Below are 56,673 nucleotides of genomic sequence, written 5' to 3'. Positions count from 1 at the left end.
GGCAGCACCTCGTCGGGGCTGCGGTGGTGATGCAGGGTGTTGAGCTCCAGGTCCACGTCGTCGTCGAACACGAGACGGATCTCGGATGCCGTGACCGGCTGCTCCCAGTCCAGGCGCAGCCACTGCGGGCCCTCCGCCTCCGGGGCGGACGCCCACAGGTGCGGTCCGCCGAACGGACGGTTGTAGCCGGAGACGGCGCGCTCCGGCGCGACGGCCTCGGAGTCCGGGCTCGTGCGGAACGCGGGCACCCGGCCGCGCAGCGGCTTGGTCGGCCACTGCACGAGGAGGCCGTCGCGGTCGACCTGCACGTTGCGGTCGTCGTTGTCGACGCGGTGCACGAGGGTGAGCACCCCTGGCGGCAGCTCGGAGGCGAGCTGCACGTGCACCTGCGGGTTCGCGCGGAGCACGACGATCGCGTTCTGCGGCTCCTCCGGCGCGAAAGGCGTCTCCGCCCGCACCCAGGACGGGCCACCGGCGGGGACGTCGATCACCGTGCGGTGCTCGAGCACCGCGGGCACGATGTTCTGCGGACGGCCCGTGGACCAGACCTCCACCATGACCTGCGTGTCGGCCTCGGCGCTGAGCAGGAGCTCGGTGGTGTCGAGGCGCGGGTGCACGGGGACGACGATGCCGAGGTCGTCCGTCAGGGTGTGCGGGGTCGCCGCGGCCACGGTGCTCTCCGGGGTGCCGATCGTGCGCAGGGTGCTGGACGCGGTGACGGCGGCGGTGCGGGCGAGGTCGGAGGGATCCTCGTTTGCGACTCCGATGAGGGAGGCGTCGGCGCGCAGCAGCGTCTGCCGGAGTTCCGCACGGTGGTTCTCGTACAGCTCCCGGGGCGTGGCGTCGTGGGCGTAGCAGAGGGCGGCGGCGGTGCCCGCGGCCTCGCCCATCGCCGCGCACGTGGCCATCACTCGGGCGGCACCGAAGGCGATGTGCGTGGCCGAGATATCGCGACCCGCCATGAGCAGGTTGTCGACGTTGACGGAGTAGAGCGAGCGGAACGGGATCTCGAAGACGCCGTCCGAGAAGCGCTGCACCGCGCCCGCCCCCGTCGCGTACATGCCCTCGGCGGGATGGAGGTCGATGGACCAGCCGCCGAACGCGATGCCGTCATCGAACGACGTCTGCTCCAGGATGTCCTGCTGGCGCAGCGTGTAGTCGCCGATGAAGCGGCGGTACTCGCGCTTGCCGGGGATGTTGCCGATCCACTCCAGGGTCAGGTTGTCGGCGTCGAACTCGCCGGAGTTCTTGATGTGGTCCCAGATGCCGAGGATCACCGACCGCAGCTCGTCGCGGATGGCCTCGTTGTCGTCGACGATGTCGAGCGTGCCGCCCCACTCGATCCACCAGTAGTGCGCGCCGCTGTCGCCGCTGCGGATGATGCGCGACGAGGGGATCGGGGTGGTCGAGATGTCCTTCGCGCTCTCCGGCGCGACGTACTTCACCGGGTGCCCGAGATCCTTCGTATAGAAGAGGAGCGTCGAGCCGAGGAACTCGCGCACGGGCTGCTCGGGCGCCCAGTCCTCGCCGAACTCGCGGCGGCTCTCCTTGCCCAGTCGGTGCCGGGCGCCGACGAGCCGTCCGACCAGGCCGTCTCCGGTGCAGTCGAGGAAGAGCGGCCCGCGGAAGACGGTGCGGATCTCCGAGCCCATCGTCCAACCGGTGACCGACCGGACCCGACGGGCGTCGTCGGGTCCGGTGGCCTCGGCCTCGAGCACCTCCGTGTTGAGGAACAGCGTGAGGTTGGGCTCGCGGCGCACGATGTCGAGCACCACGTCGTCCCAGTACACGGGGTTGCCCTCGGGGTTGCGGAACTGGTTCTCCCGGTACATTTCGCCGATGATCCCGGTCTCCCGCGCCCACCGCTGGTTGCCGTGGGCGGTCGCTCCGCACACCCAGACCCTCACCTCCGAGGAGGAGTTGCCGCCGAGCACCGGCCGGTTGTTGATCAGCACGGTACGTCGGCCGAGGCGGGCGGCCGCGACGGCGGCGCTCACTCCGGCGAGGCCGCCGCCGACGACGATGATGTCGGCTTCGACGGTCTGGGTGCGCATGGGGATGGGTTCCTTTCGGGAGGGGTGGTGATGCCGCTCAGCGCGCGGCGATCGCTTCGATCTCGTAGACGCGGGCGACGTCGGTGGCGGAGTCGGACGGGTCGGTGATGACGAGGCGCACGGCATCGGCCGTCCGCCCCTGGGCGTCGACCACGACCGTCGTCTGCGTGTTGCCGGTGACGGTGCCGACCGTGACCCAGCCGCTCGCGGTGCGCAGCTGGACGGTGAAGTCGCGCAGCACGGAGGTCTGCGGCGGGCCGACCGTGTATCCGCTGCGGACCCGGACGACGTCCAGCGGCGCGGCCTCGTCCCACTCGACCGTGATGGTCGGCTGGGTGTCGGAGGCCGCCGAGATCCACCGGCTCGCATCCGTGCAGCCGCCGTCGATCGCCTTCTCCGGGCCGGTGTCGGCGCGGAGCTGGGACGAGGCGGTCGCGGTGCCGCCGAGCGCCAGGTTCTCGCCGCCGGCGTCGCCCCGGAGGGAGGCCACGATGGCGGAGAGGCTGGTGGTGCCGGCCTGGCCGTCGCGCGGGATCTCGGCGTGCCGCAGCGTCCCGCCGCCGGGAACAGCGGGGGCGCTGAGGTAGACGACGTCGGTGCCGGCGGCGCGGGTCGCCGCGCGGAGCCGCTGCTGGCCCACGACGGGGTCGCCCACGGTGTCGGCGGTCCATCCGGAGGCTCCGGCGGTCAGCAGCACCGTCTGACTGCGGGTGATGCCGCAGTCCTGCACCGACACCACCGCGTAGACGCGGGTCTCACCGCCCGCGGTCGTCGTGTCGAGGGCGGCGATGGTCTGCACGCCGCCACCCAGGGCGTCCGTGTCCACGAGGGTCTCACTCGTCCAGGCCGAGCCGGTCCAGGTCGCCCATCGCACGTCGAAGGCGTTCTCCGTCTCATCCGCGTACCGGTAGGTCACGCCCACGAGCTCGCCGTCGGCGAGGGCCATCTTCGCGGTCTGCACTGCCGGCACGGCGTCGCCGATGGTCTCGCCGGGCTCGTAGCCGCGCCACACGACGGCGCCGGGGGTGTCCGGGCGGATCGGGGTCGGCAGCGCCTGCCCGGCGACGTCGCGGAAGCCGCCCGTGGTCGGGTCGTACACCGCGTACGAACCGAGGTGACGGTAGGGATCGGCGGGCCACGGACCCCACTCCCACAGCACGTGCACCTTGCCGTCCGCGTCGACCTCGAGGTCGTCCGGGTAGAAGGAGTGGTTCACGGCCGCGGCGATCGTGGTCTCCCGGCTCCACGTCCCGGCGGCGGGGTCGTAGTGGTACAGCACCCCGTCGCGGCGGGCCTGCGGGTCGGCGCCCACCCGCACCATGAGCCAGATGTCGCCGTCGGCGCCCTGCGCGGTGACCGGGTAGGAGATCGCGGCGCCGGCGTCGGGCATCTCGGCGCTCACGTCGACGAGCGAGGTCGCGTCGTAGGGCACGGTGGAGCGGAAGTACTTCCACGGCTCGTGGTGCATGGAGACGAACGCGTGGATGTACCCGTCGCCGTCGATCGCGATGGACGGCTGGTTGTGGCCGTTGTCGTCCGCGTACTCGGCGCAGGCCCCGGTCGCCAGACGCAGGCAGCCGGTGGTCCACGTGCCGTCGGCGGCGCGGACCGAGAGGTTCACCTGATGCTTCGCGGCCACCGAACCGGGCACGTTGTACGCGAAGTACGTCTCGTCGCCGTCGACGACGAGCGGGTTCCACCAGCCGGACTGGTTGGAGCTGTCGACCGTGACGGGCACGGTCTCGACGTCGGGGGTCGCGGCGGCGGCCGGAGCGGGCACGGCGAGGACGAGCGCGGCGAGGGCGGCGGCAGCGGTGGCGCCGGCCTTCCAGCGGAGGGTCATGGCGATGTTCCTCAGCCCAGCAGCTTCTGCGCCTGGTCGCCGGCCTGCGCCATCGCGTCCTTGGCGCTCTGCTGACCGACGAGGACGGCCTGCACGCGGTCGGCGATCACGGTCTCGATCTGGGCGTACTGCGGGTACTGCCAGAACGGGTTGGTGGTGGCGGTCGCCGTGATCTTCTCGGCGAAGCGGGCGCCGAACGCGTCGGACCCCACCTCCTTCGAGGCCTGCGCCTCCTCGGTCACGGGCGGCAGGCCGCGCAGCTCGTAGTCGCCGAGCACCGCCTTCAGGTCGCTCGTGGCCCACTGGCCGAAGTCCGCGGCGGTGCGGGTGCTGTCGCCGGAGCCGCCGCCGACGATGGCGATGGCGCCGCCCCAGACGAGGGCGCGCGGGGTGTCGCCCTTCTTCAGCACCGGGCGGGACTCGGGCACGAGCTTGGAGGCGAGGTCGGGATCCGGCGAGTCCTTCGTGACGGACGCGCGGCCCACGGGGGCGTCGTCGTAGATCGCGGCGCGGCCCTGGGCGAACAGGGAGCGGGCGTCGAAGCGGTCGACGTCGGCGGCGATGAGCCCCTGGTCGTACAGCGACTTGTACCAGGTCACCGCCTCGATGCTCGCGTCGTCGCCGATCGTGACCTTCCCGTCCTTGACGAGGTCGCTGCCGAACGTCTGCATCCAGATGAGGACGTCCTTGAGCTGGGCGGCCTTGGTCGAGGCGGCGTAGGGGATGAGGCCTCCGCCGAGGGCCTTGAGCTTCTTCAGCGCCGCCTCGAAGTCGTCGACGGTGGTCGGGAACGTGGAGATCCCCGCCTTCTTCAGGAGCTCGGAGTTGGTGATGAGGCCGATCGCGCCGATGGTCCACGGGAACGCGTACTGCTTCCCGTCGAGCTGCGTGGCCTCCAGGCTCGAGGCGGTGTAGCCGCGGCCCTTCGTGAGTGCCGAGACGTCCTCCAGCTTGCCGAGCGCGGCCAGCGAGGCGAGCCAGGCGACGTCGACGTGCGCGGCGCCGGTGAACTGCCCGCCGCGCACCTGCAGCATGAGCTGCTTGAAGTACTCGTTGTAGGGGAAGGAGACCTCGGTGATGCCGACGTCGTTGGTCTTCTTGTAGCCGTCGAGCAGCGCGCGGGTCGCCGGGGCGGCGGCCTCCTCGGTCAGCGACCAGCTGGAGAAGGAGAAGTCGGTGGCGGTGAAGTCGCCGGTGCCGAGCCCGGCGCCGGGGGAGGAGGACGGACTGCCGCTGCCGCCGCCGCTCGGCATGCAACCGGCGAGGAGGAGGCCGGCGGCGCCGAGCCCGGCGAACTGCAGCAGCTGGCGACGGGAGACGGTGGTGTTCTCGGACATGAGGGTGCTCTCTCTTCTTCGAGGGACTGCGGATGAGGGGGTGGTGCGGGTCAGCCCTTGGCCGCGCCGGCGGTGAGTCCGCCGACGAGGAAGCGCTGCAGGGCGATGAACGCGATGGCCACGGGGAGCGAGACCACGAGCGAAGCCGCCATGAGCTCCGGCCAGGCGGTGGACGCCTCGCCGATGAACGTGTTGACGAGGCCGGGCGGCAGGGTCTGCTTGTCGGGACCGGCGAGGGTGAGGGCGAAGATGAAGTCGTTCCAGCCGCGGACGAACGCGAACAGTCCCGCGGCGATGAGGCCGGGGGCGGCCAGCGGCAGCACGATCGAGTGGATGATGCGCAGGCGGGACGCGCCGTCGACGCGGGCGGCTTCGATGAGCTCGTCCGGGATCGTGTCGAAGAAGCCCTTCAGCATCCACACGCACAGCGGCAGCGTGAACGTCGTGAACGACAGCACGAGCGCCGTGTAGGTGTTGAGCAGGCCGTATGCCGAGAACACCGCATAGAGGGTGATGAGCAGTAGCGCCTGCGGGAACATCTGCGACGCCAGCACGAAGTACATGAGGCTGCGGCGGCCGCGGTAGCGGAACTTCGAGAACGCGTAGCCCATGTACGCCGACACCAGGACCGAGAGGATCGCGGTGATGACGGAGACGACGATGCTGTTGCGGAGGTAGCCGAACAGGGCCGGGTTGTTCGCGAGGGCGGCGTAGGCCTCGAAGGTGATCTCGGTGGGGAACAGCTTCGGCGGGTAGCTGAACACCTCCGTGCGCGGGGTCAGCGAGGTCGCGAGCAGCCAGTACACCGGCAGCAGCGCGAACCCGCCGAACACGACGACGGCGATCCAGGCGCTCACGGTGGAGGCACGGCGGTCGGCGCGGTGGCGCCGACGACGGGGTGCGGCGGGCGGGGCGGAGACGGCGGCCACCGTCTCCTCGGTCAGCACGGCGGTCATCGCTTCTCTCCCTTCTCGGACAGGCGGACGTAGACGACGACGAGCGCCATCAGCAGGATCATCCAGAGCAGGCCGATCGCCCCGGCGTGGCCGAGGTCGAAGCCGTCGAACGCGGTCTCGTACACGGCGGTCGCGAACGTCTGGGTGGAGCCGGCGGGACCGCCGCCGGTGAGGACGTAGATGATGTCGAAGTGCTGGAAGTTCCAGATGAACTCCAGCAGGATCACGAGGCCGATGATGCCGCTCATCTGCGGGACCGTGATGGAGAAGAAGCGGCGGATGGTGCCGGCGCCGTCGATCTCGGCGGCCTCGTGCAGCTCGATCGGCACGGTCTGCAGGCCGGCGAGGAGCATGACCATCATCCAGGGGAACGACTGCCAGGTCTTCGCGACGATCACGGCGATCATGGCGGTGGTGGGGTTCGCGAGCCACGCCTGGGGGGAGTCGATGAGGCCGACGGTCTCCAGGGCCGCGTTGAGCACGCCGTAGTTGGCGTTGAAGATCCACATCCAGAGGAACGACACGACCACGCCGGGGATCAGCCACGGGATGAGCATGAGGCCGCGGAGCACCTTGGCGCCGCGGATGCGCGTGTTCAGGGCGAGGGCGAGGCCGAAGCCGATCACGAACGGCGCGATGGTCGTGCCGAGGGTGAAGACGAGCGTCTGGGTGAGGAGCGGGAAGAACTCACCGGTGAGCACGTCGACGATGTTCTGGAAGCCGACGAACTCGCGGCCTGGCTCGACGAGGCTCTGCTTGTAGAACGCGGTGATGAGGGCCGTGATCAGCGGGTACACGACGACGGCGGCGAGGAGCGCGAGGCCGGGAGCCGTGAGGAGGAGCGCGAACATCCCGTCCGAGAGGCGACGGGGCCGGCGACCTGTTCCTATCTGTGAGGAAATGGTCTGTTCTGTCACCTAGGTCATCCTTGGCCTGGGGTGATGTGTCCGCACTCTCGCGGTGCGGTCTCGGGCTTCCTCAGTATTTCCGGCAGATTACAGCGACGTCAACTGGAGAGCGCAATAGTCAGAAAGTGGTGGAAAATGGTTGCTTTGTGAACTGATTCACCCGGACGGCGCCCTCGGTACGATCACGACATGGGGTTCTCACTGCTCGGCCTGGCGGTGAGTCTCGCGATCTTCCTGCCGAACCTGCTGCTGATCCCCTTCCCGCCGAGGCCGAAGCTCGAGAGCCCGGCGGTGCCCCGTGTGCTCCTCGTGTTCGAGAGGGCAGGGCAGGCGCTCTGCATGACGGTCCCGGCGATCACGGCGACCGGCGCAATCGCGTGGGGGTGGGCGGTGCCGGTGGCGCTGGCGGTGCTCGCGTACGGGGCCCTCTGGATCCGCTACCTGCGTCGCGGCCGGCCCGCGTCGGCGCTGTTCGACACCGTCCTCGGCATCCCGGTCCCGATGGCCCTCGCGCCGGTGGCCGCCTTCCTCGGCACAGCGGCGTGGCTGCAGAACCCGTGGATCGCGCTGGCCGCGGTCGTCCTCGCGGTCGGGCACATCCCGACCTCCCTCCTCGCGGCTCGGGATCACTAGGCGTACTGCTCAGTGTGGGGCGGGCGTTCTGACACATCGCCGATCCGAAACGATCAGTATCGATCCTTGCTAGTCGATTATCGATTGGCTACGGTCGGAGCAGCCGCTCCCGCGGCGCCGCGCGCATCGGCCGTGCGGGAAGCGACAGTTCGGAGACGCGATGAAGCGTGTACTGGCAAGCCTGACCCTGGCGGCGGTGTTCGGATCCGCCCTCGGCGCGGCGATCCCGTCGGCGGCTGCGGCCGCGGACGACGACGCCCTCTACCTCGCGCCGGGAGGTGATGACGCGGCCTCCGGCACGATCGACGACCCCCTCGCGACGCTGGAAGGCGCCCGCGACCGGATCCGCGCGCTCAAGGCGGATTCCTCCCTGCCGGACGACGGCCTCACGGTGTACCTCCGAGAGGGCACGTACCCCCGCTCGGCGTCGTTCGAGATCGGCGCGCAGGACTCGGGGACTGCCGACGCCCCCATCACCTACCGCTCGTACCCCGGGGAGACCGCCACCCTCACCGGCGGTCGCGAGCTGCCGCGCGACCAGTTCGCCGCGGTCGACGACGCGGCGGTGACCGACCGCATCATCGACCCAGCTGCCCGCGACCGTGTCGTCGGGATCGACCTCGCCGACCTCGGCATCACCGACTACGGCCAGCTCAGCCGCCACGGCTACTGGAAGGCCAACGACGTCAGCACCACCCCGCCCATGGAGCTGTTCATCGACGGCCAGGGCATGACCCTCGCGCGCTGGCCCAACGCCGACGCGGCCACCCCGACCGTGCAGATGGGCGACATCATCGACGCCGGGCCCGACCGCAACGACGCCGACCTGCAGGAGCGCGGCGGCACGTTCAGCTACGGCTACGACCGCCCGAAGCACTGGACCCAGGCCGAGGACGTGTGGCTGGACGGCATCTTCGGCTACAGCTGGGAGTGGTCGTACAACAAGATCGAGAGCATCGACACCGACGCGAAGACCATCACCCTCCGCTACGGCGAGATGTCCGGGATCATGAAGAGCTGGTTCCCCGACTTCCACTTCGCGCAGAACCTGCTGGAGGAGCTCGACGCCCCCGGCGAGTACTACATCGACCGCGACGCCGGGAAGCTGTACCTCATCCCCAACGCGGCGTTCACGTCCGGTCGCGGCGCCGTGACGGTCACCACGCTCGACGAGCCGATGCTGCGCGCCGACGGCGCCTCATATGTGAACTTCGACGACCTCGTGATGGAGTACGGACGCGCGACGGCCGCCGTGATCCTCGGCGGCTCGCACGTGACGATCTCGCACAGCGACATCAGCAACTTCACCGACGGCGGCGTGCTCATCAACTCGCCGGGGCGCTACACCTACGACGGCATCCCGGTGAACCGCGGCGGCCGCGACCACGCCGTCACCGACAGCCGGCTCACGCACGTCGGCGGCGTCGGCGTGGTGCTCCAGGGCGGCGACAAGACGACGCTCGAACCCGGCCGCAACCGGGTCGAGAACTCCGAGATCGCCGACTTCGCCTACTACCACAAGGCCTACAACCCCGGCGTGATGTTCGACGGCGTCGGCAACATCGCCAGGGACAACGAGATCCACGACGCCCCACATCCCGGGATCATCGTGCACGGCAACGACCACCTGTTCGAGCGCAACGAGGTGTACGACGTCTGCAAGCAGTTCCACGACCTCGGTGCGATCTACATGAACTCCGGCAAGACCCCGCAGCAGCGCGGCCACGTGTTCCGGGAGAACTACTTCCACGACATCGGCGTCGGCATGGCGGGCGTCGAGGGCATCTACGCCGACAACTTCACGTGGGACCTCACGATCGAGAAGAACGTGTTCGTGAACATGGGCAACGGCGCGATCAAGAGCGGCTCGGCCGACTACATCGAGGCACGCAACAACGTCTTCGTCGACGCCTACGCCCCGTACGACAACTACGAGCAGTGGATGGGCGACCAGGAGGGCAACGTCGTCGACCGCGACTACATGCCGGCCTGGGAGAAGGTGTTCGCCGACAACAACGACTTCGTGGGCACGCCGTACCTGACCAAGTATCCCGAGCTCGCGCACTTCTTCGAGGACGACCACCACTTCCCGAACCACAGCACCTTCGCCGAGAACGTCGTGTGGAACCCGAACCGGGCCCGGATGGCCGGCGTCAACGAACACGGCGCGAAGGATGGGAAGAACCTCCTGAACTACGAGGACAACTGGGTGGCCGACGCCGACCCCGGCTTCGTGGACGCCGCGAACGGCGACTACACGCTGAAGGCCGATGCCGCCGTGTTCGACCAGATCCCCGGCTTCGAGGCCATCGCCTTCGGCGAGATCGGGGTCGACGGCACGATCGGGCAGACGCAGCAGCCGCAGACCATCCCGCTCGAGGGCATCGCGTTCGACAGCGACACGCTCACGATCGACGCGGGCGACGAGGTGCGCGTGCGCGCCGTGCCGCTGCCGTGGAACGCCGACGACGCCGCGGTGACCTACGCCTCGGCCGATGCCGCCGTCGCCACCGTGAACGACAAGGGCGTGGTGCTCGGCATGGGCCCCGGCACGACCACGGTCACGGCGACGGCGAAGGCCGATGCCACCAAGACCGCGACCATCGAGGTGATCGTCGAGGAGGGCGACGGCGTGCTGCACTTCACCGACTTCGAGTCGGGGGCGAACGGCTGGCCGACCGACCCGAACCGCTCCATTCAGGTGGATGCATCGGGCGACAAGGTGTACCGCATCCTCAAGGGCGCCAACAGCATCCTGCCGCGGGACTTCACGGAGTTCGTGCTCGACTTCGACGTCACGGCGCCGGCGACGACCCCTGCCAACGCGGGACTCATCGTCTACGACCGCAACGGCAAGGGCGGCGGCTACATCCGCTTCCGTCAGGCCGCGGCCGGTCCGACCTGGACGATCTTCGACGACGCCTGGAAGGTCGTCGCCGAGAAGGTCGTGCCGGCGGCGCAGGGCCTGACCCCCGGGGAGACGTCGCACGTCCGCATCGCGGTGCAGGACGGGCAGATCCGGATCTCCGTGAACGGGGCGATCGCGCTGGAAGGCGCCGACCCCGGCCCCGGCAAGGCCGGTCGGGTCGGGTTCTACGTGGAGAACTACGCCTCGCTCGACTTCGACGACATCGGGTTCTCGCTCTCCGGTGTTCCGGTCACGGGCGTGAGCCTGGACGCCGACGCCGTGGGACTGACCGTGGGGGAGCGGCGGTCCGTCGCGGCCACGGTCGCCCCGGAGGACGCCAGCGACGCCCGGGTCACCTGGACGACCGATGCGCCGGAGGTCGCCACGGTCTCCGGCGGCCGGATCGCGGGGGTCACGGCCGGAACCGCGACGATCACCGCGACCTCGGTCGCCGACCCGAGCCTCAGCGACACGGTCACCGTCACGGTGGACGATGCCGAGTACCCGACCACCCGCCTCGACGGCCAGCTGACGGACGGGGCGAACTGGAGTCAGTCCGACCACATCGCCGTGGACGACACCGGCGTCGTGATCAGCGGCCAGGGCGTGCACGGCTACGAGACCGAACGCTTCGGCGACACGCTGCTGCAGTTCGACGCGGAGTTCGGCGCCTTCGACGGCGGCTGGTACGGCTTCCAGGCGCGCTCCGACCAGACCGGGCTCCCCGCGTGGCAGAACTCCAACACCGGCTACCTCGCGGTGATCAAGGAGGACGTGATCGAGTTCCAGAGCTGGACCCCGGGGCAGACCATGCTCGACAGCATCCCCAACACGGTCATCGAGCCGGGCTCCACGCACCGCATCGAGTTCGGGGCCGTCGCCGAGGACGGTGGCACCCGCATCGTGCTCCGGGTGGACGACGTGACCGTGTGGAACATGGTCGACGCCAGGGAGAACCTCCGCATCGGTGCCGACGGCTTCTTCAACGTCTACCACTACGGCAAGACGAACACCCTGGCCGTGCGGCCGACGCCACCGCCCGCGACGGTGACCGGCATCTGCTGGGCCCCCGAGGCAGACCCGAAGACCCGCTACGTGCGCGGCGAGGAGCTCGACGTGACCGGAATGCTGCTGGGGGTGGACTGGAGCGACGGCTCCCGCACCACGCAGCAGGTGACGGCGGACATGGTCAGCGGCTTCGACAGCAGCAAGGTGCGCCCGCACCACACGCTCACCGTGACGTACGCTGGCGCGAGCGTCGAGCTCCCGATCTCGGTGCGACCCAAGCTCAAGAACGACGAACAGGACGTGCCACGATGCGGGTGATCTTCATCGGAGACTCGATCACCGACGCGGGGCGCGATCGCTCCGACCCCGGGTCCTTCGGCGACGGCTACGTGTCGCTCCTCGCGCCCGAGCTGCAGGCGGCGGGAGCCACGGTCCGCAACCTCGGGATCGCCGGGGACCGCGCCCGCGACCTCGCCGCCCGGTGGGACGCGGAGCTGATGCCGACCGCTCCGGAGCTGCTGACCGTGTACGTCGGCGTGAACGACATGTGGCGACGCTTCGACAGCGACGACCCGACCCCGGCCGAGCACTTCGAAGCGACGCTCGGCGACCTCCTCGGCCGAGCAGTGGCGACGCACGCCCCGCGGCTGATCCTCATGGAGCCGTACTTCCTCCCGGTGACGGAGGAGCAGCGCGCATGGCTCGACGACCTCGACGGGAAGCGGGCGGCGGTGCGGGCTCTCGCCGCGGAACACGGGGCGGCGTTCGTGCCCCTGCACGATGTCTTCACGGCGGCCGCGGAGGAGCATCCGGTCGTCGAGCTCGCGCCGGACGGGGTGCACCCGACGCCCCGCGGATCCGCCCTCATCGCGGATGCCTGGCGCACGGCCGCGTCCATTAGCGATAGTCGATAATGGACGTAGACTGATGGTCATGACGGATGCTCTCGGCACGGCCGGACTGCAGCGCGGACTGCTGTCTGATCAGATCTACGCGCTCATCAAGGCGATGATCAAGGACTCCACGCTGGCTCCCGGAGAGCAGCTCGTGGAGTCGCAGCTCGCCCGGCAGATGCAGGTGAGCCAGGCGCCCGTGCGCGACGCCCTCAAGCGGCTCGCCCACGAGGGTCTCGTGTCGCACGTGCGCCATCAGGGCAACTTCGTCGCGAGCTACTCCGCGGAGGAGGCGGCGCAGGCCAAGGTCGCGCGCGTCGAGCTGGAGGGGCTGGCCGGACGGCTGGCCTGCGGAGCGCTCGACCCGGCTCGCCGGGCCGAGCTCGTCGGCCTCATCGCACAGATGCACGAGGCGGCCGAGGCGGAGGACCTCGCCCGGTTCCGCGAGCTCGACTTCACCTTCCACCGTGCGGTGATCGAGGCCAGCGGCAACGTGTACCTCCCCCGCATGTGGGACCTCCTGGAGCCGAGCCTGCGCGTCATGCACGTGCTCGGCGACCCCACCTTCACGGGGGACTGGCACGAGGTCGCGGACTGGCACAAGGGCCTGCTCGACACGCTGGACGACGGTGATGAAGAGGCCGCGTCCTCCCTGTTCCGCGCCCACGCCGCCGGCACCCTCCTCGACTGACCCCCGCGCGAGCTCGCAGTTTCGCACCGGGGTCGCACGGCTGGCCGGAGCCCCTGCGACACGGCGCGGATCCGCGACGGGGGTGTGGAAGGGTCCCGGGGTGGGGAGTCCCTGCGCGGGGTCGCAGTTTCGCACCGGGGTCGCACGGGTGACCGGAGTCCCTGCGACGCGGTGAGGATCTGCGACGGGGGAGGGCTAGGCCGTGAAGGGGGAGAGGCGGTCGGCAGTGCCGGACCAGAACGCTCGAGCCTCGGAAGGGGCCAGGGGAGGAAGAGCTCGCCGGGTCGCGGCGAGCACCTCCGCGTAGGTCGTGGTCCGCGTGGACATCGGCCAGTCGCTGCCGAACAACAGCCGGTCCGCGCCGAAGAGGGTGAATGCGGAGCGCAGCAGTCCCCGCGACTCCTCCGCCCCGCGCGCCGCGAGGTCGAGCCCGGACACCTTCGCCGACACTCCCGGAGCCGACGCGGCCTCGGCGAGGGCGGAGAGCCATGCGGCATCGGCCGTCCGGGCGCCGAGGCCGAGGTGGCAGAGGACGATCGCGGTGTCGGGGTGTCGTCGGGAGAGGGCGGCCACGGCGGGAAGCTGCTCCGGGCGGATGAGCAGTTCGAGGGTGCGGGCGGTCGCGCCCAGGTGGTCGGCGAGGGCGTCGAGGCCGTCCACATCGGACAGGTCAGCGGCGAACTGCGGCACCGCGGCGCGCACGCCGACCACGGCGGGGGAGAGCGCGACTGCGGTGGCGCCGGCGGCCCGTCCCGGCGCGGGGGTGTACTGCAGCACCACGCGCCGCACGTACGGGTCCCGGGCGGCCGTCGCCGTCAGCCACTCCGCCTCCGCCACCGTGTCCGCTGCTTGCACGGCGATGGCGGAGGAGACGCCGGCGTCCGTCAGCTCCCGCCTGAGGTCTGTGGCCGCGGCGTGGCGGGGAAGGCCGAGATCGTCGCGGAACCACGGGATCGGCACGGCATCCGCATCCCAGAGGTGCACGTGGGCGTCGACGATCCGCACGTCAGATCCTGCGCCGCGCGAACGCGTCGGCCTCCGCGTCGAGGGCGTCCCACAGCGCGGCGGGCAGCTCGGCGTCGAGGCCGTCCACGAACGCGTCCACCTCCGCGGGCGTCCGCGCCCCGACGACCACGGCGTCCGCACCGTGCCGCAGCGGGAACTGCACCGCGGCGTCCGCGAGCCGCACGTCGTACGAGGCGCACACGGCCTGCAACCGCAGCGCCCGCTCCCGGAGCTCCGGTGGTGCGGGCTTGTACTCGAAGAACGGGGAGCCGACCGGGTCGACGAGGATGCCGGAGTTGAACACGGCGGCCGCGAGCACCCCGATGCCGCGCGCCGCCGCGGTCGGCAGCAGCCGGTCCAGGGCGGAGCGGTCGAGCAGAGTGAGTCGTCCGGCCTCCATCACCACGTCGAGCGGCGCCTCGGCGACGTAGCGCTCCAGGGGGTCGAGCCGCCCGAGGCCCACACTGATCGCGCGCACCACCCCTTCGTCGCGCAGCTCGACGAGCGCCGGGAGTGCTGTCGCGAACGCCGCCTCCACGTCCAGGGGGTCGTGCAGGTGCAGCACGTCCACGCGATCGACGCCCAGCCGGGCGAGGCTGCCGTCGAGGCTCCTCCGCACGCCGTCCCTGCTGAGATCGACGACCGAGTCGTGCCCGCTCGCGGCTCCCGAGACCGGCCGGCCGTCCGCATCGACGAGCACCCGGCCGACCTTCGTCGCGATCACGTAGTCGTCGCGCGGGACGTCGCGGAGGGCGAGGCCGAGCTTCCGCTCGCTCTCACCCGACCCGTACAGGGGCGCGGTGTCGAAGAACCGCACGTCCCGGGCGAGCGCCGCATGCACGGTGGCCACCGCGTCGGCGTCCGCCACGGGGGCGAAGAGGTTGCCGATCGGCGCGCAACCGAGTCCGACGTCGTCGCGCGCGGCGACGGCGGGGTTCAGCGGACGGAGCTCTGGACGGAACGCCATGCCTCGTACTCCTCGCGGCTGTCGGGGGTCAGCGGGTAGTAGTCGCTCAGGCGCGCGCCCTCGTCGAGGCGGCGGCGGCTGAACACCTCCCACTCCTCATGATCGCGCGCGTCGTCCACGACCTGCGGCGCCATCGCCTGCGGCACCACGACGGGGCCGTCGTCGTCGGCGACCACGAGGTCGCCCGGCATGCACAGCGCACCGCCCACCGCGACCGGCACGTCGTACGCCCACGGCACGAGCTCCGACTGCGAGGCGTAGTGCGGGGTCGTGCCCGTCGACCACACCGGGATGCCGAGCTCGCGGATGCGGCCGGCGTCGCGGATGCGGCCGTCCACGACGATCCCCGCCCCGCCCTTGCGTGCGAAGTAACGCGCCAGGATGTCGCCGATGCACCCGGAGAAGCGGCTGCCGTAGGCCTGGATCACCAGCACGTCGCCGGGCTGCACGGCTTCGAGTACGTGCCACAGGGCGGTGTGCCGCTCGGCGTACTCCTGACCGTCGCCGGAGGCCATGTCCTCGCGCTGCGGCATGAACTGCAGGGTCAGCGCCGAGCCGACCACGCGCTGACCGAGGCTCAGCGGCTCCGGTCCGTCGATGTAGCTGCGGCGGATCCCGAGTCCGTGCAGCTTGGCGCACGCGGTGGCGGAGGAGATCGCGTCGAAGGAGTCGACCACCTCGCGCGAGGGCCGCTCGTAGGCCCCACCCCGCACGGGCAGGGCGAAGTCGGGTCGGATCAGATCGGCGCTCATGCGTCTCCTTCAGGGAACAGGTGGCGCGGCGAGCCGGTCGCCCGCGCGATGGTCAGGTCGAGGTCGGCGCTGTGCGCCGGGGGCAAGGTCACCACGAGGTCGTCGTCCACGTCGAACGTCGTGGTGACGAGCGGGGCGTCCGGGGCCGTGTAGGTGCCCGACGCTCCGGGCCAGAAGCCGGGCTCCTCCCCGGTGGCGGTCACCTGGACGATCCGGTCGAGCCCGAAGCGCCCGCCGCGCAGCCGCACGGTGCGGGTGTGCACGGCGGAGGTGTTCACGAGCTGCACGCCGATGCCGTGGTCGTCGAGGCGGTGCACGAGCGCGGCGACGTCCTCCGGGAGCCCGGGTCGCGCGCGGTCCACATCCTCGTAGCGCAGAGCCGTGAAACCGAGTCCGCCGTTGTAGAGCACCTGCGGCGCTCCGCCGACGAGCTGGGTCAGCACCTCGGTCACGACGGGGTTCACGCGCTGCCAGAAGTGCAGGTGCGCGGCGTCGGGGTCGCGGTCGTCGGCGAGCATCATCGCGGCACGGCGCGCCACCTGGCCGAGCGCCATCTCCAGCGCCCGCACCGGGTACTCCGGGAGGTCGCCGGAGAGATACGCGAACCAGCCGGCCTCGTGGCCCGCCTCCTCCTTGTCGCGGAACGGCGCGACGAGGTCGGTGGAGTCGGGGAGGCCGGCGATCGCCGTCTCCAGCCGCTCCCGGTCAGACGCCCGTCGCGACCACCACCAGAGCCACAGGGGGAGGTCGAGTTGCAGCGGACCGTAGTCGAACCAGCCGTCCGCGCCGTGACGGTAGGGGACGAGCAGTCCCGGCTCGGTGGCGGCGGCACCGAGCCGGGCCATCCATCCGCCGCGCAAGCTGTACGTGGACTCGGCGACGCTGCCCGTGCGCGCCTCGGCGAGAACGGTGTCGAGCATCGTGCGCACGAGGTCGAGGGCGGCGTCGTCGCCTGTGACGAGCGCGTGGTTGAGGGCACCGATCAGGGCGCTCATGCCGACCGAGTGCAGCCCGTGCGGCCAGGCCCAGCCGTAGTGCCCGCCCCACCAGCGGCCGTCGTGGAGGGAGCCGACGGTGCCGTCCGGGCCGACGTTGTCGGGGAGCAGCCCGCCGTCCGCCCGCGCGCGCCAGCCGTCGACGTACCGGCGGATCCACGCGGCCGCCTCCTCGTCACCGTCGTAGAGCCAGCGGTTCGCGGCGAGGGAGGTCGCGGCGAGGTTCACGGCGATGTCACCGGCCGCGCGGCGCTGCATCTCCTCCGCCATGCGCTGGGCGTGCGCCGGATCGGCGAGGTCCTCCCAGGAGGCGATGCCGTCCACACCGTGCAGCGGCAGGCCGTAGGGGCGCATCTCGTCCCGGTCGGCCGTGTACGGCACGATCTTCTCGTCGAGTCCCTCGCGGGCGCCCAGCGCGCCGTTGTGCGGCGAGCGGATCATGTTGCGCTCGGCGTCGTAGTTGCCCTTCGCGGGGTCGGTGAAGAGGGCCGCGAACCGGGCCGCCCGCGCGGCGAACGCGGTGTCGGCCGGGTCGGCGGCGCAGATGCCGGCGAGGAAGAGCAGCGACTCGCCCTGATGGAACCAGTCATAGCCGTTGTCGTACTCCTCGGCGAGCATGCCCGCCTCGGCGAGCTGCACGGTCACGCCTTCCCAGTGCCGCTTGGCGTCGGCGAGAACCTCGTCGGGGCCGCCGAGCAGGTAGAACGCGGGCCAGTTGAAGAACGGCTCGTACAGGTCGTCCACGCCGTCGCGGTCGATGAACTCGGCGACGCCGCGGAGGCGGCCGTCCGGCAGCGTGTAGCGGTCGCGGAAGAGGCGGCGGGCCTCCTCGACCTCGGCGAAGAGCCGGCGCTGCAGCACGGCCCATGCCGGGATCGTGCGCAGCGGACGGGTGAGCGGGGTCTCCGGCACGGTCATCCCTTCGTCGCTCCGGCGACCAGGCCGCCGATGATGTGGCGCTGCATCACGATGAAGAACACCATCGCGGGCAGCACGGCCAGCAGGAGGGTCGGGAACACCTGCGTGTAGTCGGTGGAGAACTGTCCGACCGCCGCATACACCCCGGTGGTCACGGTGTAGATCCCGGAGCTCGGCCCGAGGATGATCTGCGGACTCACGAAGTCGTTCCACACCCCGATCGAGTTGAGCACCACGACCGTCGCGACCACGGGCTTCATGATCGGGAAGATGCACGCCCAGAATGCGCGGATGGGACCGGCGCCGTCCAGGGACGCCGCCTCGTCGATGTCGCGGGGCACGCTACGGAGGTAGGCGGTGAACAGGAAGATCGTCACCGGCAGGGTCGCCGCGGTCTCGAAGAGGATGAACCCGGGGATCGTGTTGATGAGCCCGAGCACCCGCAGCACGAAGACCACAGGGATCAGCGTCACCTGGCCCGGGATGAAGAGCCCGGAGACGAAGAGCAGCAGGAGTCCCAGGTGCCACTTCGACCGTCCGCGCGCGATCACGTAGGCGACGGGCGCGGCGAGGGCGATGCAGCACAGGTTCACCAGCACGACGAACAGCAGCGTGATGCCGTACGCGGCGATCACGTTGAACTTGCTGCTCGTGATCGCGGCCCACAGGTAGTCGAACGTGAACATCTGCGGAGTGATCAGCAGGGGGTTCTCGATGATGTCGGCCTGCGGTTTGAAGGCGTTGATCAGCATCGTGTACATCGGGATCAGCATCGTGATCGCGACGACGCCGAGGACGATCCACCGGATCGCGCTGACGGCGATGGCCGGGCGGTTGCGGGTCTGCTTCATCAGTCGGTCGCCTTCTGCTCGGCGCGGCGTCGCACCAGGGTGACGGCGAGGCCGACGACCGCGGTGACGATGAGGAGGATCATGGACTGCGCGGCGCCGAAGCCGAGGGCCGAGTTCGCGAAGGAGTCCTTGAGGATCTGGTAGACGATGGTCTGCGTCGAGCCGGCAGGCCCGCCGTCGGTGAGCGACAGCACCACGTCATACGCCTTGAGGAGCCCGACGAGCGTGAGCACGAGGTTCACGGTGAAGACGGGGGCGATGAGCGGCAGCGTGATGGAGCGGAACTGCTGCCACCGCGTGGCGCCGTCCACCGTCGCCGCCTCGTAGTACTCCGCCGGGACCGACTTGATGCCGGCGAGGAACAGGATCATGTTGAAGCCGAAGTGCGACCACACGATCGTGAAGATCACGCTCGCCTTGGCGAAGGTCGGGTCCGTGAGGAACGGCATCGCCGGGAGGCCGAGCGTGCTGAGCAGACCGTTGACGGCGCCGGTGGGGGAGAGCATCGCCGACCACAGGAAGCCGATGATGAGGGCGCTGATCACGTACGGGTAGAAGAAGACCGTCCGCAGGATCGTGTTCGAGCGGCCGGGCCCGGAGATGAGGGCGGCGATCGCGAGGCCGATGGCGTTGCAGAGGATCGTGCCGACCACGGCGATGATGCCCGTGAAGATCGCGGCCTGTATCGAGCGCGGGCTGCGGAACGCCTTGATGTAGTTGTCCCAGCCGACGAAGGTGAAGTTGAGGCTGTACCCGTTCCAGTCGGTGAAGCTGAGCACCGCCGCGAGGATCATCGGGATGACGAACATCGCCAGGAACACGGCGACGGCCGGGCCTCCCATGAGGATGCCGGGGATCCGGTTCCGCCACTGCTGCAGCGCGGTGCGGCGGCGCGGGGCGGGGGTCGAGCTCATCGGCGTCGATGGTCCTGTCGGGGCGGTGGCCGCGGCCGGGGGTGGCGCGGTCGTGGTGGGCGGGGTCATGGCGGCACTCTCGTTCTCGGTGGCGCGTAAGCGGGGAGGGCGCTGGAGCAGCGCCGGGGAGGAGCCGGGGACGGTGCGTCCCCGGCTCCTCGAGGGTCAGCCGGCGTTCGCGGCGAACCAGTCGTCCATGGCCTGCAGCACCTGGTCGGCGGGCGCGCCGCCGAGGAGGGCCTGGGTCTGGGTGTTGATCTCGCCCGCGTAGCCGTCGGGGAGGGTGCGCTCGCCGTAGCCACCGCCGGTGGGCGTGTAGGCCTCGGCGGGGGTGTCGGCGACGATCTGCAGCAGCTCCTCGCCGAGCGGCGTCATGTCGTACTCGTAGCCGTCGCGGAAGTTGCCGTCGACAGCGAGCTGGTCGCTCACGGCGGTCTGGTCGGTGGTGAGGAACTCGATGAGCTTCGCCGCGGCATCCTGGTTCTTGCTCGCCTTGAGGATCGAGTAGGGACTGGCGATGTTGGCGCCCATCGCGGGCTGCTCGTCGGCGCTCATCGCGGGGGCGCGGAAGACGCCGATGTCGGCCGAGTCCGTCGCCTTCGCCTGGGTGCCGGCGAACCAGCTGCCCATCGAGTACACCGCGGTCTTGCCGGAGAGGAAGGCCTGCTCGGCATCCGGGTACTTGATGCCCAGGGCGTCGCCGGGGATGTACCCCTCGGACACCCAGTCCGCGTAAGTCTCGACCGCGTCGCCGTAGGTCTCGCTGAACGTGACGTCGCCCGCCGAGATGTCCTGGAACCACTCCGGGTCGTCGGCGATGATGGTCGGCAGTCCGAGCGCCTGCAGCGTGTGGCTGGTCATCCAGTCACCGCCGGTCTGGACGGGGGTCCACCCTGCGTCCTTGAGCTTCCCGAGGGCGTCCGTGAGCTCGTCGACGGTCGTCGGCAGCTCCGTGATCCCGGCCTCCTCGAAGGCGGTCTTGTTGTAGAAGAAGAGGCTCTGCAGCTGCACGCCGATGCCGGCCATGTAGTTCTTGCCGTCGATCGAGTACTGGTCGGCGAGCGGACCGGACGACGCCCATTCGTACTGCGAGAGGTCGACGAGCTCGGGAGCGAGCTTGGTCGTCGGGGCGATGGACTGCACGACGTCGGGAGCGTCACCGGCGGCCAGCAGACGCGGCACGGCGGCTTCGACCCCCTCGGCGCCCGGGTTCTGGATGACGACGTCGATGTTCGGGTTGGCGTCCTCGAACGGGGCGACGAGGTCGTTCCAGAACTCCTCGGTCAGGTTCGGGGTGACGTTCACGAGCATGCGGACGGTGACGTCGCCGCCGGCATCGCCGCCGTCGTCACCGGCGGTGGTCGAGCAGCCGGCGATGGCGAGGGCGGATACCGCCGCGATGCCGGCGAGGGGGAGGACTCGGGCCTTGATCATCGTTGATCCTTTCCTGATGCATGAGGGAGGGCCGCTCGCGACATTACACTAATCGATAATCGTTTGTGAAGAGCGGGCAGCATCAGATCTCGCTCGGAGAGGGCGGCCTCCGAGCGTGGCGGGCGACGGGGTCAGCCGGCGGCGCGCCGGGCGCGATAGGCCGCCACGGCGTTGCGGTTGGCGCAGCTCGTGGAGCAGTACCGTTTGGAGCGGTTGCGGGAGAGGTCGAGCGCGATCGCCTGGCAGGTCTCGTCCGCGCAGACGGTGAGGCGAGAGCCTTCGTCCGTGCGGATGACGTCGATCAGAGCCATCGCCGTCTCCACGAGCACGCGTTCGGCCAGCGGGCGCTCATCGGCGAGGCCGTGCAGGTGCCAGTCCAGCTCGTCGTGACGGACGAGCCGCGGGGTCAGACGCACCTCCGCGAGAGCGGCGTTCACGTGCGCGGCCATCTCGTCGCGCGGAGCCAGCAGCATGGCACGGAGCCGCGGGCGCAGAGCGCGGAGGTCGTCGAGCTCCACCGCGTCCCTGTCGACCCGTCCCGTGTACGGGAACACCTGGAGGAAGGTCTTCTCGTCGTCGATATCCACGAGGGTGTCCGGCTCTTCCGCCGAGTTCGCGAGCCAGACCGCGGCTCGGAGTGCGTCCTCGGTGTCATCGGTGAAGACCATGTTGACAGCTTACTCCCGTCCGCGTAGCGTCATCTCCCATGAGCACTGTGGCTGATGACGCCGACCGGACCCGGGCCGGCGTGCGGTTCGGGCTCCCGCTCGCGATCGCCGCCGCCTTCGCGTTCGGTTCCTCCGGGGCCTGGGCGCGCGGACTCATCGACGCGGGGTGGACGCCAGGTGCTGCCGTCACCGTGCGGGTGTGGGTCGCGGCGCTCGTGCTGCTCGTCCCCACTCTTCTCGCGCTGCGGGGACGGTGGCGTGCGCTCCGGCAGAACGCGGGGATGGTCGCCGCCTACGGCCTGCTCGCCGTCGCAGCCACCCAGCTCTGCTACTTCCAGGCGGTCGCGGTGATGGACGTCGGGATCGCTCTGCTCATCGAGTACACCGCCCCGGTCGCGGTGCTCGTCTGGCTCTGGCTGCGTCGGGGAGAGCGTCCCACGCGGCGCAGCGTCCTCGGTGCCGGCATCGCCTTCGTCGGGCTCGTCCTCATGCTCGACATCGTCACCGGCGCGCAGGTGAATGTCGTCGGTGTCCTCTGGGCGCTCGGTGCGATGGTGGGGGCCGCGAGCTACTTCGTGCTGTCCGCCCGGGCCGACACCGGCATACCGCCGATCGCGCTCGCGGGGAGCGGGTTGCTGCTCGGCGCCGTCGGCCTGAGTCTCGCTGCGCTCGTCGGGGTGCTGCCCTTCGCGTGGACGACCTCCGACGTCGGCTACCGCTTCGGCGCGGTGCCGTGGTTCGTGCCGGTCCTCGCGATCGGCGTGATCGCGACGGCCCTCGCGTACGTGCTCGGCATCGTCTCGACACGGATGCTCGGCTCGCGGCTCGCCTCGTTCGTCGCGCTCGCCGAGGTCGTGGCGGCCCTGCTCTTCGGCTGGCTTCTGCTCGGCCAGCTCCCCGGTCCGCTGCAGGCCGTCGGTGGCGTGCTCGTGCTCGCCGGTGTGGTCGTGGTGAAGCTCGGCGAGCCCCGCCCCGCGGCCTGAGCGGCGTCTCCGCGCACAACTTCGGACTCCAGGGCCGACACGCCGGCCCCCGGCCCCGCCGTGCGGCGTGTCCGCGGCGATCTCCGAAGATGTGCCCGGATGGGGGAACGGCTGGGCGGAGACTATGTATACGAATGCACCACTTGAATAAGACAGGTGGCCCGCTGGGGGCCATTTATGTATACACTGGCGGAATGGTTCTCCCGGTCGAGCGCACGTCCATGGGCGATCGTGCCTATGCGGCGCTCCTGGACGGCATCCAGTCCGGGGAGCTGCCGGCCGGTTTCGTGCTCGGCGAGGTGGAGCAGGCCGAGCGCCTCGGCGTGAGCCGGACGCCGCTGCGGGAGGCGCTGCGTCGTCTGGCCGCCGACGGCCTGGTCGTGCAGCAGTCGCCCCGCGTCACCGTGGTCGCCGACCTCGATGCCGACGACATCCGGTCCCTGTTCGAGATCCGCCGCGCGCTGGAGGAGACCTCCGCCCGCCTCGCGGCCGTCCGGGGCGACGCCGACCGGTTCGCCGCGCTCGCCGCGGAGTTCGCGCACGTGGATCTCACCAGGGCGGAGGGCCGCGACGCCTACTACGCGCTGATCGCGCGGTTCGATGCGGCCCTCGACGACGCCGTCGCCAACGACTACATCGCCGCGGCGCTGCGCACCGTCCGCACCCACCTCGTGCGCGTGCGGCGCATGGCCCGTGACAAGCCCGCGCGGCTCGCCGCCTCCGCGGCCGAGCACCGCACGATCGCCGAGGCGCTCGCCGCCCGCGACGGCGACCTCGCCGCCCATGCCACGCATGTGCACCTGCACAACGCGCTCACCGGCATCCTCGACTCCCTCCCCGACAGCGAAGGACACTCATGACCGTCACCCACCACGTCCGCGTGCACGCCAGCTCCGAGAACCTCGTCCGTGAGGACCAGCTCGCCTGGAAGATCGCCGAGGTCGCGGTCGACCAGGTCGAGGTCGAGCAGCCCGTCGTCGACATGATCATCAACCGCATCATCGACAACGCGTCCGTCGCCGCGGCCTCCCTCGCCCGTGCGCCGATCGTCGCAGCCCGCGCGCAGGCGTTCAGCCACCCCGTGTCCACCGGTGGTGCCGGCGCCAACCTCTTCGGAACACCGCTCGACCGCCGCACCAGCCCGGAGTGGGCGGCCTGGGCGAACGGCGTGGCCGTGCGCGAGCTCGACTACCACGACACGTTCCTCGCCGCCGAGTACTCGCACCCGGGCGACAACATCCCGCCGATCCTCGCGGTCGCGCAGCACACCGGCAAGGACGGCAGCGCGCTCGTGCGCGGCATCGCCACCGGCTACGAGATCCAGATGGACCTGGTGCGCGCGATCTGCCTGCACAAGCACAAGATCGACCACGTCGCGCACCTCGGCCCGTCCGCCGCCGCCGGCATCGGCACCCTCCTCGGCCTCGACGTCGAGACGATCTACCAGGCGGTCGGCCAGGCGCTGCACACCACGACTGCCACCCGGCAGAGCCGCAAGGGCGAGATCTCCACGTGGAAGGCGCACGCCCCGGCCTTCGCCGGGAAGATGGCCGTAGAGGCGGTCGACCGGGCGATGCGCGGACAGACCAGCCCCGCGCCGATCTACGAAGGTGAGGACGGCGTGATCGCCTGGATGCTCGACGGCAAGGACGCCGCCTACGAGGTGCCGCTGCCCGCTGCGGGCGAACCCAAGCGCGCGATCCTCGACTCGTACACGAAGGAGCACTCCGCGGAGTATCAGGCGCAGGCGTGGATCGACCTCGCCCGCAAGCTCGGCACGGCGAACCCGGCGCTCCGCGACCCCGCGAACATCGCCTCGATCGTGCTGCACACCAGCCACCACACGCACTACGTGATCGGCTCGGGTGCGAACGACCCGCAGAAGTACGACCCGACGGCCTCCCGCGAGACGCTCGACCACTCGATACCGTACATCTTCGCGGTGGCGCTGCAGGACGGCGGCTGGCACCACGTCGACTCCTACACGCCGGAGCGCGCCGGCCGGGCCGACACGGTCGCCCTGTGGCACAAGATCACCACGGCCGAGGACGCGGAGTGGACGCGCCGCTACCACTCGGAGGACCCGGGCGAGAAGGCCTTCGGCGGCCGCGTCGAGATCCTCCTCACCGACGGCTCGACCGTGGTGGACGAGATCGCCGTCGCCGACGCCCACCCGCTCGGTGCGCGCCCGTTCGCACGGGAGAACTACATCGCCAAGTTCCGCCTGCTCGCGGAGCCCGTACTCGAGTCCGCTGAGATCGAGCGGTTCCTGGAGCTCGTGCAGCGCCTGCCCGAGCTCACGGCCGCCGAGGTCGCCGAGCTCTCGATCGTCGCGAAGCCGGGTCTGCTCGACGACGCCGCGGCGCCCGCCGGTCTGTTCTGATGCCCACGCCGTTCATAACTCAGGAGAATCGGCGCGGAATGCGTCGGCTGACCGCCTACACGGCACTTTCCCCCGCCGGTCTCCTGAGTTGTGAACACCGATCGAAGGGGAGCAACTGATGCTGTACTCCACCACGACGCCGGCCGAGAAGCGGCGCCTGTTCCGGGAACGGCTCGCCTCCGGGGAGCTGCTGCGCTTCCCCGGCGCGTTCAACCCCCTGAGCGCCCGACTGATCGAGCAGAAGGGGTTCGAGGGTGTCTACATCTCGGGCGCCGTGCTCTCCGCCGACCTCGGCCTGCCCGACATCGGCCTCACCACGCTCACCGAGGTCGCCGGGCGGGCGAAGCAGATCGCCCGGATGACCGACCTCCCCGCAATCGTCGACGCCGACACCGGCTTTGGGGAGCCGATGAACGTCGCCCGCACGATCCAGGAGCTCGAGGACGCCGGCCTCGCGGGAACGCACATCGAGGACCAGGTCAACCCCAAGCGCTGCGGCCACCTCGACGGCAAGGCCGTGGTCGACGAGGACACCGCGATCAAGCGCATCCGCGCAGCCGCCGACGCCCGCCGTGACGAGAACTTCCTGATCATGGCGCGTACCGACATCCGGGCGATCGAGGGGCTGGACGCGGCGATCGACCGGGCCCAGGCGCTCGTCGACGCGGGAGCCGATGCGATCTTCCCCGAGGCGATGCGCACGATCGGCGAGTTCGAGGCCATGGCCGCGGCGCTGGACGTGCCGATCCTCGCGAACATGACCGAGTTCGGCAAGAGCGAGCTGTTCTCCGTCGACAGTCTCCGCGATGCCGGGGTGCGCATGGTCATCTGGCCGGTGTCGCTGCTGCGCATCTCGATGGGGGCCGCGGGCCGTGCGCTCGATACGCTGAACGACGAGGGGCACCTGACCTCGAAGCTCGGCGAGATGCAGCACCGCGCCGACCTCTACGAGCTGATCGACTACGAGTCGTACAACCGTTTCGACTCCGGCGTCTTCAACTTCACCGTTACGAAGGAGTGACCATGACCGAGCCGGACATCAAGAAGGGCCTCGCGGGCGTCGTCGTCGACACGACCGCGATCTCGAAGGTCAACCCCGAGACGAACAGCCTGCTCTACCGCGGCTATCCCGTGCAGGAGCTCGCCGACACGCAGTCCTTCGAGGCGGTGGCGTACCTGCTGTGGAACGGGGAGCTGCCGACGGGCGACGAGCTCGCCGCGTTCCGGCTGGAGGAGCGCAAGCACCGCGCCCTGGCCGACAACGTCAAGGCCGCGATCGATCTCGTGCCGCTCGAGGCGCATCCGATGGACGAGGTGCGCACCGCGGTCAGCCTGATCGGCGCATCGGACCCCGAGGCCGGCGGCTCGGTGCTCGACGCCGGTGGCAGCCCGGAGCAGAACCTGGCGCGCAGCATCCGCCTGTTCGCGGCGCTGCCGGCCATCGTCGCCTACGGTCAGCGTCGCCGTCGTGGCCAGGAGCTCATCCCTCCGCGGGACGACCTCGACTACTCGGCGAACTTCCTCTGGATGACGTTCGGTGAAGAGGCCGACGACGTCGTGGTCGACGCCTTCAACCGGTCGATGATCCTCTACGCCGAGCACTCCTTCAACGCCTCGACCTTCACCGCCCGGGTCATCACCTCGACCCTCAGCGACATCTACTCGGCTGTGGTCGGGGCCATCGGTGCGCTCAAGGGCCCGCTGCACGGCGGGGCGAACGAGGCCGTGCTGCACATCTTCAAGGAGATCGGATCGGCGGACGCCGTCGAGACCTGGCTCGACAAGGCTCTCGCGGAGAAGCGCAAGATCATGGGCTTCGGACACCGCGTCTACAAGAACGGCGACTCACGGGTGCCGACCATGAAGGCCGCGCTCGACACCCTCGTCGCGCACTACGGCCGGGAGGACGTCGCCGAGCTGTACGACGCGCTGGAGTCGCAGTTCGTCGAGCGCAAGGGCATCCACCCGAACCTCGACTACCCGTCCGGTCCCGCGTACAGCCTCATCGGCTTCGACACGCTCACCTTCACGCCGCTGTTCGTCGCGGCGCGGGTGACGGGATGGACGGCCCACGTCATCGAGCAGGCCGGCGCGAACGCCCTGATCCGTCCGCTGTCCCACTACGACGGCCCCGACGAGCGGCACGTGGCCGGCTGACCCCTCCGTTCGAATCGCCTGAATGGCTCCATCTCACCGCGGGATGGAGCCATTCGCGCGATTCGGAGCAGTAGCGTGCCGACGGCCCCCGGTCAAGCGGATGCGGCGGATTTCCGGGAGGAGTAAACCGGATCCGGGACGAAAGCATGTCCCGCGAGAAGGAGGCCCCATGTCCGCGTCCGACGTCACCGTCAAGGAGGTCCGGTCGCTCGTCCCCGCGCGCATGGACCGGCTCCCCTGGTCGCGCTTCCACTGGATGATCGTCGTCGGACTCGGGTTCTCCTGGATCCTCGACGGCCTCGAGGTGCAGATCGTCGCGGCCAACGGCTACGCGCAGACGCTGGGGATGGGTCCCGCCGAGGTCGGCCTCGCCGGCACCTGCTACCTGCTCGGCCAGGTGTTCGGCGCCCTCGTGTTCGGCCGCCTCGCCGACCGCCTCGGCCGCAAGAACCTCTTCCTGCTCTCGCTCGGGGTGTACCTCGTCGGGTCGGCCGTCGCCGGTCTCGCGTTCGCCCCCTGGTTCTTCTACATCTGGCGCTTCGTCGCCGGCGCGGGAATCGGCGGTGAGTACGCGGCGATCAACTCGGCCATCGACGAGATCATCCCCGCGAAGTACCGCGGCCGCGTCGACATCGCCATCAACGGCACCTACTGGGGTGGCGCGGCGCTCGGTGCCGTGGCCAACATGTTCTTCCTCAACACCGACCTCCTCCCCGCCGACATCGGCTGGCGGCTGAGCTTCTTCGTCGGTCCGATCCTCGGCATCCTCATCATCTGGCTGCGGCGGCACATCCCGGAGAGCCCTCGCTGGCAGATGACGCACGGCCGCGAGGAGGAGGCCGAGCGCAACGTCGACGAGATCGAGGAGCGCATCCGCAAGGAGGGCAAGTCGATCGAGCCCGTCGACGAGAGCAAAGCCATCACGGTCAAGGAGTACGGCAGCGTCCCGCTCCTCGTGATCGCGAAGGTGCTGTTCAAGAAGTACCCGCGGCGCACGCTCGTCGGCATCACCATGATGGTGACGCAGTCTTTCCTCTACAACGCGATCTTCTTCACCTACGCGCTCGTGCTGGAGAACTTCTACGACACCCCGCCGGCGTCCGCATCGCAGTACTTCATCGTCTTCGCGGTCGGCAACCTCGCGGGCGCCCTCATCCTCGGCCACTTCTTCGACACGTGGGGACGCCGTCGGATGCTGTTCGGCACCTATGTGCTCGCGGGTCTGATCCTGCTCGTCAGCGCCTTCCTCTTCAACGCGGGTGTGCTGAACGCGGGCACGCACACGGCGTTCTGGTGCGCGTCGTTCTTCTTCGCCTCGGCCGGAGCATCGGCCGCGTACCTGACCGTGAGCGAGATCTTCCCGCTCGAACTGCGCAGCCAGGTGATCTCCTACGTGTTCTCCATCGGGCAGCTCGTCGGCGCTGTCGCTCCGGTGCTCTACGGCGCGCTGATCGGTGCGAGCGCGGAGTCGGGCGACCGCGGTCCGCTGTTCTGGGGGTACGTGCTCGGTGCGGCGATCATGATGTTCGGCGGCGTCGTGTGCGGCGTCTTCGGCGTCAGTGCGGCCGGGAAGTCGCTGGAGGACATCGCCGATCCGCTCTCGCTCGTGGAACCGGCGAAGAAGGGCGTCACCCCGGGAGCGGAGTCCGGCCCCTGAGAAGGCGTTTCCGCTAGCGGGCGAGCCAGTTCCGCAGGGAGCGCGTGACGAACGGCAGCACCCAGTACGTCATGATCGGCGTGAGCACGAGGGTGGTGATGAGCACGCGGAGCCACAGCGGAACGGCGTCCCATCCCGGCACCGGGCTCATGGCGTAGGTGAACGCGAGGTTCACGGGGAAGAAGCCGAGCCAGATCGAGACGGCCTGCTTCCACCGCGGCGGCGCCGGGGCGACGGTCACGGTGCTCGTCGTGCCGTCCGGGTCGACGACGGGGATGGAGCCGGTGGACGGCTCGTCGAACCAGCCCTCGATGCCCGAGCGGCGCTTGGACCTCTCGCTGCGGACGAAGCCCTGGCCCATCGACAGCCACCACGCGCGTTCCCCGGACTGCTCCCACGCGGTGAGCGCGTCCTCGCTCGCGAAGCGGTAGAGCATGTGCCAGACCTGCGAGTCCTCGCCGGCACGGACCCAGCCGGAGCCGAGGAAGCCCGGGTACTTCGTCGCGAGGTTCACTCCGGTCTGCACCCACGCGGTCGCCTCGGCGATGCGCTCCGGATCGACCTCGCGGCGGATGGAGACGGTGACGGGTTCGGACACAGGGGCGGATGCGGACATGGTGCGGTCCTCGGGGTGAGCGGCGTCAGGGTGCGGACGCGGGGCGACGGCGCCAGGGTCGCGGCGCCTGGTCGATTCTAGTTCTCCTTCGAGTCGCGCGATTGGCTCCAGATCCGGGCCGGATGCCGCCAGCATCTCCCGCAGCTCATCGATCGTCGCCCAGGGCTGCCTCGCGACATCCGGCCGCCCGACCCCCGGCCTCCAGCGTCGGCAGAAGTAGTCGCCGAGCGCACCAGGTCCGCGAGCGGCAGCGTGCCGAGGGAGACCCAGGTCGCGGCGGGGGAGGTCACCCGGAGGCCGTCCCGATAACGGATCGAGGTGAGGCTGGACAGCGTGCGGTGTCCGGTCACGCCGCGGGCGCGAGGGAACGGGATCCTGCCGGACGCGCTGACGTGGAGGGCGAGGTCGTCCGCCGTCGCGACGCTCCCGCGGTCGTCGAAGGCGAGCGGTAGCGGGCCTCCCCAGATCGAGGCCGCGGTCTCGTGGCTGAAGAAGTGTCCGGTCGGATCCGCGCAATCGACCGCGGCTCACGCCGTGCAGCCGCGCCGTCCGTACCGCGAAGTCCACCCCGAAGCGGGCCGGAAGCTCGTGTCGTCGTCCCATGCCCCCACGCTCCCACCGCTGCTGTCGGGCTGGGTCCGGTCTCCACAGCCCCGGTTCGAATCGCGCGCTGTGCTCGATCCTCGGGCGAAATAGAGCAAGGCAAGCGATTCGAAGGGGGAAGAAGAAGACCCCCGCCGACCCGATTCGGCGGGGGTCTCGGGAGCGAGAGTGCTCACCGTGTGCACGGGAGACGCGACTACCCGATCCGGTCTGAGTCTGTGCCGTGCATCTGCAGTTGTAATCGGCCCAGGTGGCCAGCGGGTGAACGAGGGGCGAACGGCGCCGTGCGGCCACTCGTCTGCCCGACGACAAGAGATACAAGGACGTCCTCGTATTTTCACGGTCGTCGGAGTAAACTCGCCGATGTGCCAAAGAGGGCACGGAGGGATGTCGCACAATGACCCGTACTATCCCGCACTTCGTGGGCGGAACGCATGTCACCCCGGAAGACGGTCGCTTCGCCGACGTCTTCGATCCGAGCACCGGCGCCGTGCAGGCCCGGGTGCCGCTCGCATCCGCGGAGGAGGTGCGCCGCGTCATCGGGAACGCCGAGCAGGCCCAGGCCGCGTGGGCGGCGACCAACCCGCAGAAGCGCGCCCGCGTCCTCCTGCGGTTCCTCGACCTCGTGCAGCAGGAGATGACCTCGCTCGCCGAACTCCTCGCGAGCGAGCACGGCAAGACCGTCGACGACGCCAAGGGTGACATCCAGCGGGGTCTCGAGGTCATCGAGTTCTCCGCCGGGGCCCCGCACCTGCTCAAGGGCGAGTACTCCACCGGTGCCGGGGCCGGCATCGACGTGTACTCGATGCGGCAGCCGCTCGGAGTCGTCGCGGCGATCACGCCCTTCAACTTCCCCGCCATGATCCCGCTGTGGAAGGCCGGCCCCGCCCTCGCCGCCGGCAACGCCGTGGTGCTCAAGCCGAGCGAGCGCGACCCCTCGGTGCCCGTGCGTCTCGCCGAGCTGTTCCTCGAGGCGGGCCTGCCCGCCGGTGTCCTCAACGTCGTGCACGGAGACAAGGAGGCGGTGGACACGCTGCTCACCGACGACCGGATCCGCGCGGTCGGCTTCGTGGGCTCCACGCCCATCGCCGAGTACATCTACGCCACCGCGGCCGCTCACGGCAAGCGGGCGCAGTGCTTCGGCGGCGCGAAGAACCACATGATCGTGATGCCCGACGCCGACCTCGACCAGGCCGTCGACGCCCTCATCGGCGCCGGCTACGGCTCCGCGGGGGAGCGGTGCATGGCCATCTCCGTCGCGGTCCCGGTCGGCGAGGAGACCGCGGATGCGCTCGCCGCCAAGCTCACCGAACGCGTCGCCCAGCTGCGCGTCGGGCCGTCCCTCGCGCCGGACGTTGACTACGGCCCCCTGGTCACGCGGGCAGCCGTCGAGCGGGTCGAGGGGTACATCCAGCAGGGCATCGACGAAGGGGCGACAGTGCTCGCGGACGGCCGCGGGTTCACGGTCCCCGGTCACGAGGAGGGCTTCTACCTCGGGCCGACGCTCTTCGACCACGTGACGACCGACATGGCGATCTACCGCGAGGAGATATTCGGCCCCGTGCTCGTGATCGCCCGCGCCGCCGACTACGAGGAGGCGCTGCGTATGGCCTCCGAGCACGAGTACGGAAACGGTGTCGCGATCTTCACGCGCGACGGCGATGCCGCCCGCGACTTCGCCGCCCGGGTGGAGGTCGGGATGGTGGGCGTGAACGTGCCCATCCCGGTGCCGATCGCCTACTACACGTTCGGCGGCTGGAAGCGCAGCGGCTTCGGCGACCTCAACCAGCACGGCGCCGACGCCTTCCGCTTCTACACGAAGACCAAGACCGTGACGAGCCGCTGGCCGTCGGGGATCCGCGAGGGCGCGAGCTTCGTGATCCCCACCATGCACTAAGGACACGCGATGACCATGACCACTGTCACCACCACCGACGAGGAGCGCGAGGCGATCCTCGACGCCGTGCGGGAGTTCGCCGATGCGGAGCTCGCTCCGTTCGCCGCCGAACGCGACGAGAAGCACCTGTTCCCGCGGGAGTCGCTCCAGCGCGGTGGCGAACTCGGCCTCGGCGGGATCTACGTGAGCGAGGAGTTCGGCGGCACGGGGCTCACCCGCGTCGACACCGTCGCCATCTTCGAGGAGCTCGCCAAGGCCGACCCCGCCGTGGCCGCTTACATCTCCATCCACAACATGGTGGTGTGGATGATCGACACCTACGGCGACGACGAGCAGCGGTCGCGCTGGCTACCGTCGCTGACCGCCATGCAGGAGTTCGGCGGCTACTGCCTCACGGAGCCGGGAGCCGGATCCGACGCGGCGAACATCGCGACCAGCGCCGTCCGCGAGGGCGACGAGTACGTGCTGACCGGGGTGAAGCAGTTCATCTCCGGAGCCGGTGAGGCCGCGGTATACGTCGTCATGGCGCGGACCGGCGAGCCGGGAGCCCGGGGCATCAGCGCCTTCCTCGTCCCCGGCGACGCGGAGAAGCTGAGCTTCGGCGCCCCGGAGAAGAAGATGGGGTGGCACGCGCAGCCCACCCGTCCCGTGATCATGGACGGCGTGCGGGTGCCGGCGTCCGCGATGCTCGGCGACGAGGGCCGCGGCTTCGCGATCGCGATGTCGGCGCTCAACGGCGGACGCCTCAACATCGCGGCGTGCTCGATCGGCGGTGCGCAGGCAGCGCTCGACAAGGCCGTGCAGTACGTGCACGAGCGCGTCGCGTTCGGGGAGCCGCTGGCGGAGAAGCAGTCGATCCTCTTCGCGATCGCCGACATGCGCACCGACCTGCAGGCGGCGAGGCTGATGATGCGCGACGGCGCGCAGGCAGTGGACGAGAAGGCGCCGGACGCGACGATGCGGTGCGCGATGGCCAAGCGCTTCGCGACCGACGCCGGCTTCGAGGTGGCCAACCGCGCCCTCCAGCTGCACGGCGGCTACGGCTACCTGCAGGACTACGGCATCGAGAAGATCGTCCGCGACCTCCGCGTGCATCAGATCCTCGAGGGGACGAACGAGATCATGCGCCTCATCGTGGGGCGGGAGATGCTGCGACCCGCGGGGTCGACGTCGATGCGGAGCGCCTCATGACCCGCGTGGCCTTCCTCGGCCTCGGCCACATGGGCCTGCCGATGGCGAAGAACCTCGTCGCCGCCGGACACGAGGTGCACGGCTTCGACCTCGTGCCCGCGGCGATCGAGGCGGCCGGGACGGCCGGGATCCCCGTGGCGGCGAGCGGCGCGGAGGCGGTGACGGACGCGGAGGTCGTGGTGACGATGTTCCCGGCGGGGAAGCACGTCATCGAGGCCTACCGCACGGAGCTGCTGGCGGCCGCGCGCCCCGGAACGCTGTTCATCGAGTCGTCGACCATCGCGGTGGACGAGGCGCGGGCCGCTCATGCGCTCGCGCTCGCCGCGGGCCATCGGCACATCGACGCCCCGGTCTCCGGAGGTGTGGTCGGGGCGGAGGCCGGAACCCTGGCGTTCATGGTCGGGGGCTCCGACGACGACTTCGCGGCGGCGCTTCCGCTGCTGGAGATCATGGGGAAGCGCATCGTGCACTGCGGCGGACCGGGACTCGGACAGGCGGCGAAGGTCTGCAACAACATGGTGCTCGCGGTGTCGCAGATCGCCGTGGCCGAGGCGTTCGTGCTGGGCGAGCGGCTCGGACTCGAGCATCAGGCGCTGTTCGATGTGGTGTCCCAGGCGTCGGGGCAGTGCTGGGCACTCACCACGAACTGTCCCGTGCCCGGCCCGGTGCCCACGAGCCCCGCGAACCGGGACTACCAGCCGGGATTCGCCGGAGCCCTCATGGCGAAGGACCTCGGTCTCGCGCTGCAGGCCATCGAGCAGACCTCGACGGATGCCCGGATGGGTCGTCTGGCGCAGGAGCTGTACGCCGCCTACGCCGCCGGCGACGGCGCCGCCCGCGACTTCTCCGGCATCATCACCGACATCCGCGGCTGACCCCGGCTTTCGAATCGCCTGAATGGTCGCGAATCCGGCCGAAATGCAGCACTTCGGGCGATTCGAAGGGGAGGGTGGATGACAAACGACAGGAAGGCGGCAGCGATGACCGAGTACGAGACGATCCTGGTGGAGCAGCGCGGACGCGTGGGGTGGATCACCCTCCACCGTCCGGAGGCGCTCAACGCGCTGAACAGCCGGCTCGCCGAGGAGGTCACCGCGGCCGCGCAGGCCTTCGATGCGGATGACGGGATCGGCGCGATCGTCCTGACCGGCTCCGAGAAGGCCTTCGCGGCCGGTGCCGACATCAAGGAGATGGAGGGCATGTCCGCGGCGGAGATGCTCGAGACCGACCACTTCGGCGTCTGGCACGACTTCGCTGCCGTGCGCACCCCGGTCATCGCGGCGGTCTCCGGATTCGCGCTCGGTGGCGGCTGCGAGCTGGCGATGATGTGCGACATCATCCTCGCCGCGGACACCGCGAAGTTCGGACAGCCGGAGATCAATCTCGGCGTGATCCCCGGCATGGGCGGCACGCAGCGGCTCATCCGCGCGGTCGGGTACTACAAGGCCGCGGAGCTCGTGCTGTCCGGCCGCTTCATGGGGGCCGAGGAAGCGGAGCGTTCCGGACTCGTGTCCCGCGTCGTCCCGGCGGCGGACCTCCTGGCCGAGGCGACGACGTTGGCGGAGACGATCGCGTCGAAGTCGCTGCCGTCGGTCTACGCCGCCAAGGCCGCGCTCGATGCAGCGATGGAGACGACGCTGTCCGCCGGCCTCGCCCATGAGAAGCAGGCGTTCGCGGCGCTGTTCGACACGCACGACCAGAAGGAGGGGATGTCGGCCTTCCGCGAGAAGCGCACGCCCGACTTCCAGAACAGCTGATCGCGGTTCACAACTCAGGAGGTCGAGTCGCGGAGCCGGCGTTCTGCGGTGTCGGGGCCCAGTCGGCCGCAATTCTCCTGAGTTGTGAACGGGTCAGCCGCGCAGGGACTCCACGATCTTCGCGATCCGGCGCTCGCGCGTCGCGTCCTGCTTGGCGTCGGCGACCGCCCTGGCGTGCTCCTTCCGCGCTGAGGGGGAGAGGGCGTCGAAGGCCGCGCGCACCGCGGGGTCGACGTCGAGGGCGGCGGCCAGGGCGGCCGGCACCTCGACCGTCCGCTCTGCGGTGTCGAGCCGGATCACGGCGTCCACCTCCTGGTCGATCTCCACCGCGAGGTCTGCGCGGGCGGCCTTGCTGAGACCGATCATGTTCTCGCCGCCCATCCGGGCCAGGCGCAGGCGGGCGGTGCGGCCGCCGATCGTGACCGCGACCGGGAAGGTCTTCCCCGCGCCGAAGGAGGCCACCTGTTCGTCGGTGAGGAGGATCGCCGCGGCGGGACCGCGACCGGTGAGGACGGTGTGCACGCGCAGTTCGCTCATGCAGGAAGAGTACGCCCGCCGTCCTCGATCGCGGCGACGAGGGCGGTGTTGCGCTCCGCGATCAGCCGCTCCATGTACCGCCCCAGGACCAGGGCGTCGACGAGGCGGCCGAGGGGCCCGAAAGGCGACCGGAACACGACGGTGTCCCGCATGAGGGTGCCACGCGGGTGCTCCTCGAACACATGCTCGTGCCGGAGCTCGCGGAACGGTCCGGCGATCTGACGGTCCGTGAACCGATGCGGCGCGTCGATGTCGAACACCACGGAGCGCAGGCGGAACGGGATGCCGAAGTGCCGCGCGCGCCAGGTCACCGTGGACCCCTCGGTGAACGCGCCGCCCGCAGGCTCCTCGATCATGGTCTCGCTGTAGCGCGCCATGGACTGCAGATGCAGTTCGGGGTCCAGTGCCGCGGCGAAGACGACCGGGCGGGGCGCCGCGATCACGGTGTCGAGCACGAACCGGGGCATCAGAGCGGTTCGGGGAGGGGGCGCGGATCGATGAAGTCGCCGGCGTCACGGCGCAGGCGGGCGACGATGGCGACGAGCTCCGCGGCGTCGGCCTCGCTCATGCCGGGGTCGGCGAAGACGTCGGCGTTTAGGGCGGTCGTGGCGCGCTCGACGAGGTCGCGCCCGGCGTCGGTCAGGGCGAGCATCGCGGCGCGTCCGTCGTGGGGGTGCGGTTCGCGGATCACGAGGCCGTCGCGCACGAGCCGCTCGGCGGTGCTGGTGATGGTGGTGGCGTGGACCTGCAGGCGCGCGACGACGCTCGACAGCGGCAGTCGTCCGGCCCGGCTGAAGGCGAGCAGCCGGAGCACCTCGTACCGCGCGAAGCTCAGCGCGAACGGTTTGAGGGCCGCGTCGACGCGGGCGAGGAGGAGCTGCTGTGCCCGCATCACCGACGTGACGACCGTCATGCCGTCTGCGGCCTCGGTCCAGCCGTGCGCGATCCACTGCCGCTTCGCCTCGGCGAGCGGGTCGACGGGAAGCGGGCGGGGTCGGACCACGTCTCTACGGTACCGGCGTGGGGCGCCCCCGGTCGCCAGCGGCGAGCCGAGGACGGCAACTGTCGACTATGTATACATTCGTGACCGAAATGTCGGGTGCAGCCTGCGGATCCCTCTGCCTTTGGCTACATAGAAGAGCGGGCGGATAGACTCAGCGTGTCGTGAGGAGCATTCGATGAAGATCTTCGTCCTGGTCAAAGAGGTGCCGGACACCTATGGTGATCGCACGTTGAATCTGGAGACCGGCCTCGCCGATCGCGGCGCCGGGGATGTGGTCCTCGACGAGATCACGGAACGGGCCCTCGAGGTCGCCCTCTCCTACGCCGACAAGAACGAGGGCACCGAGGTCGTGGCCCTCACGATGGCGCCGGAGAGCGCGACCGCGTCGGTGCGACGCGCCCTCGCGATCGGCGCCGCCTCCGCGATCCACATCGTCGACGAGCAGCTCGTCGGTGCCGACCTGGGACTCACCGCCGAGGTCCTCGCCGCCGCGATCCGCCGTGGCGCCCCCGACCTCGTCATCACCGGCAACCTGTCCACCGACGGCGCCGGTGGCGTCCTGCCCGCGATGCTCGCCGAGCACCTCGGCTGGGCGCAGGCCACTGCCCTCTCCGCGGTCGAGATCACGGCCGACGGCATCTCCGGCACCCGGGGCGCGGACGCGGGGAACCAGCAGGTGACCGCGCCGCTGCCCGCCGTGATCTCCATCACCGAGGCGCTCCCTGACGCCCGGTTCCCGAACTTCAAGGGGATCATGGCGGCGAAGAAGAAGCCGCTGGAGGTGCTGTCCCTCGCCGACCTCGACGTGTCGGCCGACCCCGCGGCGGCTCCGCGCACCATCATGACCGCCGTCTCCGAGAAGCCTCCGCGGGCGGCCGGTGTCAAGATCACCGACGAGGGCGATGCCGCCGAGAAGCTCGTCGAGTTCCTCGTGCAGAACAGGCTGGTGTGACATGGCGTACCCCGAGAACCCGATCCTCGTGCTCCTCGACGTCGACCCGTCCGGCGAGCTCGCCAGCAGCACCGCCGGACTCCTCGGCGCGGCGGCGGGCATCGGCACCCCGGTGGCGCTGATCGTCGGCGGTTCCGAGACCGCGGTCGCCACGGCCGCGGCGGCCGGAGCCGCGGTCGTGCTCACGGCCGAGGGCGACCCGTCGGCGCTCACGGTCCCGATCGTCGACGCGCTGCAGGCCGCCGCCGCGCAGGTGCAGCCCGAAGCCGTCCTCATCTCGAACTCGATCTCCGGGCGCGATGTCGCCGGCCGGTTCGCGGTGCGATCGAAGAGCGCTCTCGCCGTGGATGCCGTCGGGGTCTCCCGCGACGACGAGGGCATCGTCGCCCACCACTCGGTCTACGGCGGGGCGTACCTCGTCGATGCGGCCGCGACGTACGGCACGCTCGTCGTCACGGTGCGCCAGGGCGCGGTGGAGGCCAGGGCCGAGGCGGTCGCCTCCCCGCAGGTCGAGCAGCTCGCGGTCACCCCGTCCGGAGCGGTCGCCGCGACGGCGGGCCCCGTCGAGACCGTCGAGGCCACCTCGTCCCGTCCCGAGCTGCGCGGAGCGACCCGCGTCGTCTCCGGTGGCCGCGGCCTCGCGTCGAAGGAGAAGTTCGTGCTCGTCGAGGAGCTCGCCGACGCTCTCGGCGCGGCCGTCGGCGCCTCGCGCGCCGCGGTCGACGCGGGCTACATCCCGCAGTCCCACCAGGTCGGGCAGACCGGGGTCTCCGTGTCGCCGCAGCTCTATGTCGCGCTCGGGATCTCCGGGGCGATCCAGCATCGCGCCGGCATGCAGACGTCGAAGAACATCGTGGCGATCAACAAGGACCCGGAGGCGCCCATCTTCGACGTCGCCGACTTCGGCATCGTCGGCGACGTGTTCGCGATCGTCCCGCAGGTGATCGCCGCGCTCGAGGCGCGGAAGAAGTAGTCATGGCGACGCGGGTGCTGCGCCGCGGGCTTCCGCGGGTGCCGGGCGGCGAGCCGTGGCCGCCCGCCGATGCGACGGTCGAGACCGTCGATGCGGCCGTCGCCGTCGAGGCGCCGGTGGCGACGCCGGTCTCTGCGACGACGGAGGGCGGGGAGGACGGCCCCGCTGCGGTCACGCCGGACGCCGCGCCGCGTCGGGCGCTCCGCCGGGGTCTCCCGCGCGTTCCCGGCGGTGAGCCCTGGCCGCCGCCTACGGTCGGGGCCGCGCCGTCCGCACCCGCCGTGGTGCCGGGCGAGACCGCACCTTCCGCCGCGGCGTCCGCCGCGCCCGTTGCGCCTCCTGCCTCCCCCGCTGCCGCCGGGTCGTCCGCCGCGCCGGCTCGGACTCCTGCTGCGGCGCCCGCTCCCGAGACGCCCGCCGCAGGCGAGAGCGTTCGCCGCGGACTGCCCCGAGTCCCGGGTGGCGAGCCCTGGCCCCCCGCAGGGACCGTGCCCGCCCGTCCGACCTCCGCTCCGTCCGCGGCCGTGGCGGCGGATGTCTCCGCGATCCCGGAGACGGCGGCGCCGTCCGCGACCCTCGTCTCCGAGCCCGCCGCTGTCCCGGGGACCGCGCTCGCCACCGGCGCCGACATCAGCGCGCCGCTGCCCTGGACCCGTACGGTCTGGAACGGTCGAGCACCGCGGCATCTCCCGGCCGCCGCCTCGGCGGCCGCGACCGCTCGCCGGCGCCCGACCTGGACCCAGGCGATCGCGACGCTGTTCGGCGCCGCCGCCCTCGGCGTGCTCGCGGCCGCGGCCGTGGCCCTCGTCCGCACGCTGCTGAGCCTCCCGTTCATGCAGGACTTCCTGGCGGCCTTCCCTGGCGAGTACGAGCCACCGATCCCGGTCGAGCCCGGCTTCGCGCCGTGGGTCAACTGGGCGCACTTCTTCAACATGTTCCTGATCGTGCTGATCATCCGCTCGGGGCTGCAGGTGCGCACCGAGAAGCGGCCGAGCGTGTTCTGGTCCCCGCGGAACAACCCGAAGGGCAAGATCAGCCTGAACCTCTGGTTCCACCAGGCGCTCGACATCCTGTGGCTGGTCAACGGCGTGATCTTCGTCGTCCTGCTGTTCGTCACCGGGCACTGGGTGCGGATCGTGCCGACGAGCTGGGAGGTGTTCCCGAACGCGCTGTCGGCGGCCCTCCAGTACATCTCGTTCGACTGGCCGCACGAGAACGGCTGGAACAACTACAACAGCCTGCAGCAGCTCGCCTACTTCGTCACCGTCTTCCTCGCGGCGCCGCTCGCCGCGGTCACCGGGTTCCGCATGTCGGGGCTCTGGCCCAAGAGGGCGGAGCGCCTGTCGAAGGCGTACCCGGTCGAGTGGGCGCGTGCCCTGCACTTCCCGGTGATGCTCTACTTCGTGGCGTTCATCATCGTGCACGTCGCGCTCGTGATGCTGACCGGCTTCCTGCGCAACCTCAACCACATGTTCGCGGCGCAGGATGCCGCGACGTGGACGGGGTTCTGGGTGTTCATCGCCTCGCTCGTCGTGATCGCGGTCGCCTGGGTCGCTGCGCGTCCGCTCGTGCTCGCGCCGATCGCGAAGGCGTTCGGCAAGGTCTCGGGGCGCTGATCCATGACCGATCGCACCGCCATCGAGGACTACTGGCGCGAGGCCCGCATCGCGCTGCCCCACCTGCCGGAGCCTCTTCCCGAGGCGTGGGGTTTCGGCGCGACGCCGGAGCACGCCGACGAGCTCCTGGAGCTCGTGCTCGCGGGTATCAAGGTGGGCACGGCGTCCTCTCTCTGGGACTACGAGGAGTCGGGGGATCCGCTGCCGACCGTCGGCGAGCTCAGCATCATCCTCGATGGGACCGGCGCTCCGCGCGCCGTGATCGAGACCACGGCGATCGACATCGTTCCGTTCGACGAGGTCGACGAGGCGCACGCCTTCACCGAGGGGGAGGGGGATCGTACCCTGGCGCACTGGCGCGAGGTGCACGAGCGCTACTGGCGCACCCACTCCGAGAACCCGCGCGGCTACGAACCCGACATGCCGGTGCTGTGCGAGCGCTTCCGGCTGCTCCTGCCGGCCGGCACGGAGGACTGAGAAGAGGGAGATCATGGCAGAGGCCTACATCGTCGACGCGGTCCGTTCGCCGGTCGGACGCCGTGGCGGCGCTCTCGCAGAGATCCACCCCGCCGACCTCGGCGCGCACAGTCTGCGGGCCCTCGTCGACCGGACCGGCATCGACCCCGGCGCCGTGGACGACGTGATCCTCGGAACCATCGATGCGATCGGCGGGCAGGCCGGGAACGTCGCGCGCACCGCGTCGCTCGTCGCCGGCTTCCCGGAACACGTGCCGGGCGTCACGATCGATCGGCAATGCGGATCGAGTCAGCAGGCCGTGCACTTCGCCGCGCAGGCGGTGCTCAGTGGCACCAGCGACCTCGTGATCGCCGGCGGGCTGCAGAACATGTCGCGGATCCCGCTCACCGCGGCCGCGACCGTCGGCCGGGAGTACGGCTTCACGACGCCGTACGCCGAGTCCCCCGGGTGGCGGGAGCGCTACGGCGACCAGGAGATCTCGCAGTTCCGTGGAGCGGAGCTCATCGCCGAGCGGTGGGACATCTCACGGGAGGAGATGGAGCGGTACGCGCTGGAGAGCCACCGCCGGGCGGCCCAGGCCCAGGACGACGGGCGGTTCGCGGCGGAGATCGCGCCGCTCGCCGGGCTCGACCACGACGAGGGCGTGCGCCGGGACACCACCCTCGAACGCATGGCGGGATTACAGCCGCTCGCGCCCGGTGGACGGATCACCGCCGCCGTCGCGTCGCAGATCAGCGATGCGTCGAGTGCCGTGCTCATCGCCAGTGCGCGGGCGGTGCAGGAGCACGGCCTCACGCCGCGGGCCCGCATCCACCACGTCTCCGTCCGCGGCGACGACCCCGTGCTCATGCTCACGGCACCGATCCCGGCCACCAGGCACGCGTTGGAGCGGACGGGACTCCGGATCGAGGACATCGACCTGTTCGAGGTCAACGAGGCGTTCGCCTCGGTCGTGCTCGCCTGGATGCGCGAGACCGGTGCGCCGCACGAGAAGGTCAACGTCAACGGCGGCGGCATCGCACTGGGGCATCCGATCGGCGCGACGGGCACCCGCATCCTCGCGACCCTGCTGAACGAGCTCGAGCGCACCGGCGGACGGTACGGCCTGCAGACGATGTGCGAGGGCGGCGGCGTCGCGAACGTCACGATCATCGAACGCCTCTGAGCGCAGACGAAAGGGCCGCCCCGCGGGGCGGCCCTTTCGGTGAGGACGAGGGTCAGGGGCGCACGAAGCGGACCTCGGTGAGCGTCTCGCCCAGGAACGGCTCGGTGTGCGCGGCGCCGTCGAGGTGGAACCCGTTGCGCGTGTAGAAGCGGTGCGCGCGGGGGTTGTCCTCGGCGACCCAGAGGTAGAGCGGCTCGTCCTTCTCGACGGCCGCATCGAACAGCTTCTGCCCGATGCCGGTCGAGTGGTACGCGTCGAGCAGGTAGATGAAGTACAGCTCGCGGAACGCCGGGGCGTCCTTGTCGCGAGCCGGACCCGAGCCGACGAAGCCGACGATCTCGCCGTCGACGAGCGCCGCGTTCATCTTGAAGTCGGGGCCCTGCGAGGCCCAGTGCGTCCACAGCTCGGCCATACGGCGGGGCGAGACCTTCTCCAGCGCCGCCTTGCTGATGAGGTGATCGTAGGTCTCGTGCCAGCACTGCGCATGCACGCGACCGAGGGCTTCCGCATCCACATCACGGACCGGACGGACGATGACTTCGGGCTGGGCTTCGGCGCTCATGCGGTGACTCTACGGCGGGTCCGTGGAAATCGGAAATCGGGGTGACGGCCCGGGGGAGGCCCTTCGGGGGCATGGAGGAATCGGACAACGAAGTTCGACCGTCGTGCGCGGATGGCTACGATCAGTCCTCGTGAATGTGATCTGGCGGACCCTCCTCGTGATCCTCGGTGCACGTCGTCGCGTACGGCAGGGGAAGACCCTCGACCCCACCGCCGTCGGCACCGTCACCGTGACCACCCTGCCCACGGACCTCGACATCCTCCGCCACATGAACAACGGCCGGTACCTGTCGCTGTTCGACCTCGGCCGCTGGGACCACCTCATCCGCACGGGGCTGTTCGACGTGATGAAGGAGCAGGGCTGGTACGCGGTGGTCTCCAGCGAGACCATCACCTTCCGCAAGTCGCTCCAGCTCTGGCAGCGGTTCGAGGTGCAGTCGCGCTTCATCGGGCACGACGAGAAGGCGCTGTTCCTGGAGCACCGGGCCGTGGTCGCCGGCGAGGTCTACGCCAGGGCCATCGTGCGGGCCCGCGTGCTGCGCCGGTCCGGCGGCACGGTCAGCAACGAAGAGCTGTTCGCCGCGGTGGGCAAGCCCGACGGGGTGCCCGAGATCGACGCGTGGGTGCACGACTGGGCCGCCGCGTCCGCCCTGCCTCCCGTGCGTACGCCCGCCCCCAGCATCTGGAACTGACCCGACTGCGGCCCGCCCGGTCGGGCACCCCGGGATTCCGCGACCGGAGACCTAGGGTGGTCACATGGCAGAGTCGTCGTCATCCTCCGCGGAGGCGGGGGCATCCGCATCCCTCGCCGATCAGGCCGTCGAACTCGCGCGCCGTTGGGTGATCGAGGCGGCTGCGGCCGACGTCGACCCCGCCGCCGAGCGTCTCGCCGGCGTCCTCCGCGACGCCAACGGCCTGCCGTTCACCCTCGGTTTCGTCGACGGCGTGATGCGGCCGGAGAGCCTGACCGCTGCGGCCGCCCAGCTGCGCCGCATCGCGCCCATCGTGCCGGAGTTCCTGCCGTGGTACCTGCGCTCCGCCGTGCGGCTCGGCGGCGGGGTCGCCCCGGTGCTGCCGACGCCGGTCGTGCCGATCGCGCGGCGGGCGCTGCGCGAGATGGTGGGACATCTCGTGGTGGACGCCCGGCCGACGAAGCTCGGACCCGCGATCGAGAAGCTGCGGGAGTCGGGGTCGCGACTGAACCTCAACCTCCTCGGGGAGGCGGTGCTCGGGGAGGCGGAGGCGCAGCGGCGGCTCGACGGCATCCACGAGCTCATCCGGCGTCCGGATGTCGACTACGTGTCGGTCAAGGTCTCCGCCATCGTCAGCCGCATCTCGATGTGGGGCTTCGACGAGGTCGTCGAGCGGGTCGTCGACCGGCTGCTCCCTCTCTACGTGACGGCTGCGGAAGACGGCACCTTCATCAACCTCGACATGGAGGAGTACCGCGACCTCGACCTCACGATCGCCGTCTTCACGCGGATCCTGGAGGACCCTCGGCTCACCGGACTCGAGGCCGGGATCGTGCTGCAGGCCTACCTGCCCGACGCGCTGCCGGCGTTGCAGGAGCTCACCGCCTGGGCACAGGATCGCGTGATCCACGGCGGGGCCCGCATCAAGGTGCGCCTCGTGAAGGGCGCGAACCTCGCGATGGAGCACGTCGAGGCGACCCTGCACGGATGGACGCCCGCGCCCTACGACACGAAGCTCGACACCGACGCCAACTACCTGCGCTGCCTGGACTGGGCGCTGCAGCCCGAGCACACGACCTCGGTGCGGATCGGGGTGGCCGGCCACAACCTCTTCGGCATCGCCCATGCGTGGCTGCTCGCCGGGGAGCGCGGGGTCCGCGACGCGGTCGAGTTCGAGATGCTGCTCGGCATGGCTCAGGGGCAGGTGCAGGCGGTGTCCCGCGAAGTGGGTCCGGTGCTGCTGTACGTGCCGGTCGTCGCGCCCGCCGAGTTCGATGTGGCCATCAGCTACCTCGTGCGGCGGCTGGAGGAGAACGCGTCGTCCGAGAACTTCCTCTCCGCGGCGTTCCACCTGCACGACGACGAGTCTCTCTTCGCGCGGGAGGCCGAGCGCTTCCTCGACGCCCTGGACCGGGCGGGGGACCCGGCCCTCGGCCTCGGCCCGCGGCGCACCCAGGACCGCCTCGCGCCCGTGCACGAGTCCGTGCGCCCCGCCCCGGTCGGTCCGGTGGCGGAGGCCGACCTCACGAACGCGGTGCTCGGCATCGTGCGCGGCTCCGACGACACCGACACCGGCGCCTACCTTGAGACCGCCGTGTACGCCGCGCGCGAGCGCGGGGAGGACACCGGGGGCGCGCCGGGCTTCGTGAACACGGCCGACACCGACCTCGCCCTCCCCGCCAATCGCGAGTGGGCAGCGGGGATCCGTGCGAGGCTCGCGGACTCGACGGTCGGGAGGGATGTCCTGGACGTGGCCCGCGTCGATGACGCCGATGACCTCGGCCGCATCGTGCGCGGCGTGCAGGGCGCGGCGGCAGCGTGGGGATCACGTCCCGCGGCCGAGCGGGCGGAGGTGCTGCTGCGCGCGGCGGCCGCTCTCGAGTCCCGCCGCGGGGAGCTGATCGAGGTCGCGGCCGCGGAGACCGGCAAGGTCTTCGCCGAGGCTGACGTCGAGGTGAGCGAGGCCGTCGACTTCGCTCGGTACTACGCCGCGACGTGCCGCGAGCTCGATGCGATCTCCGGCGCCGTGTTCGTCCCCGCCAGGGTGACCGTCGTCGCTCCGCCGTGGAACTTCCCCCTCGCGATCCCTGCCGGTGGCGTGCTGGCGGCGCTCGCCGCGGGGTCCGGCGTCGTCCTCAAGCCCGCCCCGCAGGCACGGAGGTGCGCGGCGGTGCTCGTGGCGGCGCTGTGGGAGGGCGGCGTGCCCCGCGAGGCCCTCGCTCTCGTCGACATCGAGGAAGGCGACCTCGGCCGTGCCCTCATCACGGACGAGGCCGTGGACCGGGTGATCCTCACCGGCTCGTGGGAGACCGCGGCGCTGTTCCGCTCCTGGCGCCCCGACCTGCCCCTGCTCGCGGAGACCAGCGGCAAGAACGCGATGATCATCACGCCCTCGGCCGACCTCGACCTCGCCGTGGCCGACCTCGTGAAGAGCGCGTTCGGGCACGCGGGGCAGAAGTGCTCCGCGGCGTCGCTCGCGATCCTCGTCGGGCCGGTGGGGCGCTCGCAGCGCTTCGCGCGTCAGCTCGCCGACGCGGTCCGCTCGCTGCGGGTCGGCTGGCCCTCGGATCCGCTCGCCGAGGTGGGCCCCGTCATCGAGAAGCCCGAGGGCAAGCTCGCCTGGGCCCTCTCCGAGCTGGAGGGCGACGAGCGGTGGCTCATCGAACCCGCCCTCGACCCCGCCGACGACGGCAGCGGACGGCTCTGGCGCCCCGGCGTGCGGGTCGGCGTGCAGTCCAGCTCTCGCTTCCACACCGAGGAGTTCTTCGGACCGGTCCTCGGGATCATGCACGCCCCGACCCTCGCGAAGGCCGTCGACCTGCAGAACGCGGTCGCCTACGGTCTCACGGCGGGGCTCCACACCCAGGATCCCGACGACCTGGCCTTCTGGCTCGACCGCGTGCAGGCCGGGAACCTCTACGTCAATCGCGGCACGACGGGAGCGATCGTACAGCGGCAGCCGTTCGGCGGGTGGAAGCGCTCCTCCGTCGGCGCCGGCGCCAAGCCCGGCGGGCCGAACCACCTCATCGGGCTCGGAACGTGGCGCGCGCAGCACGGGTCCCCGGCGTCGAGCACCCTCCACCTCCGCGGGCTCGACTCCCGGATCACCGGGCTCATCGAGGCCGCGCAGCCCTCCCTCCCGTTCGAGTCGTTCGAGTGGCTTCGACGGTCCGCCCTGTCGGACGCGTTGGCCTGGGACCGGGAGTTCGGCCGGGTGCGAGACGTGTCGCGGCTGGAGATCGAGCGCAACCTCTTCCGGTATCGGCCCGTGCCGGTGGAGATCCGCGCCACCGAGGACGCCGCCCTGCACGACCTGCTGCGGGTCGTGATCGCGGGGGTGCGCGCGGGGGCGGGCTTCGTCGTGTCCACTCCGGTCGGGCTTCCGGCGGGCGTGCGGCATGCTCTGGGAGACCTCGACGCCGTGGTGTTCCTGGAGACGGAGGACGAATGGCTCCAGCGGATGCAGGCGACCGCGGGTGAGGGGTCCTCGGGCGATGCCGAGGGTCCAGTGCTTCCGCGGCATGAGCGTGTGCGGCTCGTGGGCGGGCGGGAGTCGGTGGCGGCGCTGCACGCGGCGTTGGCGGTGGCGACGGGCGGTGATCCGGACCTCGCGGTGTACGACGCGGAGGTGACGGCGGCCGCCCGCATCGAGCTCCTTCCCTTCGTGCACGAGCAGTCCGTCTCGATCACCGCCCACCGCTACGGAAACCCCGACCCCTGGAGCGCCTCCGTCATCTGACCCCGTCCCCCGGCGCGGCTGCCGGAGCCGGTGCGGTGCGGTGCGGGCTCGAAAAGGTGCCTTGCGAGCCCCCGGCAGGTGCGTTTTCGATCCCGCTTCGGGATGCGCAGGACATGCGGGATCGGAAACGGGCGGGAGAGGCGGCTCGGGGGTGCGATTGTGATCCCGGAAGAGACTGCGCGGGACGGAATGCGGGTGTAAAAGATTCTTGACACAGGTGCGATGCGGACGTCTCCTCGTGTCAAGAATCTTTGACACGAGGAGAAGCGCATGGTCTACGAGGAGCGCAACGTCTGGGCCGGGCTCATCGTCAGTCCGATCGTCGCGGTCGTCTACGTGCTGCTGCTCATGCAGCAGGCCGGTGGCGGACCGCTCACCGCGACGGACTGGTTCCCGCTGATGCTGTGGACGATCGGCGGGGGCATCGTCGGGACGATCGTGCTCAGCATCCTCTGGGGCATCATCGCCGGGATGTCCGATCCGGACGGCGTCGGCCGCTCCGACATCCGCGACCGGGACATCGGCCGGATGGGGGCGCGCGTGGAGCAGGCCTTCGTCGCCATCGCCGGCCTCGGGGTCATCGTCCTGTGCGGTCTCGGTGCCGACGCGTTCTGGATCGCGAACACCATGTTCGCGGGGTTCCTCGTGGCGGCCGTCGTCGGCGGTGTCGCCCGGGCGATCGCGTACCGTCGGGGCCTGGTCTGATGGTCAAGCCCACCCTCGTCTCCAACAGCATCCGCGCCCACCGCGAGCGTGCCGGACTCACGCAGGCCGAGCTCGCCCGCACGATCGGGGTCACGAGGCAGACGCTCATCGCGATCGAACAGCAGAAGTACTCGCCGACGCTCGAGCTCGCGTTCCAGATCGCCCGGGCCTTCGGCGTCGGGATCGACGACCTGTTCGCGTATCCCACCGACCCCGGAGGTGCCGCATGACCGAGACGATGCCCGCCTGGACCCGCGAGACGTACGGCCCGGCCGCCGGGACTTCGCTGACCCGCCTGCCCGTGCCGCAGCCCCACCGGGGAGAGGTCGTGCTGCGCGTGCAGGCCACCGCCCTCAACGCCGGCGACGTGCGGCTGCTCCTCGGCGATCCGCTGCTGGTCCGGCCTTTCTTCGGCCTCACGCGCCCGAAGCACCCGGTCCGGGGGCTCGACGTCGCGGGCACCGTCGTGGCGGTCGGCGCCGACGTCGTGAACGCCGAACTCGGCGAACTCGTGGTGGGAGAGCTGCAGGGCGGCGGCGGCCTCGCCTCCCACGCCCGCATCGCGGCCGACCGCGTCGTGCCCGTGCCCCCGGATGTGACGCCCGAGGCGGCGGCCTGCCTGCCGATCGCCGGAGGCACCGCGTGGCAGGCGCTCGATGCGGCCGGGGTGGGGCTGCGCCACCGCGCACAGCGGGTCCTCGTGATCGGGGCGTCCGGCGGCGTGGGGACCTTCGCCGTGCAGCTCGCGGCGCTCCGTGGGGCCGAGGTCTGGGCGACGTGCCGTCCACGGAACGCCCTGCTGCTGGAGCGTCTCGGAGCCGTGCGCACGCTCGACCACCGCACGTCTCCGCTCACGCACCTGCCCTCCGCCCGGTTCGACGCCGTCATCGACCTCGCGGGAGGTGTGCCGATCCGCGAGCTGCAGCGTCTCGTCCGCACGGGTGGTCGCGTGGTGCTGGTGACGGGCGACGGCGGACGCGTACTCGGTCCTGTGCCGCGGATGATCCGCGCCGCCGTGCTCTCGGTCCGCGGACCCCGGGTGGTGTCCCTCGCGGCGACCTCGCACCCGGAGATCCTCGCGAAGCTGCTCGAGCTCGTGGAGGAAGGACACCTGGTCCCTGTGATCGAGCGCACCTACCCGTTCGCCGAGGCCGTGTCGGCGCTCGCGCACGTCGAGGCCGGGCACACGGTCGGCAAGGTCGTGGTGACGCAGCGCGAGGGCTGATGACGACACGGGACGGATGCTGGTGGCGCCCAGGGTCCGGTGGCACAATGGTCACCGGCGTGCCCGAGTCGCATCTTCCCCTCCGCCTCTTCCGAGCAGGGGGTCGAAGGACCGCCGGGCCCCTGGACAGCGTCCGCCGCGCCCGTTCACACGAGGAGCATCCATGTCGACGCCGGAGACCGCCGTCACCACCGCCCCCACGCGCACCGCGCACCGCCGCCACTACCTGATGTGCCGTCCCGAGCACTTCACGGTGAACTACTCCATCAATCCGTGGATGGAGCCGTCGCGGCCGACCGACACCGCCAACGCCGTCGCCCAGTGGCAGAAGCTCTACGACCTGTACGTCGAGCTCGGCCACGAGGTCGAGCTCATCGATCCGCTCCCCGGATACCCGGACATGGTCTACACGGCCAACGGCGGCTTCCTCATCGACGGGCGCGCCTACGTGCCGGAGTTCCGGTTCGTGGAGCGGCAGGGGGAGGCTCCGGCCTTCGCCGACTGGTTCCGCGCCGCCGGCTACGACACCGTCATGCCGGAGGAGGTCAACGAGGGCGAGGGCGACTTCCTGCTCGTCGGCGACGTGATCCTCGCCGGCACCGGGTTCCGCTCCACCGGCGACAGCCACCGCGAGGTCGGCGAGGTCTTCGGCCGCGAGGTCGTGTCGCTGAACCTCACCGACCCCCGCTTCTACCACCTCGACACCGCGATCGCGGTGCTCGACCCCGTGCAGGGCGTGGAGAACGGCGGCCCCGAGCGGGCGAACATCGCCTACCTCCCCGGAGCCTTCGACGACGCCAGCCGTGCCGAGCTGGAGAAGCGCTTCCCCGACGCGATCCTCGTGTCGGACGAGGACGGCGCGGTGTTCGGCCTGAACTCCTCGAGCGACGGCTCCAACGTCATCATCTCGCCGCGGGCGAAGGGCTTCGAGCAGCAGCTCCGGGAGCGCGGCTACAACCCGATCACCGTCGACCTGTCCGAGCTCCTCCTCGGTGGCGGCGGGATCAAGTGCTGCACGCTCGAGCTGCGGGGTGCGAAGTGACGATCGAGCAGACGGCGGGCGCTTCGACCCTTCGACAGGCTCAGGGACCCACCGCGGTCGCGGAGCCGCACGTCGCGCACAACTACCACCCGCTGCCGGTGATGATCGCGCGCGGCGAGGGAGCGTGGGTGACCGATGTCGAGGGCAAGCGCTACCTCGACCTGCTCGCGGCCTATTCCGCGGTCAACTTCGGGCACCGTCACCCCGCGCTCGTCGCGGCCCTGACCGAGCAGCTCGGTCGGGTCACGCTCGTCAGCCGGGCGTTCCAGAGCGACATGCTGGAGCCCTTCGCGGCCGCGCTCGCCGAGCTCTGCGGCAAGGAGCTCGTCCTGCCGATGAACACGGGCGCCGAGGCGGTGGAGACCGGCATCAAGGTCGCCAGGGCGTGGGGCTACCGCGTGAAGGGCATCCCCGAGGGGAAGGCGCGGATCGTCGTGGCGAAGGGCAACTTCCACGGCCGTACGACGACGATCGTGAGCTTCAGCGACGACGAGACCGCGCACGACGACTTCGGTCCCTACACGCCCGGCTTCGACCGCGTGCCGTTCGGCGACGCGGAGGCGATCGCCGCGGCGATCACCGAGGACACGGCGGGCGTGCTCGTGGAGCCGATCCAGGGCGAGGCCGGTGTGGTGATCCCGCCGGAGGGGTACCTCCGCCGCATCCGTGAGATCTGCGACGAGAAGAACGTGCTGTTCATCGCCGACGAGATCCAGGCCGGGCTCGGACGTGTCGGCGAGACGTTCGCGTGCGACCGCGAGGGTGTCGTGCCGGACCTGTACCTGCTGGGCAAAGCGCTCGGCGGTGGCATCCTCCCGGTCTCGGCCGTGGTGGGGAACACCGATGTCCTGGGCGTGATCCGTCCCGGTGAGCACGGCTCCACGTTCGGCGGCAACCCGCTCGCGGCGGCCGTCGGCCTGCGCGTGGTGGAGATGCTGCAGACGGGCGAGTTCCAGGAGCGTGCGCGGGCACTCGGCGCACACCTGGAGCAGGCGCTGCAGCCGCTGATCGGCCACGGTGTCACGGGCGTGCGCATCGCCGGGCTGTGGGCGGGCGTCGACATCGACCCCGCGATCGGTTCGGGCCGAGAGATCGCGGAGAAGCTGCTCGACCGGGGTGTGCTCGTGAAGGACACGCACGGGCAGACCATCCGCATCGCGCCCCCGCTCGTCATCCGGGCGACCGAGCTCGACTGGGCCGTCGAGCAGCTCAAGGTGGTGCTCGACGCCTGACCGCGGCCGACCCACCCCCTTCTGCACGACCCACCCCCTTGCGAACGTTCGCAAGGGGGTGGCTCGTCTCGAAAGGGGTGGGTCGACGGCTCAGGCCGGCGGGGAGTCGGGGTCGAGCGTGCGGAGGGTGTCCTCCTCGGCGGCGTTGTCGGCCGCGAGCTCGTCCTCGGTGTTCTCGTCGCCGCCCAGCGGCGCGTCGTGGCCGGGGCCGGAACTGCCCTGGATGGCGCCACCGGTCGACTCGCCGCGGGAGCTGTCGCCCTGGATCGCGCCGCCGGTGCCGTCGCCCTGGCCGGAGTTCTCGTCAGGGACGTCGACGCCGGGAGCGCCTTCGGCCGGATCCTGCGGGTGCGGGGTGCTCATGTTCTCGTCCATGACACGACGCTACGACCGCCGGGCCGTGATGAGGAAGGCGTTGACAAACGCGCCCGCAGCTCACTCGTCGTCGCGTCGAGGAAGCCGGATGGGCGTCGTCGCCGCGGCCTTCTCCGTGTAGTCCACCGGCTCGACCGGCTGCACGACGCGCAGTGGGCGGGTCTCGTCGAGGGTCAGGCGGAAGCGGCTGCTCTCCTCGCGGCGCAGCCTCCCGGACGTCAGCACCCACGTCACCCCGATCGCGCACGCGATGAAGCCGGCCGTCCCGCCGAGCATGATGGCGGCGCGGGGGCCGAACGTGTCCGCCACCCAGCCCGCGATCGGTGCGCCGACCGGGGTCGACCCCATGATCACGGCCATGTAGAGGGCGAGGACGCGGCCGCGGAGCGCCGGATCCGTCGTGATCTGCACGTAGCCGTTGGCCGTGGTCAGCAGCGTCACGATCATGAAACCGGTGAACGTGAGCGTGACCGCGTAGGAGAGGTAGGTGGGCATCGCGGCCGAGACGAAGGCCGCGATCCCGAAGCCGCCCGCCGCGAGGATCACCACGCGCACCCTCGCACGGTCCCGCCGTGCGGCGAGGAGGGCGCCGATCAGGGAGCCGATAGCGAGCACCGAGCTCAGCACCCCGTACCCGTCGGCGCCGGCTCCGAACTCCAGCGCCATGGTCGAGGCGAAGATCGGGAAGTTCATGCCGAACGCGCCGATGAGGAACACCGTCACGAACACGACCTTGAGGTCGCTGCGTGCCCAGACGTACCGGAAGCCCTCCGCGAGGCCGCCGCGGCTGCGGTTCTTCGGCCGCGGCGCCAGCAAATGCGTGCGCATGAGCATCAGCGCGACGATCATGGCGAGGAAGGTCGCGGCGTTGACGATGAACACCCAACCGGAGCCGATCGCGACGATGAGCAGACCGCCGACCGCGGGGCCGATCATACGGGCGAGGTTGAAGGAGGCGGAGTTGAGGGCCACGGCGTTGGAGGTCTCCGTGGCGGACACCATGTCCGACACGAAGGCCTGCCGGGCGGGTGCGTCGAACGCGTTGACGATGCCGAAACCGAGGGCGAACGCGAGCATCATCGGCAGGGTCATGACGCCGGCCAGCAGCAGGGATCCGACCGCGATCGCGAGGCCGAGCAGCGCGGTCTGCGTGGTCAGCAGGATCTTCCGCCGATCGAAGCGATCAGCGACCCAGCCGGTCAGGCTCACCAGCACCAGCGGTGGGCCGAACTGCAGTGCCATGGTGACGCCCATCGCGGTCGCGTCGTTGTCGGTGAGCTCGGTCAGCACGACCCAGTCCTGGGCTGTGGCCTGCATCCATCCGCCGACGTTCGACACGAGGGCGCCGGCGAACCAGATCCGGTAGTTGATGTTCGCGAAGGAACGGAACATGGCGCTCATCGCTCCACCACCCTCCGCATCAGGGCGCTCGCTTCTCGCAGCGTCGTCAGTTCCTCCTCGGTGTAGTCGACCTCGCGGAGCATGTCGGCCAGCAGCACGTCGCGGCGGCGGATGGTCTCGACGACGACCTCGACGCCGGCGGCGGTGATGTCCACCTGCACGCGGCGGCGGTCGTCCTCGTCCGGGGTGCGGGCGACGAAGCCCTGCTCCTCCAGGCCGTTCACGATGCTCGTCATCGAGGGGGCGGTCACGCGCTCGCGCTCGGCGAGGGTGGAGATCGTGCGCCGGCCGTTCATGCGCAGCTCGGCGAGAACGGCGAGCTGCGTGTCGCTCATCATGTCGGCGGCGCGGGCGCAGCGGAGCCGGCGGGCGAGCCGGAACGTGGCCATGCGCAGGTCTGTGGCGGTGAGGTGCAGGGAATCATCGGACGCAGACATACTTAGTTAGTCTATCTAATATTTCTGACGCGGGGGCAGGAGGAGCCGGGGCAGCGGGCACAATGGAGGGGTGACCCGAACGATCGCTCTCGAAATCGCCGTCCAGGATCCCGCCGGAGTGCGCATCGCCGCCGAGGTCGGCGCCGCCCGCGTCGAGCTCGCCACGGCCCTCGCCCTGGGTGGGCTCACCCCGTCGCCGGCCACCCTGGAGCTCGCGCTCGAAGCTGCGGGGGCGAACGGCCCCGAGGTGCACGTCCTCATCCGTCCGCGCGCCGGCGGCTTCCACTACAGCGCCGACGAGCTGGCCGTCGCCGAACGCGACGTGCGGCACGCGGTCGACGCAGGCGCGTCGGGCGTGGTGATCGGCGCGCTGGACGCCGAGGGGCGGCTCGACCTCGATGCCATGGCGCGGCTGCGGGACGCGGCCGGGGGAGCTCCGGCGACGCTGCACCGCGCGATCGATGTGACCGCCGACCCGGTGGCGACCCTGCGGGCCGCGAGGGAGCTCGGGCTCCGGCGCGTGCTCACGTCCGGAGGGGCATCGGCCGCGATCGACGGCATCGACACCCTGCGCGCGCTCGTCGCCGCGGCCGAGGGGCAGATCGAGGTCATGGCCGGCAGCGGCGTCGACGTCGCGAGCGCTCCGGTGCTCGCCGCGGCCGGCGTCGACGCCCTCCACTTCTCCGCGAAGCGGGCGGTGACCGAGGACGGCGGCGTGCGCATGGGCTCCGCCTCCGACGGGGTCGGCGGCTACGAGGTGACGGACCGCGACATCGCCTTCGCGATCCGGGACGCGATCCGCGACGCCGTCGAGGGAACCGACCGGTAGGGCCGACCCATGACCGAGACCCGCGAGTACACCGACAGCCACGGCATCGCCATCGTCTACGACGTCCACCCGGCGGAGGGTACGCCCCGCGGCGTCGTCCAGCTCCTGCACGGGGTGGGCGAGCACGCAGGACGGTATCCGGCGCTGATCGCCGCGCTCACCGGAGCCGGGTTCACCGTCTACGCGGACGACCACCGTGGGCACGGGCGCACCGGCATGCGCCAGCACGGCGATCCGGCCCGGCTCGGACGGCTCGGGCCCGGAGGTCTCCGGGCGGCCAAGGATGCGATCTGGCAGCTGACCGGCATCATCCGCGACGAGAACCCGGACCTTCCGCTCGTGCTCCTCGGGCACTCGTGGGGGTCGTTCCTCGCGCAGATGCTGGTGAACGAGCACGCCGAGGCCTTCGATGCGGTGATCTTGTCGGGTTCGGCGCTGCGCACGCCCCGCTCCCTGAACCCGGCGCCGCTGAACGCCGCGTGGGCCGCGGACGACGCGACCGGGTACGAGTGGCTGAGCCGCGACCCCGCGGTGTGGAAGGCCTTCGAGGAGGACCCGCTCACGACGGGGGTGCCTCTGCTCAAGCTCTTCGGTCTGCTCGACGCGGCGCGACTGTACGGGCGTCCGGCGACGCACCTCGCGCGCGACCTCCCGATGCTCCTCCTCGTCGGCCGTGACGATCCGGTCGGCGGTCCGCGCAGCGTCCACAAGCTCGCCGACCAGTACCGGCGCCGCTCCGGACTCACCGACGTCACGACCCTCGTCTACCCCGACGCCCGGCACGAGATCTTCCAGGAGCTGCAGCAGGACGAGGTGCGCGCCGACGTCCTCGCCTGGCTCGACGCCCACATCCCCGCCCGCTGACCCCTTCCGTCCCTTCCGCTGGCCACACGGGATCACTTTCGTGCCCGGGACGGGCCCCAGGGGAGCAATTTCGAACACGCACGGTGAGTGAGTGGGTCGGCGAGTCGGCGTCCATGGTGATCTACCGGAGTCGAGTTCGCGCCTCCCGCCACCGCCCGCGGGATCACCTTCGTGCCTCCGGACATCCCGCGGGATCAGCGTTGTGCCTCCCGCCACTGCAGCGGGATCACTTTCGTGCCCAGGACGGGCCCCAGGGGAGCGCTTTCGAACACGCACGGTGAGTGAGCGGGTCGGCGGCGGAGGGCGATCACCTGCGCGCCGCGGACGACCCCGGGTGGCGGGATCAGGAACGGGCGGGGAAAGGTGCGGCGAGGGACGGGTTTGATCCCGCGGGAGGTGCGCGGGGACCGCGGGGGAGTGTGACGCGGGATGACGCGCGGTGAAGGCGTGTGACGGAGGGAGGCCACGGGAGATGGGGGCAGTCCTAGATTCGGGGCACATCCGCACGAGCGAGGGGGAGGGCCCGCGGCGATGAGCTTCCTGACGGACTGGCATGAGTGGCATGCGGCGCGTGAACGCTATGCGGGGTCGGAGTACGGGCCGTCCGCGCTGGAGTCGACGAACTGGCTCATCACCGAACCCGCAGCGGTCGACGGCGTCCCCGGACTCTGGGCCCTCACCGGCGACGGCGGCATCCGCGGCAGCGAACTCGGACCGTCGGGGTCGGTCGTCACCCTCCGCGGCGCCCAGACCCTGCGCCTCGGGCGGCGGGAGTTGCGGGTATTCGATCGCAACGGGCTGCTGGCCCTCCGCGTCTGGAATCCGGCCCGTCCGCAGCGGGAGTGGTTCACGGCGATCGACGCCTACGCCCCGGACGAGCGCTGGCGGTTCGCGGCGACATTCGAGCCCGCAGCGGACGAGCGGGTCGTCGTCACGGCGGTCGACGGCGAGGAGCGGGAGACGCCGATCGCGGGACGGCTCCGGTTCGAGCTCGCCGGCGCACCCCACGAACTCACCGTCACCCGCAGCGGCAGCGGGACGCTCAGCGCCGTCTTCGCCGACGGCACGAACGGCCTCGAGACCTACCGGTTCCGATTCCTGCCGGTGGAGGAGCCCGCCGCCGACGGATCGGCGGTGATCGACTTCAACCGCGCCTACCTGCCGCCGTGCGCCTTCTCCGACCAGTTCGTCTGCCCCCTGCCGACGCCCGGCAACCGCTACTCCACGCCGATCAGGGCAGGGGAGCGCGTGGTCGTGCTCGGCGGCTGACCACGGGGGCAGTGCGCGCCTTAAGCTGGATCCGTGCACGGTGAATACAAGGTTCCTGGGGGCAAGCTCGTCGTCGTCGACCTCGAGGTCGAGAACGACCGGATCGCGCGGTTCCGGCTCGCCGGGGACTTCTTCCTCGAACCGGACTCCGCGCTCGACGACATCAACGCCGCTGTCGAGGGTCTCCCCGTCGAGTCCGACGCCACGGCCATCGCCGCGGCCGTCCGCGGCGCCCTCCCCGAGGGGGCCCAGCTGCTCGGCTTCACCCCCGAGGCGGTCGGCACCGCCGTCCGCCGCGCGCTCGTCACGGCGCCCGGCTGGGGCGACTTCGACTGGGAGATCGTCCACGAGAAGGCGGTCTCGCCGCGCATGAACCTCGCCCTGGACGAGGTGCTCACCTCCCGCGTCGGCGAGGGGCGTCGGCGTCCGACGCTGCGCATCTGGGAGTGGGACGAGTCGGCCGTCGTCATCGGGTCGTTCCAGTCGTATCGCAATGAGGTCGACCCCGAGGGCGCTGCGAAGCACGGCTTCGACGTCGTCCGCCGGATCTCCGGAGGCGGAGCGATGCTCATGGCCGCGGGGCAGATCATCACCTACTCG

Annotated in this window: 51 protein-coding genes (2 of these 51 only partly in view); 30 read left to right on the top strand and 21 right to left on the bottom strand. The window is 70.8% G+C overall.

What is annotated here, in order from left to right:
• The 5 genes in view from AB0310_RS08230 to AB0310_RS08210 are tightly spaced (at most 50 nt apart) and all read right to left on the bottom strand, a layout consistent with a single transcriptional unit that may run on beyond the window.
• A protein-coding gene (locus tag AB0310_RS08230; protein ID WP_366236995.1) for an FAD-dependent oxidoreductase crosses the window boundary here: on the bottom strand, positions 1-2,054 show its 5' portion. 208 nt of this gene lie to the left of the window's left edge; 2,054 of the gene's 2,262 nt are visible here — the first part of the coding sequence; its start codon is at positions 2,052-2,054; the stop codon falls past the left edge of the window.
• 37 nt (positions 2,055-2,091) lie between these two features.
• Complete coding sequence (locus AB0310_RS08225; protein ID WP_366236994.1) at positions 2,092-3,897, bottom strand: BNR-4 repeat-containing protein; 1,806 nt, start codon at positions 3,895-3,897, stop codon at positions 2,092-2,094.
• 11 nt (positions 3,898-3,908) lie between these two features.
• Complete coding sequence (locus tag AB0310_RS08220) at positions 3,909-5,234, bottom strand: extracellular solute-binding protein (protein ID WP_366236993.1); 1,326 nt, start codon at positions 5,232-5,234, stop codon at positions 3,909-3,911.
• 50 nt (positions 5,235-5,284) lie between these two features.
• Positions 5,285-6,190, bottom strand: coding sequence for a carbohydrate ABC transporter permease (locus tag AB0310_RS08215; protein WP_366236992.1), 906 nt, complete (start codon positions 6,188-6,190; stop codon positions 5,285-5,287).
• Complete coding sequence (locus AB0310_RS08210; protein WP_174235390.1) at positions 6,187-7,041, bottom strand: carbohydrate ABC transporter permease; 855 nt, start codon at positions 7,039-7,041, stop codon at positions 6,187-6,189. The genes AB0310_RS08215 and AB0310_RS08210 overlap by 4 nt, the downstream gene beginning before the upstream one ends.
• 246 nt (positions 7,042-7,287) lie before the next feature.
• On the opposite strand from AB0310_RS08210, the gene AB0310_RS08205 reads away from it, so the two are divergent.
• From AB0310_RS08205 to AB0310_RS08190, 4 genes are all read left to right on the top strand, one after another.
• Positions 7,288-7,731: a hypothetical protein gene (locus tag AB0310_RS08205; RefSeq protein ID WP_187662507.1), complete on the top strand. Its 444-nt coding sequence runs from the start codon at positions 7,288-7,290 to the stop codon at positions 7,729-7,731.
• Positions 7,732-7,891: 160 nt separating this feature from the next.
• The gene (locus tag AB0310_RS08200) at positions 7,892-11,965 is read left to right on the top strand and encodes an Ig-like domain-containing protein (RefSeq protein WP_366236991.1); all 4,074 of its coding nucleotides are present in this window, start codon (positions 7,892-7,894) and stop codon (positions 11,963-11,965) included.
• Positions 11,956-12,561, top strand: coding sequence for an SGNH/GDSL hydrolase family protein (locus tag AB0310_RS08195; protein WP_366236990.1), 606 nt, complete (start codon positions 11,956-11,958; stop codon positions 12,559-12,561). Before AB0310_RS08200 ends, AB0310_RS08195 begins: the two co-directional genes overlap by 10 nt.
• 19 nt (positions 12,562-12,580) lie before the next feature.
• Positions 12,581-13,231 (top strand): GntR family transcriptional regulator, encoded by a 651-nt coding sequence (locus AB0310_RS08190; RefSeq protein WP_187662504.1) that lies wholly within the window; start codon positions 12,581-12,583, stop codon positions 13,229-13,231.
• A gap of 195 nt (positions 13,232-13,426) precedes the next feature.
• Here the strand turns inward: AB0310_RS08190 and AB0310_RS08185 are convergent, their stop codons facing one another.
• The 8 genes from AB0310_RS08185 to AB0310_RS08150 form a co-directional block, all read right to left on the bottom strand.
• Positions 13,427-14,236: an amidohydrolase family protein gene (locus tag AB0310_RS08185; protein ID WP_366236989.1), complete on the bottom strand. Its 810-nt coding sequence runs from the start codon at positions 14,234-14,236 to the stop codon at positions 13,427-13,429.
• A 1-nt stretch (position 14,237) separates the two neighbouring features.
• A complete protein-coding gene (locus AB0310_RS08180) occupies positions 14,238-15,203 on the bottom strand; it encodes an aldo/keto reductase (RefSeq protein WP_366236988.1) in 966 nt (321 codons plus the stop codon).
• Entirely contained in the window at positions 15,173-15,955 is a 783-nt protein-coding gene (locus tag AB0310_RS08175) for an RraA family protein (RefSeq protein ID WP_259953317.1), read from the bottom strand. Before AB0310_RS08175 ends, AB0310_RS08180 begins: the two co-directional genes overlap by 31 nt.
• Positions 15,952-17,868: a DUF8034 domain-containing protein gene (locus AB0310_RS08170; protein WP_366236987.1), complete on the bottom strand. Its 1,917-nt coding sequence runs from the start codon at positions 17,866-17,868 to the stop codon at positions 15,952-15,954. The genes AB0310_RS08175 and AB0310_RS08170 overlap by 4 nt, the downstream gene beginning before the upstream one ends.
• A complete protein-coding gene (locus AB0310_RS08165; protein WP_363590504.1) occupies positions 17,865-18,719 on the bottom strand; it encodes a carbohydrate ABC transporter permease in 855 nt (284 codons plus the stop codon). The genes AB0310_RS08170 and AB0310_RS08165 overlap by 4 nt, the downstream gene beginning before the upstream one ends.
• Positions 18,719-19,702 (bottom strand): carbohydrate ABC transporter permease, encoded by a 984-nt coding sequence (locus tag AB0310_RS08160; RefSeq protein ID WP_363446441.1) that lies wholly within the window; start codon positions 19,700-19,702, stop codon positions 18,719-18,721. The genes AB0310_RS08165 and AB0310_RS08160 overlap by 1 nt, the downstream gene beginning before the upstream one ends.
• Before the next feature lie 96 nt (positions 19,703-19,798).
• Complete coding sequence (locus AB0310_RS08155; protein WP_187662499.1) at positions 19,799-21,067, bottom strand: ABC transporter substrate-binding protein; 1,269 nt, start codon at positions 21,065-21,067, stop codon at positions 19,799-19,801.
• A 131-nt stretch (positions 21,068-21,198) separates the two neighbouring features.
• Positions 21,199-21,735 (bottom strand): CGNR zinc finger domain-containing protein, encoded by a 537-nt coding sequence (locus AB0310_RS08150; RefSeq protein WP_210675806.1) that lies wholly within the window; start codon positions 21,733-21,735, stop codon positions 21,199-21,201.
• A gap of 38 nt (positions 21,736-21,773) precedes the next feature.
• Between AB0310_RS08150 and AB0310_RS08145 the strand changes: the two genes are divergently transcribed.
• From AB0310_RS08145 to AB0310_RS08120, 6 genes are all read left to right on the top strand, one after another.
• Positions 21,774-22,718: an EamA family transporter gene (locus tag AB0310_RS08145; RefSeq protein WP_366236986.1), complete on the top strand. Its 945-nt coding sequence runs from the start codon at positions 21,774-21,776 to the stop codon at positions 22,716-22,718.
• A 194-nt stretch (positions 22,719-22,912) separates the two neighbouring features.
• A complete protein-coding gene (locus tag AB0310_RS08140; RefSeq protein WP_187662496.1) occupies positions 22,913-23,578 on the top strand; it encodes a GntR family transcriptional regulator in 666 nt (221 codons plus the stop codon).
• Positions 23,575-25,101, top strand: a complete 1,527-nt coding sequence (locus AB0310_RS08135) for an MmgE/PrpD family protein (RefSeq protein ID WP_366236985.1) — start codon at positions 23,575-23,577, stop codon at positions 25,099-25,101. Before AB0310_RS08140 ends, AB0310_RS08135 begins: the two co-directional genes overlap by 4 nt.
• A 118-nt stretch (positions 25,102-25,219) precedes the next feature.
• Positions 25,220-26,122, top strand: a complete 903-nt coding sequence (gene prpB, locus AB0310_RS08130; RefSeq protein WP_187662494.1) for a methylisocitrate lyase — start codon at positions 25,220-25,222, stop codon at positions 26,120-26,122.
• A 2-nt stretch (positions 26,123-26,124) separates the two neighbouring features.
• Complete coding sequence (locus AB0310_RS08125) at positions 26,125-27,258, top strand: bifunctional 2-methylcitrate synthase/citrate synthase (RefSeq protein WP_187662493.1); 1,134 nt, start codon at positions 26,125-26,127, stop codon at positions 27,256-27,258.
• A gap of 169 nt (positions 27,259-27,427) precedes the next feature.
• On the top strand, positions 27,428-28,915 hold the full coding sequence (locus tag AB0310_RS08120; protein WP_366236984.1) for an MFS transporter: 1,488 nt from the start codon (positions 27,428-27,430) through the stop codon (positions 28,913-28,915).
• Positions 28,916-28,928: 13 nt separating this feature from the next.
• Here AB0310_RS08120 and AB0310_RS08115 read toward each other — a convergent pair whose 3' ends face one another.
• Positions 28,929-29,531 carry an antibiotic biosynthesis monooxygenase gene (locus AB0310_RS08115; protein ID WP_062765537.1) on the bottom strand — a complete coding sequence of 201 codons (603 nt, stop codon included), beginning with the start codon at positions 29,529-29,531 and terminating at the stop codon, positions 28,929-28,931.
• 1,000 nt (positions 29,532-30,531) lie between these two features.
• On the opposite strand from AB0310_RS08115, the gene AB0310_RS08110 reads away from it, so the two are divergent.
• The 4 genes from AB0310_RS08110 to AB0310_RS08095 all read left to right on the top strand — a co-directional run bounded on the left by AB0310_RS08110 (position 30,532) and on the right by AB0310_RS08095 (position 34,979).
• Positions 30,532-32,031, top strand: a complete 1,500-nt coding sequence (locus AB0310_RS08110; RefSeq protein ID WP_366236983.1) for a CoA-acylating methylmalonate-semialdehyde dehydrogenase — start codon at positions 30,532-30,534, stop codon at positions 32,029-32,031.
• Positions 32,032-32,040: 9 nt separating this feature from the next.
• Positions 32,041-33,222 carry an acyl-CoA dehydrogenase family protein gene (locus AB0310_RS08105; protein ID WP_366236982.1) on the top strand — a complete coding sequence of 394 codons (1,182 nt, stop codon included), beginning with the start codon at positions 32,041-32,043 and terminating at the stop codon, positions 33,220-33,222.
• A complete protein-coding gene (gene mmsB / locus AB0310_RS08100; RefSeq protein WP_366236981.1) occupies positions 33,219-34,097 on the top strand; it encodes a 3-hydroxyisobutyrate dehydrogenase in 879 nt (292 codons plus the stop codon). The genes AB0310_RS08105 and mmsB overlap by 4 nt, the downstream gene beginning before the upstream one ends.
• Positions 34,098-34,202: 105 nt before the next feature.
• Positions 34,203-34,979 (top strand): enoyl-CoA hydratase-related protein, encoded by a 777-nt coding sequence (locus AB0310_RS08095; RefSeq protein ID WP_259953419.1) that lies wholly within the window; start codon positions 34,203-34,205, stop codon positions 34,977-34,979.
• 93 nt (positions 34,980-35,072) lie between these two features.
• Here AB0310_RS08095 and AB0310_RS08090 read toward each other — a convergent pair whose 3' ends face one another.
• From AB0310_RS08090 to AB0310_RS08080, 3 genes are read right to left on the bottom strand one after another with little or no spacing between them, the layout of a single operon-like run.
• A complete protein-coding gene (locus AB0310_RS08090) occupies positions 35,073-35,516 on the bottom strand; it encodes a YdeI/OmpD-associated family protein (protein ID WP_292795083.1) in 444 nt (147 codons plus the stop codon).
• The gene (locus AB0310_RS08085) at positions 35,513-35,983 is read right to left on the bottom strand and encodes an SRPBCC family protein (RefSeq protein WP_187662486.1); all 471 of its coding nucleotides are present in this window, start codon (positions 35,981-35,983) and stop codon (positions 35,513-35,515) included. The genes AB0310_RS08090 and AB0310_RS08085 overlap by 4 nt, the downstream gene beginning before the upstream one ends.
• Positions 35,983-36,519, bottom strand: coding sequence for a MarR family winged helix-turn-helix transcriptional regulator (locus tag AB0310_RS08080; protein ID WP_259953343.1), 537 nt, complete (start codon positions 36,517-36,519; stop codon positions 35,983-35,985). The genes AB0310_RS08085 and AB0310_RS08080 overlap by 1 nt, the downstream gene beginning before the upstream one ends.
• Positions 36,520-36,694: 175 nt before the next feature.
• On the opposite strand from AB0310_RS08080, the gene AB0310_RS08075 reads away from it, so the two are divergent.
• From AB0310_RS08075 to AB0310_RS08055, 5 genes are read left to right on the top strand one after another with little or no spacing between them, the layout of a single operon-like run.
• Positions 36,695-37,471: an electron transfer flavoprotein subunit beta/FixA family protein gene (locus tag AB0310_RS08075; protein ID WP_268777069.1), complete on the top strand. Its 777-nt coding sequence runs from the start codon at positions 36,695-36,697 to the stop codon at positions 37,469-37,471.
• A 1-nt stretch (position 37,472) separates the two neighbouring features.
• A complete protein-coding gene (locus AB0310_RS08070) occupies positions 37,473-38,444 on the top strand; it encodes an electron transfer flavoprotein subunit alpha/FixB family protein (RefSeq protein ID WP_366236980.1) in 972 nt (323 codons plus the stop codon).
• A 2-nt stretch (positions 38,445-38,446) separates the two neighbouring features.
• Positions 38,447-40,060: a cytochrome b/b6 domain-containing protein gene (locus AB0310_RS08065; RefSeq protein ID WP_366236979.1), complete on the top strand. Its 1,614-nt coding sequence runs from the start codon at positions 38,447-38,449 to the stop codon at positions 40,058-40,060.
• Positions 40,061-40,063: 3 nt separating this feature from the next.
• Positions 40,064-40,537 (top strand): ASCH domain-containing protein, encoded by a 474-nt coding sequence (locus AB0310_RS08060; RefSeq protein ID WP_366236978.1) that lies wholly within the window; start codon positions 40,064-40,066, stop codon positions 40,535-40,537.
• A 13-nt stretch (positions 40,538-40,550) separates the two neighbouring features.
• Complete coding sequence (locus AB0310_RS08055; RefSeq protein ID WP_366236977.1) at positions 40,551-41,702, top strand: acetyl-CoA C-acetyltransferase; 1,152 nt, start codon at positions 40,551-40,553, stop codon at positions 41,700-41,702.
• A gap of 52 nt (positions 41,703-41,754) precedes the next feature.
• Here AB0310_RS08055 and AB0310_RS08050 read toward each other — a convergent pair whose 3' ends face one another.
• Positions 41,755-42,264 (bottom strand): GNAT family N-acetyltransferase, encoded by a 510-nt coding sequence (locus AB0310_RS08050; protein ID WP_060922628.1) that lies wholly within the window; start codon positions 42,262-42,264, stop codon positions 41,755-41,757.
• 130 nt (positions 42,265-42,394) lie between these two features.
• On the opposite strand from AB0310_RS08050, the gene AB0310_RS08045 reads away from it, so the two are divergent.
• The 7 genes from AB0310_RS08045 (at position 42,395) to rocD (ending at position 50,898) form a co-directional block, all read left to right on the top strand.
• The gene (locus AB0310_RS08045; protein WP_187662479.1) at positions 42,395-42,955 is read left to right on the top strand and encodes an acyl-CoA thioesterase; all 561 of its coding nucleotides are present in this window, start codon (positions 42,395-42,397) and stop codon (positions 42,953-42,955) included.
• Positions 42,956-43,019: 64 nt separating this feature from the next.
• Entirely contained in the window at positions 43,020-46,694 is a 3,675-nt protein-coding gene (locus AB0310_RS08040) for a proline dehydrogenase family protein (RefSeq protein ID WP_366236976.1), read from the top strand.
• A gap of 270 nt (positions 46,695-46,964) precedes the next feature.
• Entirely contained in the window at positions 46,965-47,399 is a 435-nt protein-coding gene (locus AB0310_RS08035) for a hypothetical protein (protein WP_292797415.1), read from the top strand.
• Positions 47,399-47,629, top strand: a complete 231-nt coding sequence (locus AB0310_RS08030) for a helix-turn-helix transcriptional regulator (protein ID WP_187662476.1) — start codon at positions 47,399-47,401, stop codon at positions 47,627-47,629. The genes AB0310_RS08035 and AB0310_RS08030 overlap by 1 nt, the downstream gene beginning before the upstream one ends.
• Complete coding sequence (locus AB0310_RS08025; RefSeq protein WP_187662475.1) at positions 47,626-48,624, top strand: NAD(P)-dependent alcohol dehydrogenase; 999 nt, start codon at positions 47,626-47,628, stop codon at positions 48,622-48,624. Before AB0310_RS08030 ends, AB0310_RS08025 begins: the two co-directional genes overlap by 4 nt.
• Positions 48,625-48,787: 163 nt before the next feature.
• A complete protein-coding gene (gene ddaH / locus AB0310_RS08020) occupies positions 48,788-49,666 on the top strand; it encodes a dimethylargininase (protein WP_366236975.1) in 879 nt (292 codons plus the stop codon).
• 2 nt (positions 49,667-49,668) lie between these two features.
• A complete protein-coding gene (gene rocD, locus AB0310_RS08015; RefSeq protein ID WP_292797449.1) occupies positions 49,669-50,898 on the top strand; it encodes an ornithine--oxo-acid transaminase in 1,230 nt (409 codons plus the stop codon).
• Between the two features lie 90 nt (positions 50,899-50,988).
• Here the strand turns inward: rocD and AB0310_RS08010 are convergent, their stop codons facing one another.
• From AB0310_RS08010 to AB0310_RS08000, 3 genes are read right to left on the bottom strand one after another with little or no spacing between them, the layout of a single operon-like run.
• On the bottom strand, positions 50,989-51,273 hold the full coding sequence (locus AB0310_RS08010) for a hypothetical protein (RefSeq protein ID WP_025105431.1): 285 nt from the start codon (positions 51,271-51,273) through the stop codon (positions 50,989-50,991).
• Between the two features lie 60 nt (positions 51,274-51,333).
• Positions 51,334-52,665, bottom strand: coding sequence for an MFS transporter (locus tag AB0310_RS08005; protein ID WP_280567314.1), 1,332 nt, complete (start codon positions 52,663-52,665; stop codon positions 51,334-51,336).
• A gap of 5 nt (positions 52,666-52,670) precedes the next feature.
• Positions 52,671-53,111 (bottom strand): MarR family winged helix-turn-helix transcriptional regulator, encoded by a 441-nt coding sequence (locus AB0310_RS08000; RefSeq protein WP_187662473.1) that lies wholly within the window; start codon positions 53,109-53,111, stop codon positions 52,671-52,673.
• 70 nt (positions 53,112-53,181) lie between these two features.
• Between AB0310_RS08000 and AB0310_RS07995 the strand changes: the two genes are divergently transcribed.
• The 4 genes from AB0310_RS07995 to lplAB form a co-directional block, all read left to right on the top strand.
• On the top strand, positions 53,182-53,940 hold the full coding sequence (locus AB0310_RS07995) for a copper homeostasis protein CutC (protein ID WP_280567258.1): 759 nt from the start codon (positions 53,182-53,184) through the stop codon (positions 53,938-53,940).
• A 9-nt stretch (positions 53,941-53,949) separates the two neighbouring features.
• Positions 53,950-54,804, top strand: a complete 855-nt coding sequence (locus tag AB0310_RS07990; protein ID WP_187662471.1) for an alpha/beta fold hydrolase — start codon at positions 53,950-53,952, stop codon at positions 54,802-54,804.
• Positions 54,805-55,335: 531 nt separating this feature from the next.
• Positions 55,336-56,073, top strand: coding sequence for a DUF1684 domain-containing protein (locus tag AB0310_RS07985; RefSeq protein ID WP_366236974.1), 738 nt, complete (start codon positions 55,336-55,338; stop codon positions 56,071-56,073).
• Positions 56,074-56,106: 33 nt separating this feature from the next.
• Positions 56,107-56,673: the 5' portion of a lipoate-protein ligase LplAB gene (gene lplAB / locus AB0310_RS07980; RefSeq protein ID WP_366236973.1), read on the top strand. The gene runs 483 nt beyond the window's last position; only the first 567 of its 1,050 coding nucleotides appear in the window; the start codon lies at positions 56,107-56,109; its stop codon lies off the right edge, out of view.

This window comes from Microbacterium meiriae (genome assembly GCF_040702565.1).
GTDB classification, from domain to species: Bacteria; Actinomycetota; Actinomycetes; order Actinomycetales; family Microbacteriaceae; genus Microbacterium; species Microbacterium meiriae.
Note: the sequence above shows the minus strand (reverse complement) of the source record. Positions and strands in the feature narration are given on the sequence as shown.

Bases quoted from the DNA above. Each gene is read 5' to 3' on its own strand.
- prpB (WP_187662494.1), top strand. From the start codon at position 25,220: ATGCTGTACTCCACCACGACGCCGGCCGAGAAGCGGCGCCTGTTCCGG.
- AB0310_RS08225 (WP_366236994.1), bottom strand. From the start codon at position 3,897: ATGACCCTCCGCTGGAAGGCCGGCGCCACCGCTGCCGCCGCCCTCGCC.
- AB0310_RS08110 (WP_366236983.1), top strand. From the start codon at position 30,532: ATGACCCGTACTATCCCGCACTTCGTGGGCGGAACGCATGTCACCCCG.
- AB0310_RS08035 (WP_292797415.1), top strand. From the start codon at position 46,965: ATGGTCTACGAGGAGCGCAACGTCTGGGCCGGGCTCATCGTCAGTCCG.
- mmsB (WP_366236981.1), top strand. From the start codon at position 33,219: ATGACCCGCGTGGCCTTCCTCGGCCTCGGCCACATGGGCCTGCCGATG.
- AB0310_RS07990 (WP_187662471.1), top strand. From the start codon at position 53,950: ATGACCGAGACCCGCGAGTACACCGACAGCCACGGCATCGCCATCGTC.
- AB0310_RS08175 (WP_259953317.1), bottom strand. From the start codon at position 15,955: ATGAGCGCCGATCTGATCCGACCCGACTTCGCCCTGCCCGTGCGGGGT.
- AB0310_RS08055 (WP_366236977.1), top strand. From the start codon at position 40,551: ATGGCAGAGGCCTACATCGTCGACGCGGTCCGTTCGCCGGTCGGACGC.
- AB0310_RS08215 (WP_366236992.1), bottom strand. From the start codon at position 6,190: ATGACCGCCGTGCTGACCGAGGAGACGGTGGCCGCCGTCTCCGCCCCG.
- AB0310_RS08165 (WP_363590504.1), bottom strand. From the start codon at position 18,719: ATGAAGCAGACCCGCAACCGCCCGGCCATCGCCGTCAGCGCGATCCGG.
- AB0310_RS08040 (WP_366236976.1), top strand. From the start codon at position 43,020: ATGGCAGAGTCGTCGTCATCCTCCGCGGAGGCGGGGGCATCCGCATCC.
- AB0310_RS08190 (WP_187662504.1), top strand. From the start codon at position 12,581: ATGACGGATGCTCTCGGCACGGCCGGACTGCAGCGCGGACTGCTGTCT.
- AB0310_RS08010 (WP_025105431.1), bottom strand. From the start codon at position 51,273: ATGGACGAGAACATGAGCACCCCGCACCCGCAGGATCCGGCCGAAGGC.
- AB0310_RS08060 (WP_366236978.1), top strand. From the start codon at position 40,064: ATGACCGATCGCACCGCCATCGAGGACTACTGGCGCGAGGCCCGCATC.
- AB0310_RS08135 (WP_366236985.1), top strand. From the start codon at position 23,575: ATGACCGTCACCCACCACGTCCGCGTGCACGCCAGCTCCGAGAACCTC.
- AB0310_RS08000 (WP_187662473.1), bottom strand. From the start codon at position 53,111: ATGTCTGCGTCCGATGATTCCCTGCACCTCACCGCCACAGACCTGCGC.
- AB0310_RS08180 (WP_366236988.1), bottom strand. From the start codon at position 15,203: ATGGCGTTCCGTCCAGAGCTCCGTCCGCTGAACCCCGCCGTCGCCGCG.
- AB0310_RS08145 (WP_366236986.1), top strand. From the start codon at position 21,774: ATGAGCACTGTGGCTGATGACGCCGACCGGACCCGGGCCGGCGTGCGG.
- AB0310_RS08195 (WP_366236990.1), top strand. From the start codon at position 11,956: ATGCGGGTGATCTTCATCGGAGACTCGATCACCGACGCGGGGCGCGAT.
- AB0310_RS08205 (WP_187662507.1), top strand. From the start codon at position 7,288: ATGGGGTTCTCACTGCTCGGCCTGGCGGTGAGTCTCGCGATCTTCCTG.
- AB0310_RS08050 (WP_060922628.1), bottom strand. From the start codon at position 42,264: ATGAGCGCCGAAGCCCAGCCCGAAGTCATCGTCCGTCCGGTCCGTGAT.
- AB0310_RS08200 (WP_366236991.1), top strand. From the start codon at position 7,892: ATGAAGCGTGTACTGGCAAGCCTGACCCTGGCGGCGGTGTTCGGATCC.
- AB0310_RS08005 (WP_280567314.1), bottom strand. From the start codon at position 52,665: ATGTTCCGTTCCTTCGCGAACATCAACTACCGGATCTGGTTCGCCGGC.
- AB0310_RS08150 (WP_210675806.1), bottom strand. From the start codon at position 21,735: ATGGTCTTCACCGATGACACCGAGGACGCACTCCGAGCCGCGGTCTGG.
- AB0310_RS08155 (WP_187662499.1), bottom strand. From the start codon at position 21,067: ATGATCAAGGCCCGAGTCCTCCCCCTCGCCGGCATCGCGGCGGTATCC.
- AB0310_RS08115 (WP_062765537.1), bottom strand. From the start codon at position 29,531: ATGTCCGCATCCGCCCCTGTGTCCGAACCCGTCACCGTCTCCATCCGC.
- AB0310_RS08085 (WP_187662486.1), bottom strand. From the start codon at position 35,983: ATGCCCCGGTTCGTGCTCGACACCGTGATCGCGGCGCCCCGCCCGGTC.
- AB0310_RS07985 (WP_366236974.1), top strand. From the start codon at position 55,336: ATGAGCTTCCTGACGGACTGGCATGAGTGGCATGCGGCGCGTGAACGC.
- AB0310_RS08075 (WP_268777069.1), top strand. From the start codon at position 36,695: ATGAAGATCTTCGTCCTGGTCAAAGAGGTGCCGGACACCTATGGTGAT.
- AB0310_RS08025 (WP_187662475.1), top strand. From the start codon at position 47,626: ATGACCGAGACGATGCCCGCCTGGACCCGCGAGACGTACGGCCCGGCC.
- AB0310_RS08220 (WP_366236993.1), bottom strand. From the start codon at position 5,234: ATGTCCGAGAACACCACCGTCTCCCGTCGCCAGCTGCTGCAGTTCGCC.
- AB0310_RS08210 (WP_174235390.1), bottom strand. From the start codon at position 7,041: ATGTTCGCGCTCCTCCTCACGGCTCCCGGCCTCGCGCTCCTCGCCGCC.
- AB0310_RS08065 (WP_366236979.1), top strand. From the start codon at position 38,447: ATGGCGACGCGGGTGCTGCGCCGCGGGCTTCCGCGGGTGCCGGGCGGC.
- AB0310_RS08170 (WP_366236987.1), bottom strand. From the start codon at position 17,868: ATGACCGTGCCGGAGACCCCGCTCACCCGTCCGCTGCGCACGATCCCG.
- AB0310_RS08070 (WP_366236980.1), top strand. From the start codon at position 37,473: ATGGCGTACCCCGAGAACCCGATCCTCGTGCTCCTCGACGTCGACCCG.
- AB0310_RS08095 (WP_259953419.1), top strand. From the start codon at position 34,203: ATGACCGAGTACGAGACGATCCTGGTGGAGCAGCGCGGACGCGTGGGG.
- AB0310_RS08120 (WP_366236984.1), top strand. From the start codon at position 27,428: ATGTCCGCGTCCGACGTCACCGTCAAGGAGGTCCGGTCGCTCGTCCCC.
- ddaH (WP_366236975.1), top strand. From the start codon at position 48,788: ATGTCGACGCCGGAGACCGCCGTCACCACCGCCCCCACGCGCACCGCG.
- AB0310_RS08125 (WP_187662493.1), top strand. From the start codon at position 26,125: ATGACCGAGCCGGACATCAAGAAGGGCCTCGCGGGCGTCGTCGTCGAC.
- AB0310_RS08090 (WP_292795083.1), bottom strand. From the start codon at position 35,516: ATGAGCGAACTGCGCGTGCACACCGTCCTCACCGGTCGCGGTCCCGCC.
- AB0310_RS08160 (WP_363446441.1), bottom strand. From the start codon at position 19,702: ATGACCCCGCCCACCACGACCGCGCCACCCCCGGCCGCGGCCACCGCC.
- AB0310_RS08105 (WP_366236982.1), top strand. From the start codon at position 32,041: ATGACCATGACCACTGTCACCACCACCGACGAGGAGCGCGAGGCGATC.
- AB0310_RS08030 (WP_187662476.1), top strand. From the start codon at position 47,399: ATGGTCAAGCCCACCCTCGTCTCCAACAGCATCCGCGCCCACCGCGAG.
- AB0310_RS08140 (WP_187662496.1), top strand. From the start codon at position 22,913: ATGGTTCTCCCGGTCGAGCGCACGTCCATGGGCGATCGTGCCTATGCG.